Here is a 57,083-nt window from a genome sequence, read left to right on the forward strand (position 1 = left end):
GTTCTCTATTGGTTTGCGGCAACGGTCTATTCGACCATCTTTGCGTCCGTATCCCATGACCTCAAGTACAGTCGGGATAAGCAATTTTATTTTTTTGGATGGAACTCGCGCGGCCAAAAAGTATGCTATGTTTTTTATCGCCGGACGGAGCTTACGTGGAGCTTTGTGGGCCGCCTCCAACGCCGCACAGGGTAGTGGAGCGGGTGGTAGTTCTTTTAGTGCTGTCGCATATAGATTGCTGATAGTTATTTCTATAGGCGCGCGGTTTTTGGGTACAGGCTTGCCGTCCAAGATGTCCACCCGCGCGACGCAATCCACAAAACCGAAAGTGACCTTGCTCCGTTTTTTCACTGTGCCGTCTTTGTTGAGTTGCGAAATTACCGGGTGATTGTATACGGTGAAACTTCTCGCGTATGCAAGGCACGTTTCTAGCTCGTCGGCTACCCGACCGTTAAATTCTAGACCTATTACATCGGCTATTTTCCGAAAAGACGTGGTGATAATCCGGTCCTCTGGGAAATGTTGATCTCGGTAGATTTGTCCGGTTGCGGAGATAACATCGCGAATCATCCCACCGAGGCTGGCTGCCTGGAAAAGTTCTATGGGCACCAAAAAGACCCGATCATCACCTGGCCATCGCCAGGTTACCACATCTTGTGTCTCTCCAGTATGTATATTTGCTTCTTCTTGATATCCCTCTGGCGGAACCCGGAACATGTTCCTGTCCCGCGCTAAATCCCGTGAAACATACAATACCCTTCCCCCACAGTCCCACTCCCAACCCTTCTTCACTGCCCCCACTCCCACTGGCACTGGCACCGCCACTGCCCCAGTAACCCCCGGATCCAGGTTCCCCAGGTTCCCGCTGTCCGGTGTGACGCCCACGTGGACCAGGTGGTGTAGGCCGCCAACGGCCAGGAGGCCCAGGCCGCTGGCGGCGGCGATGAGCGGGAGAGCAGCGGGGGCGGCGAAGCTGCGTTGGTCTTTCATAAAGCGAACGAATGTTTGGAACAAGAGCACCACCTCCGAAAAAAAGCCCGGCCCGAAGGCCGGGGAAAGGAAGGTAGCATCATGGGGACCAGCCCCAAAAAAGAAAACCCGGCGTTGCGTTTACGCGAACGCCGGGTGTAGTCCTTCTTGCATCGCCGCCCGCCTGGCGAAGCTGGTCTTTGCGCCGCCTTTGCCGCGCCGCCGGACGCCTGCCAGGTCGACCGTGCTGAACATTTCAGCGATTTCTGGATCTACACCGTCACCATCATCGCTATCATCGCTATCGTCGCTATTACTGATGCCGAGCGGCACCGGCGGCTCCGGCCCGCGATAGGGTTCGGGCCAACCGCCCATAGGCGATAAATCCACTACCCCGGGCAGCGGCCATAACCCTGCTTCCTTCACTACGGCCATCTCCCGTTCAGCGCGGGCATCTGGGGTCTCCAGTATCTGGGCAGCCCACAGATCTGGGTCGGCCCACCCCGCCTGCTCCAGCGCGTCCCGCACCGCCAAGCGTAAGTCTTCCCGCGCCGCCGTTTCGGCGTCTACGTCCCCCTTCCGCTGTGCCCGTCGCAGCCTGCGGGCAGCGGAGAGGATTTCTCGTGCCGATATCCACGGGACGGTGAGTAGGCAGGCGGTTCGGCGCAGTATCGCCAACTCCAAGTTAGCCCGCCAGGCCGCTTCCCGGCTGGTCAGGTACGTGCCCGCCGTCCCGGGTGTGTAGTGTTGCACCGGGGATAGTGACACTACCTGGTCCGGGGCCAGGGCCATGGACCACCAGATGGCATCCGCTCCCCGTAGTTCTCGCACTTGCCTGGCAATTTCTTCCCGGATTTCCTGGTACCGGAGCAACCGCTGCAGCAGTACCCGCGCCGGTTGCCGCCGGAACCGCTCTTCCTGCTCCCGGCGCCTGGCTTCACGCTCCGCTTTTCGCCGCTCCCGCTCCTGCCGGGCTGCTTCTGCCGCCGCTTTCCGTGCGGCCAGGGAAGCCTGCACCTGGTTTACCAGATCCTCCCCGGCCAACCAGGGCTTCCGGGCCAGGTCGGCCAGGGCGCGGCGGGTGCGTTCCATGTCTTTTTTTACAGGATGTGTACCCACAATCATCCTCGCGATAGTGTATATGCTCGCCGTCGGGCGTACAGTCAGCACCATCGCTACCGCCATTGCAGCTTCCTGCCGTTCTGGACGGGTACCCTTACCCGGTCCGCGCTGACCCTGTCTCCGCAGCGGAGGCAAGCCGTAGCGCTTTCGCCACTTCCTTTCCGCGTCCGGTGTCCGGTTTTTTTTGTGGTCGCTGCAAATTTTTTCGGTGTCTGGACATACGTACTCCATGCGGTGTCACTCCTTTTTTGAGGGTACACCGCTCGCTCCAGACGTTTTGCGTGCGCTTTACCATTATTACCTCTCCTCTCCTGACCCCGTTATGTTTGTCTATAGTAGACCTACTGTTAATCTACCATATTCATATCCTAAATGCAAGCATTTTACCCCCCGAAAATCAAAATTTTAATTTTCTGAAATCTTGTAAAAAAAGAAAGAAAACAGGGAAAACTTACGTTGTGTAGAATATCTACATTAGCTCTACATGTGGAAACTTTCCAAAGCTGTTCAAGGGGAGACATGTGGAAGAATGGATACCTGGCTTTCCTGGGAACCCGAACTCACGCCTGCCGCTGCCGAAGAGGACGCTGCTAAGTTTTACCGCGCGATGTCAGATGTTATGCATGAAATTGTGTTGTGCCGTCTTGTTTTTATGGCCGACTTATCTTGTGAAGACTGCGAAAAACTTGCTGATAGAAAAACTTTTCTTCAACCATTTCTTACTAAATTAGGTGTTAAAACTGATGCCCGCGGTTTACTTGTTGATATTTTCAAGGACTTTTATCACTATGTGACTTCCGAACTGGATACTACTCCACCACTTTTCAGATACAGGAAACTACTTAAGTCATGGACTATGTTACTGCAAACACTCTTTCATGCGTTTTTCATATCACGCCACAATGCTGAACTTTTTTCGTACTGTTTAGACCTAAACATAAGCGTTTCTTCTAAATCAACGCTATCTGCTGCAGTTTCTCCGCGTTTCGTTGCAGCACTGAGAATGCTTAGTATCCGCGAAACCATAATCATTGACCTTAGAAAACAACTTGGATATGAACAATTAAACAATATTGACGAAAACGAAATCTTTTTCCGTCCCGAACATGGCCTTTCGACGCCTGACCTGGCATTTTTAAGTGGAGTATCGTACCAATACGTTTGGAAATTATACAAGGCCGGTAAGTTGCCAGGGACAAAATCGAAACTAGACGGAAACATTTACATTAAAAGCGAAACTGCTGTGGCTTTTGCTATTACCCGCCTGCTTGTTCCGAACTGGGTTAGAACTCTTGCTAAACGTGCGAAGATTGATTCTTTGTTGGTCTAAGTTAGGGTTTGACGGCGACTTCCTCCCTACCCTTAAAGGGATAGGGGAAGTCGCTTTGCCACGATTTCTAATTCGACTGCAAGTAACCTAGCGCAGGTTTGCTAGGTACTTTGTGACCGCCATCCTGATAAGTTCATTCATTGAAACCCTTTGCCTGCGTGCCTCTCCTTTGATGGCCTTAATCAGTCGGGGAGGCATCATTACTTTCACCGCCTTCTTTTTCTCTGCTACCAGCATCCGCATACTCAATCACTCTCCTTTCTCAGTATTCTTGTCCTGGGTCATCCTCTAAAAAACAAAACCCCCGCCAGCCGCCCCTTCGCGAGTACGGCCAGCGGGGTTTTCTACCGGCGGGGCTGTTCCAGGTCTGCTTCCATAAAAAATCGAACAGGCCAAAGCCCTGCCGTTCCTGGCCTGAACGCCTGCCTGTTCGGTCTGAATTTTGGTCTGAACAGTCCCGGAAACCCGCATGAAATAAGGGTTCCTTACGGAACCTTGCTTGGTCTTTTTCTTGTTTTTAAAAACCCCGGAAACCTTCCAATATACGCAATATTTCAGCGGTTGTATAAGTCTTTATTTGTTTTAATTCCACCAGGTCGTTGTCATTCGACCAGACCGGGCACTTCAACGCCAGCGCCAACGCTACAAGTTCTACGTCCTCCGGGTCTCTCTTTCCGATTAAGTCCGTAGCGACCGGGATCTGTCCAGAATACGTTTCTTTCTTTATAACCTCCAGCTCCAGCAGGGAAAAGGCCGCTTCCATGACCTCCCGGCTCAAACCCTTTTTCTGGGCCAAAACCGGAATGTACTCCCTGACCTCATTGACCACGCTGGCAGTTGTAACAAACTTTAAAGTTTTCGCTTCAACAAACACCTTACTCGCTTTCCCGCCGATCAGTGCCGAAAGCACGATGTTCGCGTCCACGGCGATCTTTCCGGAAAGTTGCAAAGTCCTCCAGCACCTCTTCCTCAGTTATCCCTTTTTCCTGTCTTTCTTTGGCGACTTTTGCCACCAGGGCCTTCAGGGCCGCCCGGCGCACCTCGTCATCAACGTTTATGTCCTCCCATGGAATAAACACGCCTGCGGGTTTGCCGTTCCGGAAAACCATCACCGCTTCTTTCCTGCGGATAAATTCGCTGGCGTGGGTTTTAAACTCCCTTACGCTTGCAAACTCCATTGTGGTCACCTCCGTGACTACATTATAACATATCAGCGGGAAAATGGAAAGGATTGTTTACCGAAACTCACTGACAAAACTGGCTAACTTCTGTTTCGTGCACTTCAATGCAGGCCTGGTTGGCCAGCCAGAGTAAAGTGGCCAGATCGTTGCAGATTATGTAGTTGATTACCCTTTCCGAATGGTGGACGGGAAAGGTTTCAATCCAATCGGGAGCGTAGTCAGGACATTCCTTCTGATAAAAAGCTTCCCCGCTGATGCCGTCGGGATAGCGTTTCATGACCAGGGGGCGGTTATGAATATACGGCAGCAAAAAGGGAGCTATATCGTTGTAGTATTTTATTAAATGAGCCTTGGTTAAACCTTCTTCGGGCCAGAACAGCTTGTCCAGGTTGGTGAAAGAAAGGTTTTGTCCAAAAACTTTGATCATCTCCCGATCCACGTTTTTTACCCCCCTCACCTTATTATGCTTTTTGAAAAATACTTTTAAAAGGCAGGGGTGGGAAATGAATGAAGCAGAATGCCCCAAACAGACATCAGGCTGCATCATTTGATGCAGCCCTTTGCCGGTTTTTACTTTGGATTAGGCCAGCAGAAGAAGCCATCCCCAAAGAACAGTAAAAGCAAAATCAGGAACAAAATAAAGGAAAAGTAACCGCCATAGGGATAGGAACCGCTCATCGCACCCCCTCCTTAACTTTTAAATTGCTCCTCAAATAGGCTTACCTGGGGTGACCGCCAAAAAAACCATCTCCGAAAAATAGTAAGATCAGAATTAGAAACAAGATGAAAGAGAAGTTTGCTGGATAAGCACCGCCTAAACCATAACCCATTTGGAGTCCTCCCTTCAGTATTTGGTACCATATTATGGAGAACTCCCGGCAGTGGTGACAGCCTAAAAAATTTTTTTACTTCAGCAGATAATGGCATTCCCGGGGTGATTTATCCGGTCGTAACCCCCGGTAGCTGCAATGCCGGAGCAGGCCACCGGCTGTTAAAGAGAGATACTCTACGGCGCAAACCAGTACTGGTTCCACCGCGATGGTGCGCCGGGCCTCTACCGGCGGCAGAGCCAGAACGGGCCGGGGGATGACGAGGCGGGATAACAGTTCCAACAGTTGTTCCTCCTCTTCCCGGCTAAACCCCGTGCCCACTTTGCCCTGGTAGACAAGTTCCCCACTCCGGTATCCGCTTAGTACCAGGGCACCGAGACGCCGCCGGCCCCACCCCTCCTGGTAACCGCAGATGACCAGATCGGCCTCTTTGGTATGGCGGAATTTACGCCAGTAGGGGGAGCGCTGGCCGGGGAGGTAGGGGCTGTCCAAGTGCTTGGCCATGGCTCCCTCCAACCCCCGGGCAACGCAGGCGGCAGTAAAGGCCCGGCCTTGATGCAAAACAAATTCGGACACCAGCACCTGGTCACCAGGCTTAATCATTTCCGCCAGGATTTCCTTGCGGCGGCGTAAAGGTTCGTTCAAAAGGGAGCGGCCACCGGCGTAAAGTACATCGAAAGCCATAAGAATAGCAGGATACCGTCGGACCATACTTTTAATCTTCAGAGGGTCTTCCAACCGTCCCCGGGCCTGCAGGGCGGCAAAAGATGGCCGGCCATCCTGAAAAATGACGATTTCACCGTCAACAATGGCCGGCTGGTTTTTTACACATTTATGCAGTTCCTTTAATTCCGGGAAGGTAGCCGTAATGTCCCGCAAGTTGCGGGAGCGCAACAGCGTGTCGCCGTCCAGGTAGGCCAGCACGCGATAGCCGTCCCATTTAACTTCGTAGAGAAAATCGGAGCTGTCAAAGGGCCGGGATGATGTGGCCAGCATGGGCTTCAGGAGAGGCAGGGATACTTGTTCTTCCACGGAAGCATACCTCCGAGTAAAGGTTTGTAAACATTTTGGTGAACCCGGTTGGATGCGGCCCAGCACTCACCAAAACATGACTAGCTCATGGTATACCATAGTTTAATTGTAAATGTTTAGTCAAACCGCTTAAGGCACAGCGTTGTCTCGCTCACTCATGTGCTCCGCGTAAGATGCGCACCACGGTTCGCTTCGGGCCGCCCAGCACTCACCGGTGAAGGATTGCTTTGCGGAAGACATATTGCACATGCTCGCTATCTGTACTTAAAGAAATCATTGATTCAGTGAGTGCTGGGTCTTCTGCGGATTGCCATCGATACTGTTTTTACGCTATTTCACTTATTCTACCCGATGTAGTTCTTCCACATTTCTTTCGCCTGGTTTCGTTGGCGTCCTCGAGAGCCGAGCCGCCCAGCACTCACTGAAAAAGCTATAATGGAATGATTTCAATTACTATCTTGTTACAGCAGGCTTAGAAGGGTGTCATTGCCAGTGAGTGATGGGTTTACCGGGTGCTGTTACCGGCGCTCCGCAAAATCGTTCGCTCTGGACAACGCCGTGTCCTTGTAGTTAACAGAATCCCTCATCCTCCGGGTCTGCTACCCTTCCCCTGCCGCCTTCTTGCGCCCCCGGCGACGGCTTTTTTGCGGCTCCATTTCTCCCTCTCCCAGAGCTTCCCCGGCTGCTTGCCGGCCCCGTTCCCTTTTAGCCTTTTCGATGCTGGCCTTCAAGGCCTCCATCAGGTCCACCACCCTGCCCGCTTCCGCCCGGGTGGGCTCGGCCACCTGCCGGCCGGCCACCCGGGCCTGGATTAACTCCATAAGTGCATGACGGTATTCATCGGTATATTTCTCCGGGTCAAAGGAAGCCGTAAGGCTGTTGACTAAATTTACCGCCATCTGTAGTTCCTTTTCCGGCACCTCCACCCGGTAGTGCATTTCTTCAATGGCCCCGGCATCCCGTACCTCATCGGGATAAAACATGGTGCTCATGGACAGCACACCCCTGGCCACCCGCAGCACGGCCAGGCTCACTTTGCTGCGGATGGTTACCCGGGCCACGGCCACCCTGCCGCTCTCTTCCATGGCTCGCTTTAACAGCTCGTAGACCTTTTCCCCGCCGCCGGCGGGGGCCAGGTAGTAGGCTTTGTCGTAATAGATGGGGTCTATTTCCCCCAGTTCCACGAAATCCATGATTTCAATGTTGTGCCCGTCCCCCCCGGGCAAAGCGTCAAAATCTTCGTCCCGTAAGATGACATAGCGCCCCTTTTCATACTCGTATCCCCGTACCAGTTCCTCCAGGGGAACTTCTTCATTGCAGTATGGACAATAGCGCCGGTACTGAATGGGGTTTTTGCACTTCTGGTGTAAATAGTTGAATTTTACATCTTTTTTTTCCGTAGCCGCGTACATTTTCACGGGCACGTAAACCAGGCCAAAACTAACCGCCCCTTTCCAGATCGGACGCAAACGCCGCCACCCCCAAACAAAAAATATTATTACCGGCCCGCTTTTAAGCTAGGATGGCCTTAATACTGACAAATTATGAAGTTACCCGGCGAGTCCAGCCGGGCATACAAACAACAACGCGGTATACCTGGGAATTTTTGAAAGCCGAAACGGTTATAATAGAAGTTACACATGTATATAGACAGGGGTGGTTTGACATGGATTTTTACCCTGATAGAGTAATATTTGAACAGGACGCCCTGGAATATCCTTTAGGTAAATCCCTCTGGGAATCATTTAAACGGGCTGATATTGAGGTGATTGTAACCCGTTCCCACAACAGGATAACTGGCATTCCCGGTAAGAATCCGCAGGAAGCCTACCGGGAAGCTAAGAGAACGCTGGTATTCGGCGTGAGGAGGACTCTTACCTTTCAAACCTGTAAACCGTCGGCCCATTACCAGCTGCCATTGACCACTTCCTGCCCCGGAAAATGTGAATACTGTTATTTGCTCGGCAGCCTCCCCAGTAAACCGTACATCAGGGCTTATGTGAATATTGAAGATATTCTGGAAAAAGCCCGGGATTATATAGTGAAAAGGCAGCCCGAGGTAACCATATTCGAGGGATCAGCCACTTCCGATCCGGTTCCGGTAGAGAAATACACCGGGGCGCTGGCCAAAACCATCCTCTTTTTTGCCATCCAGGATTTTGGCCGTTTTCGCTTTGCCACCAAATTCACTGAGATTGATTCACTTTTAATTTTAAAACATAACGGGAATACAACAGTTCGTTTTAGCGTAAATACTACCAGAATAATAAAATCCTTTGAACACGGGACGCCAAAGCTGGAACAGCGATTAAAGGCAGCCAGAAAAGTTATAGAGGCTGGTTATCCCACGGGGTTCATCATTGCTCCCATCATAGCCTACCCCGGCTGGGAAACGGACTACATAGATTTATTAAAAGCAATAAGGGAGTCCCTCCCCGAGTCTCAGGTGTTGTCTTTTGAATTTATCACCCACCGGTTTACCGTACGGGCAAAAAACAGAATAAAAACGCTGTTCCCCAATACCGTTTTACCCATGAATGAAGAAAACAGAAAGTTCAAGTTCGGCCAGTTCGGTTACGGGAAATATGTTTACGCCCCGCAGTTAATGCACCGTTTAAAGGAAGCCCTCGTTTCAAAAACAGAGGAACTGTTTCCCGGGGCAAAGATCGATTACTTCGTCTAACCCGAAACAAAAGGGCAGCAGGCCGTCCCGCCAAATACGGCCGGGAAAGGCCGCCGCCCGCTATATTTTTCTGGAAGTGCTAAATAAATTTTTTACTTACCTTTTCCCCATTGTAAGAGAAAAGCACCTTTTTATTATCAATGACCGTCTCCAGGTGCACCGGCCTCCCCCAGAGGCGGTATACGTAGGGCAGTGTTTTTTCCAGGTAGAACACATCCAGCTCCAGGCCCTCGTAACAGTGTTTCAAGTATAAATCGCCCCGTTTATTGAAATCCCCGTCTTCCACCACGATATAGGGGTAGCCGCCGTTGGTCAGGCTGGAAAGGATGCCGTCTTTGACCTTTTCCCAGTCTTTGTCCGATACCTTCCAATCGTGGCCCATCTTTTTGTAAAGATAAAGGTCCATTTCCTCTATTAGTTCTTTGGTCAGGTAGTTCCTCAGGAAGGAAATATCATTTTCCTGTTCCCGCACCTCGAAGATCTTCTGCCTTCCCTCACCGCCGGGGCGGTTGTATTTTTTCCTCTCTTCCCCGGTGGGCTCGTTCCAGCGCCTTTCAATGTCTTCAAAAATTTTCAACCCCAGGTGATAGGGATTCAGGCGCACCCGGGAAGGTTGAATTACCCCGGCATGCATTTTGGCGAACTCTACAGCTTCTGCCTCAGTAAGATCCATTTCCCGCATAATGCGCAGGTGCCAGTAGGTGGCCCAGCCTTCGTTCATAATTTTTGTTTCCAACTGGGGCCAGAAATAAAGCATTTCCTGACGGATTACGGATATAATGTCCCGCTGCCAGTCGTCCAGATCCCGGGCATGTTCCATAATAAACAGCAACAGGTCTTTTTCCGGCTCCGGGGGAAACTTCCTGGGTTTCTCACAGTGTCCGGCGCATTTGGGCTCATCAAGCTCCCACAGGTCATCATAGGGGGTTTCCTCCCGGTGTCGTTTTCCGCACTTCCTGCCCTGGCCGCAGGCACAGGACCCTTCTTCCTTTTCCTGCTTTTTCTTTTCCCGGCCGGCCTTTATGAAATGATAGGGGTCCACGTGTTCCTGGATGGAAATCACCGCATCTAGAAAGGCTTCTACCCTGTCCTTGCCGTATTTAAGCTCGTAACCGCGGAATCTCTCGGCCGCACTGGCCATGGATTCCACCATATTGCGGTTGGTATGCTTGAAATAGATGTTGTTTTTAAAAAAGTCGCAGTGGGCCAGAACGTGGGCTATCACCAGCTTGTTCTGGACCAGGGAATTGCCTTCTAGGAGAAAAGCATAGCAGGGGTTGGAGTTTATGACCATTTCGTAGATGCGGCTCAGGTTGTAATCATACTGGGTTTTCATTTTATGGTATGCTTTGCCGAAAGTCCAGTGAGAGAAACGGGTGGGCATACCGTAAGCCCCAAAGGCATAGATGATATCTGCCGGGCAGATTTCAAAATACATATCATAAAAATCCAGACCAAATTCCCGGGCCTTAGCGGTGATTATTTCCACGGCTTCCGAAAGCTTGCGCAGCTCTTCTCTGGTCATGTTAATCAACCTCCAGTTTTCCCTGGTGCCAAAGAAACGTTCTTGTTTATATAGATTTATGTGGGAAGCCGGGGCGAGTTGTCTTTAAACTTAAACAGTCCCGGGATCCTGAAAAATAGGTCCTGCCGGAGGCGGCTTTTTTACCCTTTGCACCGGGGTGGCGATGGCCATGTCGGCGGTTTTCCAACCACCGGTTATAAGCACAAATGGTCTACAGCTGACTGCCTCCATTAACAAGATATGGTATAATATTTAAAAATATTTAAAAGAGCCAATCCAGCCGTGTTGTTCCAGATGTACATATCTTAACTTGTCTGGAATGAGGAAAGCTGGAAAAAATGACCCCGAAAAACAAAATCCCCGACTTTAAAACAATAGAAGAAGCCGGGGAATTCTGGGAAATGGCTTCCGGAAGCCTGCGCATCTCTTCTATGGTCACGTTAATCACTCCTCCTGTTTTCCCGGACACTCAGATTCAACACAAGCCACCATGTTTTTCCCTTCCTTTTTTGCCTTATACATGGCCCTGTCAGCTTGAGCTATCAGGTCATTTACACTGGCAGTTCCCCTGCCGCTATATTCCGTAGCCCCAATACTGGCCGTGACAACCACGTCCATTTCTGGCAATAACCTCTGCCCTGCTATCTGGGATCTTATACGCTCCAGCGCAATTTGCGATCTATTCAGGCTGGTATCCGGCAGCATAATTATAAATTCCTCTCCACCGTACCGAACCACCTTATCTGCAGCCCGCAAAGCCTTCTTTATGATGCCGGCCGCAGCACATAAAACCCGGTCACCCGCATGGTGACCGAACCGGTCGTTTATCACTTTAAAATCATCAAGATCCAGCATGGCAACCACCAGCGGCTTTTCCTTCCTCTGAGCTTCTTTAATGAGCTGGTTCAATAACGGGTATAAAGCGAGCCTGTTATACAGTCCCGTAAGCGGGTCGTGTTCTATCCTGTCTTTAAGCTGCAGAAGAAAACTATCAATGACCACCAGTATTTGAGCCAGGAATTCCGTAGCGCGATCTATGTATATCCATTGGACAGGATCGCTATCCCGGCGGATGCCCATTACCTCCCGAAGTGCCCTGGTGTGGATATCCAGAATATTTGCCGCCTGAACATGTTTCTCATCCAGGCTGTGTGTGTAAGCGTCAAATCCTACCCACCTGGCACAATACCCAGGGTTTATAGGATAATCTTCCTATCTCAATATTTTTCATTGATACTTTAAAAAGCTTACTCAATCTGCCATTTTTAAAATTTATCTTGGGTGGTCTAACCCACCTGTTCGCCCCCTGCTTACCCTATCATGTCTCCCGGGGTCAATGCCCTTACATTCCTTCGTTCAGCATAATGGGGGCGGGTGGGGCACCGTTACTCAGAAGCAGGGTCATGCCCTAACGGAGGTTTTTTCGGTTTCCCCCACCCAAGATTTTTGCCTCATGATGATTCCTTTACGCCGTCGGGCTTGTGGATATGTGGGCAACGCTTTAGCGTTGTCCAAGCGAGTGTGGACCCTGTGGACAGGCGGAAGATAAACCATGCCTAAACCTCCAGGCTCCTCTTAAGTGGCAGGAGGCCTCCCGCAAGTCCATACGAGCGGCATATCCACAAGCCTTCTAGGCCGCCAGTTGCTGCCGGCGGTAGCTACCCAAAACCTTCTCCGGGTCGTACAGGCGTTTTTCTTTAGCTAAGGTGAACATTACCCGGAGGAGTTTGCAGGCGATCACTACCAGGGCCTGCTTGCTTTTCAGCGGGTTTTGCGGCCGGGTCACCAGGTAACGGTAGAGCGCTTTAAACTGAGGGTTTTTGGCCACCAGGACCAGGGCAGCCTGGTAGAGGATGCTCCGCAACCCCGCCCGGCCCCGCTTGGAGATCTTTGTAACCCCTTTTTTGGAATCCCCGGATTGGTTGATAGTCAGGTTGTAACCGGCCAGTTTGCGGATCTGGCGCCAGTCTTCGTACCGGGTGAAATCCCCCACTTCCCCTAAGAAGCTGGCGGCAGTGACGACTCCGATCCCGGGGATGCTCAAAAGGTACTCGGCTAAGCCGGTTTTGGCCAGGGCCTTTTCCATGGCCGCTTCGGTTTGGAGCAATTGCTTTTGCCAGAAGAAGATTTCTTCCAGGCACTGGGTCAGGCGCAGACGGGCAGCATCTAAACCTTCCGGCACGCCGATGGATTCATTGGCGGCAGCCAGTAAAAGAACGGCCCGTTTTTGACCCACTTTCCCGCCGCTGGCTGCCTTAAGTTCAGCGGTCAGCTCTTCTGTCGTGAGCTGTTTTAGGTCGGCCGGGAAGGGCCGGTGGGTCAGGATGTACAGGGAGGCTTTCCCTAGAAGGTTCTTAAAAACCTGCGGATATTCGGGAAAGCGCTCGTCCAGGATCGCCACCAGGTTGTTCTGGGCGGCGTTTAGTTTGGCCTTTTGCTGGTGGCGGTTTTGGGTGTACCCCCGGAGTTCCGCCCAGATCCCTTTGGGTAGATAGCAGTGGAAAAAGCGTCCTTCCCAGGTTAAAGTGGCGATGATCAGGGCGTCTTTCCGGTCGTTTTTGGTGGGCGAGTTATCGTCGAGTTCTTTTTGCTTTTTGACGTGGTAAGGATTGACGATAACTACTGGGATGCCGGCATTGACCAGGTAGCTGGCCAGGGGTTTCCAGTAATGGCCGGAAGGCTCCATGGCCACGACGATGTTTTGCGCGCCGATTTGTTCTTTGACCCGGTGCATTCTACCCAGTAGACGGGAAAAGCCGTTTATGCTATTCTGAAAAGAGAAGGCGCTGCCCACTTCGATGCCTGTTGACCCGTCCAGCGTGCGGGCCCAGTGGGTCCTTTTGGCGATGTCGACGCCCACGATGAGGGTGTGGACGCTACGAATTTCTTTTAGGTTTTTGTTTCGTTTCGTCATTAACCTCGACCTCCGGTACTTTTGGTGTTTGCTCTAACCTTGTTGTACCAGGAGGTCTTTTTGTTGATCAACCCCTTTGATAAGGATTACAGGAATGCTCAGAAAATGAAATGGGGAGGATTTTTTATGACCAAAGCTGAAAAGCAAAAACTATGGGAAACCCGGGTTGCCGAATATCGTGCCAGCGGCCAGAGTGCTAAAGCATGGTGCGCCGCCCATAACGTAACCCCCCGGCAGCTATGGTACTGGCTCCGGAAGTTTAAGGAATCTTCCCCCGCCGGGTCAACACGGTGGCTGCCGGTTGAATTAAGCAAGCAATCACCTTCGGACCAGGGTGACTCCCTGCTGCTCAAAATAGGTCAGGCCTGCATCGAGGTAAAACCCGGTTTTGATCCAGCCTTGCTTTCTCAAGTAGTCCGGGTTCTGGTATCGTTATGCTGAACGAATTGGGTATCGACCGGGTTTACCTCGCCTGCGGCGCCACCGATTTGCGCAAGTCCATCGACGGGCTGGCCGTGCTGGTCAAGGAAGGGTTTGAGCTGGATCCCCTTCTCTTCCTGCCTTTTCGTCTTCTGTAACCGGCAGCGGGACAAAATTAAAATTCTCCACTGGGACCACAATGGGTTTTGGCTCTATTACCGCCGGCTGGAGAAAGGTAAATTCCCCTGGCCGGAAAGAAGCACTTCTTCAACTATTGCCATTAGCCGCCGGGAACTGCGCTGGCTGCTCGACGGCCTATCGATAGAACAGCCTAAAGCTCATCCCGAGGTAAAAGCACGCACTGTAATATAAATAAAGCAGCAGAAAGAAATATTTTCACTTTGTGGTTGATTCTAGAGGGATTCGACGGGTTTCGTCGAATCTTTTATTCATGAACACTACTTCGCAATCTATCGCTGCCATGAATATAGAAGAGCTGCAAAGCCGCTGTCTACAGCTGGAAGAGCAGTGCAGATGGTTGGAACAACAGAATGCCGAGCTGACCGCTAAACTGAATTGGTTTATGGAGCAGCTTCGCTTGAGCAAACACCGGCAATTCGGTGTTTCCAGCGAACGGACCGCTTCTGGCTACCAGCAGCTTTCGCTTTTTAATGAGGCGGAAGTGGAAGCCCAGCCGGCTTCACCCGAACCGGCTGTCGAAACCATCACCTACCAGCGCCGCAAACAGCGTGGCCGCCGGGAGATGGTGCTCGATAACCTGCCGGTGGAAACGGTTGAGTACCGCCTGCCGGAAGAAGAGCGGGTCTGTTCGTGCTGCGGTGGTCCTTTACATGAAATGAGCACCGAAGTACGACAGGAACTGCAGATCATCCCGGCCCAGGTAAAAGTGGTCAAGCATGTGCGTTACGTTTATTCCTGCCGCCATTGCGAGCGCAACGAGCTAACCACCCCCATTGTTACCGCTCCCATGCCGGCTCCTGTATTTCCCGGAAGTATGGTTTCCCCCTCGCTTATGGCTTACATCATGAACCAGAAATACGGGGAAGGTCTGCCGCTGTACCGCCAGGAGCAGCAGTTTGCCCACCTGGGGGTGGAGCTGTCCCGGCAGACGCTTGCCAACTGGGTGCTGTACGGGGCGAACAACTGGTTGGCCCTGATCTACGATCGCCTGCATGAACACCTGCTTGAGCGGGATATCCTGCATGCCGATGAGACAACCCTGCAGGTCCTCCGCGAGCCGGGCCGGGCTGCTGAAACCCAATCGTACCTCTGGCTCTACCGCACCGGGCGGGACGGTCCTCCCATTATTCTCTACGACTACCAGACCACCCGGGCCAGCAAGCACCCCCGCCGGTTCCTGGCAGGTTTTAAAGGCTACTTGCACGTTGACGGTTACGCCGGCTACAACGAACTGCCGGATGTCACCCTGGTGGGCTGCTGGGCCCATGCCCGGCGCAAGTTTGATGAAGCGTTAAAGGCCCTGCCGGAAGATAAACGCAATAAAGCAGTGGCCGCCCAGGTGGGGCTGGAATTTTGTAACCAACTTTTTGCCATTGAGCGCGACTTGAAAGATGCAACGCCCCAGGAGCGTTATCAGGCCCGCCAGGTGCGCAGCCGCCCCGTGCTGGATGCTTTTCGGGCATGGCTTAAAACCCAGAAAACACAGGTACTGCCCAAAAGTTCCTTTGGTCAGGCAGTTAACTATTGCCTGAGCCAGTGGGATAAACTCATTGCCTTTTTGCAGGATGGACGCCTGGAACTGGATAACAACCGGAGTGAGCGGTCGATCAAACCCTTTGTCATTGGCCGCAAGAACTGGTTGTTTGCCAATACTCCGCGGGGTGCCCGGGCCAGCGCTATTACTTACAGCATCATAGAAACGGCAAAGGAGAATGGGTTGAATCCTTTCCAGTACCTCAGTTATCTTTTTGAAAAACTTCCCAACCTGGACCCTAAAGACAGTAACGCCCTGGATCAGTTGCTCCCCTGGTCCAATTCATTACCCCCTGTCTGCAGGGCTAATAAATAAGCCAGATTATGTCCCCACCTGATTGCAAGGTGGGGTTTATTTTACGCTTACTCTCATCCAGGCTGTGTGTCAGGTCCTGATAGGCTTCCACGAGTACTCCTTCGGTTCCACCCTCACATACATATCGTTCAAGGTAATTTTTATAAGTATTATAAAAGGCCTCTGAAGCCAACTCAGGTACGCCTCCTCCCCACCAGTACGCTGGCATCGTCTTCCGGAACACCATATTTCTCTATTATCGTAACCGCCAGGTATAGACCATCCTGTCGCCACAGGTGCCCGTCACCCCGGTCGGGCACAAAGCTACGCCTTATTCCATCAGAACATACTATTACAAGAGAATAATCATCAATCCTTACATTCCGGATAACCGGCACAAGCTTCCGCCCTCCCACCACCCCGGGCTGCCCCGGCAAAAACTCCAACCTTTTATCACCAATCACCCAGCCCCTTATGTTCCCCACCATGATATAACTTAGAGTCGCATTGTCCAGGGTGCCGAGGAAGAGGGTACATCCTCGGATTCTGGCAGCGACCCTTTCGATATCACCGTACACACCCGGCAGGTCTTCTTTACGTTCTTCCAGAACTCTGTGCAGCCCTTCCGCACAGCGATGAGCTTCTTCACCGTGCCCCAGCACATCCACTACCGAAATAAAAAGTTTATCATTTCCTTTATATGCATAACAAAGGTCCCCGCCCACCGGATAGCCTGTCCGCGGCCTCCAGCACGACCAGACCTCCCAGCCGTGGCCGGACGCCGTGGCCTGTTTAGAGAAAGTCAAAATGTACGCCTCCTCTTCTCCGTAATAACCACCGTCCCCTTACCCACTTCGGAGTGAATGGCGAAGGAATCCATCAGACGTTTTACTCCCGAAAGGCCTATACCGAGACTGCGCTCCCAGGTGGTATAGCCCCGCGTCAAGACCAGCTCGACATCAGGGATACCGGGGCCGCGGTCGGCAGCAATTACTTCAATGCCCGGACTGTCCCTGTCCTCCAGCCGCTTTCTTATCATTATCCTGCCCTGCCTGGCGTACCGGTAGATATTCCGGGCCAGCTCCGAAACCGCAGTGGCTATCCTGGTAACATCGGCCAGGGAAAAGCCGATCTCCTGGGCCAGTTGTTTGGCCATCTGCCGCGCTACGGCAATGTCTTCCTCTCGAGTAATGCGGACCACTATATCGAATTCCTGCGCCGGGTCCTCAATTATGGAGGTTATTTTTTCCTCATACACCTTTATCCCTCTCCTGGAAAGAGCCGGCCAGTACCAGGGCATGTTCCAGATTCCGCGCCACCGCGACCTCCTGCAGCGTGACACCCATCTGGGCCAGAGTCAAAGCTACAGGGGGTTGAATGCCGCACAATACAGTGCGGCACCCCATAAGGCGGGCCATAGCAGCCGTTTCAGAAAGGGTGTATGATATATAGCTATCAATCACTTCCACCATCCTTACATCCAGTATAATCGCCCTGGCCCTCGTCCGCTCGATTTCCTTCAAAAGCTGCTGCTGCAGCCGTCCTACCGTTCTGTCGTCCAGGTCGATCTGGATGGGCACCAGCAGGTAGCCATCCACCTGCATAATGGGCACAACCCTGTCCTCAAAGCTCATCATCTTCACCGCTTTCTTCCAGCCTGCCGCCCGCCAGGCTTAGGGCAAGCTGCCTGCGCCTCTTCCTTTCTTCCATGGTTATGGCTATCCCGCGGCGGAGAGCATCCTCCAGGTCTCTGGCGACTGTAACCATCTGGAAGTCTACTCCCAGTTTGACAAGGGTATGGGCAACCTCCGGCTTGATACCGGTAAGAATGACCTCGGCACCTAGAAATTTTATGGCGTTAAACATCTCCATAAGAAATCCCCCGACCACCGTATCGATCATGGGGACACCCGTAACATCCACCAGTACCACTTTCGCCCTGACGGAACTCACCCTGTTCAGCAATCTCTCCGCGATATTCTGGGCACGCTGGCCATCCAGGTTTCCAATCATGGCCACCAGTAAAATATCAGTCCATATACGAATTATTGGGGTGGCCAGCTCCGAAAGCATCTGGCGGAGCTGCATTAAAATATGCTCATTTTCGCGCCGTATCTCCCCGGAAACCTTCAATGCGGCCCGGAGTATATCAACAGCCGGGAAAGAAGCATGTTCTTCTGCAATATGCAGTATTTTCGCCCCTACTTCTTCTTCACCCAATTCTTCAATTAATGACCGCAGGGCTTCAAATAAGCCGTCTGCTGCTTTTTTGCTTAGCGCTTCCTCCATAACCCGGCACCACAGGTCTTTTTGCCTGCCGTCTGTCGTGAGGCCATTGACGATTTCCGTCACCTTAATAGCATCCATCAATACTTCCCTCCATAGCCTGTAGCCTGAAGACCATTTTTTGCTATTTCGACATAATTCCTTGTTTTCCTGCCGGAAGCACCCGCAGGAGCTGCCCTTTCAAAACGCCTTCATTAATGAGAAAAACTGCAGGGAAAACCCTGACTTCCCTGCAGCTACGTCTCTCTCTTGCAACCCGGCCTTCATGATTACTTCTAACTCAATTAAACCACTGTCTGAAGTTACCGTCAAGAATAACGCCGCCGTTCATTAACGCCTTCCTGTACCCCGCCCGGAGAAACACCACCGTCACCAACCTGATAACCGCCAGTTTAATCCTGCACCAGGACGACGGGATTGTTCCGGCAGACGGCAAGGCACGCCTCCACCACCTGCGGGTCGTAAAGGACGCCGCTGTTCCGGCTGATTTCTTCCAGGGCGGCCTCCATACCCAGGGCGGCCCGGTAGGGCCGGTGCGAAGCCATGGATTCCACCACGTCGGCAACACCCAGAATCCGGGCCTCGGGAATGATGGCCTCTCCCCGCAGCCCGTTCGGATAACCGCTCCCGTCCATTCTCTCGTGGTGCTGCAGCATTGCCTGCGATACCGGCCAGGGAAACTCTATCCCCTTAAGCACCTCGAACCCCAGCACCGGGTGTAACCTGATCAGCTGCAACTCCGGTTCCGTCAACCGGCGCGGTGCGGTGAGGATCTCTGCCGGAATGGCCATCTTGCCTATATCATGCAGCAACGCGGCGAGCCGGAGGCCCTCCACCCGGTCTTCCGCCCACCCCCATTTCCCGGGCGATGGCGCAGGCCAGCCGCGCCACCCGCATCTGGTGGCCGGCTGTGTACGGGTCCCGCAGTTCCAGCATCCTGCTGAGAGCCTCCACCGTACCGTACAGCATCTGCCGGAGCCGGACGACCGTTTCGTCCAGCTTTCTTTCTAGGCGCAGCCTCTTGATCCCAAGGGCAATGTCGCCTGCAATTTCGGCGAGAAAGGCCATTTCTTCGGGGTCAAAAGCGTCCGGCAGGTGGGAATAAACATTAAGGATTCCCACAACTTCGCCCTCGTGCACCAGGGGAACAGCCGCGCCTGACGCATAGCCACGGCGTACCGCTTCCTCGCGCCAGGGCGTATGCTGCGGGTCGCAACATATATCCCGTACCACTACGGGCTCGCCCGTTCTGATGGCTGCGCCGGTCGGTCCGGAATCCGTCTGGCTGTCGTCCCAGGTAACCTTTACTGAACGAAGGTAGCCGTTCTCAAAACCGCTGTGGGCAATGGGCGTCACGCCAAATGTCTCTTTCTCGGCAAGACCAATCCAGGCAAACCTGATAAATTCGAGCCCGGCGAGAAGCTCGCAAATGCGCTTAAACAGCTCGCTCTCCTCGCGAACCTCAAGAAGGAGATGATTTACTTCTCTGGTAATCAGAATATGGGCCTTAAGCCAGTTAGTATCCGGGGCTGTCCCGGAATTTTTCTCCTGACTCTGAGCTGGGACAACCCTTTCCTCGCTGTTCACTTCAACCTTCACTCCCATGGGTATGTCTAATACTCTCAACTGGATGAATGCACAGGCAACAGTGTATCAGCCTGGTTTCGATATGACACAGTTAAGTATAGATTACACGGAAATACCTCAAGCATCAGGGAAATTATACTGGGAAATTACCTGACGAATGAAAATCAGGGGGAAAAAGGTAGGAAACGCAGGTAGACGCGGGGGAGGATGTGCGCCATAACAATCCATATGAGGTATATTATGGTATAACCGGGTATCCTTACCCCCCCCCCAAAACACACACGTTCTAAAGCTAAGCTTCTTTTTCCTCTGCACCATGGAAATCATCCCCGTTCCTGTCTTTTTCTTTTGCGCAAATAATGATTACCTGCAGGAAACTAAAGACCCCTTATTTAATCCCCGGCCTTAACCGGGCCTGCTCTCCCGGAGGCAGTATTTTTACCCGAGCTTTATTCGACAAAAAAAATGCTCTTCCTTCACGATGCTCTACTTTCTCCCTCTTCTTTTCAATTCAGGTCTTGCCGGGGCCAGATTTTTTTGTTAAGATTGGGTTAAGGGAATATTGTATACAAGTATACAAAATGCGGGGGGAGCGGAAAATGATGCCCTACCTGGTGACCTGGCTCGAAGGGGAAGAGGTATGCTGGCGCTTCGCGGACGAAGATGAGCTGGCGGAGATCTGGGAAACGGAAAAGCATTTCATAGTTACCAAACTCAACCCGGCTGCATAAAAAGAAGAATGCAACCACCTGCCCGGCAGTGGCATGGTAACATTTACCTGAATACGGCTGAAATTATAAGGGGAGCGCACCTTGCGTTCCCCTTGCTTTTTTGTTATCCAGGCACGACAGCGAATAGTGCCGGGTTAACAGGAAGCGCATCCATCGTTTTCTTTTATTTTTAAGTAACCAATATAACCGTAAACCCGTAATATATAACCGCCGGAAAAAGAAACGCCGGACACGGTGAACCTGCTCCAGGATGAACCGGGCGTCGGGAAAGCGATCGTTTTGTCGCCCTAAAATTTCCATAAGGAGGGGAATGCTGAAGTGAAAGTCCTGCCGCTGTCCGAACTACCCATTGGCCAATGGGGACGGGTGGTGTCTTTAAAAGCACGGGGCATGACCAGATGCCGGTTGCTGGACCTGGGCCTGGTTCCTGACACGCCGGTCCAGGCGGTAAGGCGCAGCCCGCTGGGCGACCCGATCGCTTACCGCATCCGGGGAGCATTAATTGCCCTGCGCCGGGAAGAAGCCGGCCAGGTGCTGGTGACACCCTTATGATACTGCCGGCGCGCTGAAGGCAGCACTACTCACCTTTGCAAACTGCCCGGGCGGCGGCCTACTTTTCCCGCAGTTCCTGTGCTCCCGCCCTACCGCCGCCTCCCCCTGGCTTGTGCGAAGCCCTTGAAAAACCGCGGTACGCCATCCGCATCTTCTGCCACAGCACAAGTAGTGAGGTGTTTTTATGCCCCTTGCAACCGAACTGCGCGAAAGGTTTAACATACCCCCGGACCCCGACGCTGCCGTAATTGCCCTGGCTGGCAACCCCAATACCGGCAAAAGCACCATTTTTAACGCCCTGACCGGGTTGAAACAGCACACGGGCAACTGGCCGGGCAAGACGGTGCTCCAGGCCCAGGGCACATTTCATTCCGGCGGCAAAAGGTACATCCTGGTGGACCTGCCGGGAACCTATTCCCTGCTGGCAAACTCGGCCGAAGAAATGGTCGCCCGGAACTTTTTATGTTTTGCCCGGCCGGACGCCACGGTGGTGGTCACCGACGCCACCTGCCTGGAAAGAAATTTAAATCTGGTTTTACAGGTGATGGAAATTACCGGCAGGGTAATTGTTTGCGTTAACTTTATTGATGAGGCGCGCAGGAAAAACATTTTTATTGATGTCGATTGCCTGACCCGGGAACTGGGTGTACCCGTGGTAATCACGGCTGCCAGGAGCGGCCTGGGCCTTAAGGAATTAAAGGCCGGGATCGACGCCGTGGTGCGGGGACAAATAGTTCCCACCCCTCGCCGGATGGTTTATGATCCAGACATCGAAGATGCCGTAGCCCAGGTGGAACAGCAAATACCCGGGGAAATCAAGGAATTGATCAACGCCCGCTGGCTTGCGTTAAGAATAATAGATCACGACCGGAACACTTTCGATAATATAAGACAATACTTTGAGGTACCGGAATGGGGTGTTTTGCGTGAGCGGTATAAATACTGCCCCACCTGAAGCCGGACCCGGCGTGGTGAATGAAGCCCATCAGCTTGAGATACGGGACCGCATCGTTAAAACAATCTACCGGGAGGCGGAAGCCATCGCCGCCCGGGTGGTCAGGCAAACCGGTCCCCACAGGGATTGGGAACATAAAGTGGACGACATCCTCACTTCCCGCCTGCTGGGCTTCCCGATTATGTTCCTGCTCCTGGGGCTGGCTTTCTGGATAACCCTGGTGGGAGCCAATTACCCTTCTCAGTTACTGGCAAAGGCCTTGTTCTGGGGGGAGAAGCGGCTATTGGAAGTCTTTGTGTGGCTGGACGCTCCATCCTGGCTGCACGGGCTGGTGGTTACGGGCGTCTACCGCACCGCAGCCTGGGTGGTATCGGTGATGCTGCCTCCCATGGCCATCTTTTTCCCTATCTTCGCCCTGCTGGAAGAACTGGGCTACCTACCCCGGGTGGCTTTCAATATCGACCCTTTATTTAAGATGGCCGGCACCCAGGGTAAGCAAGTGCTAACCATGAGCATGGGATTCGGCTGCAATGCAGCCGGCGTAATGGCCTGCCGTATTATTGAATCTCCCCGGGAAAGATTGATCGCCATCCTGACCAATAACTTCGTCCCCTGCAACGGCCGTTTTCCCACCCTGATAGCCCTGGCCTCCATATTCGTTGGCCCGGCGGCAGCCCCGGGTTTCAACTCTCTGGCCGCTTCCTTTACCGTAGCAGGGCTTATTCTGGCGGGGATATTGATAACCCTGCTTACCTCGTGGCTCCTTTCAAGAACCATCCTTAAAGGGGTGCCTACCACCTTCACCCTGGAACTGCCGCCACTGCGCCCGCCCCAGGTGGGCCGGGTGCTGGTCCGCTCCGTACTGGACCGCACGATCTTCGTCCTGGCCCGGGCCGTAACTGTAGCCGCCCCGGCGGGAGCCCTGATATGGGTCCTGGCCAATATCTCCTTTGAAGGACAGAGCCTGCTTGCCCGGGGAGCGGGTTTGCTGGAACCCCTAGGGCGGGCCCTGGGTCTGGACGGCTTCATCCTGCTGGCCTTCATCCTGGGCCTGCCGGCCAATGAAATTGTCCTGCCCATTCTCCTTATGGGCTACTTATCCGCTGGAACTATGGTGGAAATAGACAGCTTAACCGTTCTGCAAAACATTCTGGTTCATGGGCACGGCTGGACGTGGCTGACCGCATTGTGCACCATGCTCTTTTCCCTGCTGCACTTTCCCTGCGGCACCACGCTGTTCACCATCCAGCGGGAAACAAAGAGCCTGAAATGGATGTTCTGGGCGGCCGCCATCCCCCTGGCCGTAGCCTGCCTGGTCTGCTTCGCGGTGGCGCAGGCGGTGCGGGCGCTGGGGCTGGTATAACTTCACAAACAGTGTTACGATGGGTCCAGGCAGAGGTGGTTTTTCCCTCGTTCCTTTGCCTGATAGCAGGCTTGATCCGCTCTTGCAAGCAGCGAGTCGGCAGAATCGTTTTTTTTTCGCCTGGGCCACACCCAGGCTTGCCGTAATCCGGCGGTGCGGGAAAGGGTAAGTCTCGATAGATTTACGTATTCTTTCTGCCACTTTCGCAGCATCTCCCCCTTTTGTCCCCGGGAGAATGATTATAAACTCTTCACCCCCGTAACGGCACGCAATATCCGTAGTCCTGATGGAGTTTTTTATTAACTCTGCCGTCTTCTGCAGCACCACATCGCCGGCCAGGTGCCCAAAAGTGTCGTTATAAGCCTTGAAGTCATCTATATCCAGGAAAATAACCGACAGGTGGTAACCATACCTCGCTGCCCTCTGGAGCTCGGCAGCCAGCACATCCCACAGAACGCGCCTGTTAAGGAAACCGGTCAGGTAGTCGGTTTCGGCTTCTCTTTCCAGGCGGCGTATGAGAGTCGCATTGGCCAGGGCTACCGCGGCGAAGTTTATATATATCTGCAGGTTTTTACTGCCGCTGTCACCCAGGGAAACAGGGGCCGCTATACCCAGCAACCCGACAATTCCCAGGGCGGTCCAGAGGGGATAAACCATGATTTCAGTTCCGGGAGCAACCTCTGTACCGGTAAAGCCCGGTAAAACCTTAAGCTCCTCAATACTCAAAGAAGACGGCTCAACTTTTGAAAAAATCCGCTCAATCAACGGGTGGACCAGGGGCCATTCCTTCCCGATCAACTGGCTGCCGTTAACGCCTTTGCCCTGGGCCACCCTGATTTTATCACCTTCCCTGAGGCCGACAAAGCACAAGTCGGCTTGATAAATTATGATCAACGAATTAGTTATAAGTTCCAGAACCCTGTCCAGCTCAACGATCGAGGTCATGAGGCGGCTGATCTCGTAGATGCTGTTCAACTCCAGTCTACGCAACCCTAACAGGTTCTTTTCTAAAATGGCGCTGAAAACCTCGTTGATCGTCCGGTAAACATTGTGTGCTTTCGTGATGAAAGCAATCTCTTCCTCGCGTTCCACCAGGGTCGTGTGTCTGGAAGGGGCAACCATGAGATAACCTATCCTCTGGGCATAGCTGCCCAGACGGTACGCGCAGAGCTTAAGTCCATAAGGACAGGTAATCGTGTCTTCCTCTTCTAACGAACCGCAGGCAAGCTTATAAAAATCGATGCACTTTTCGTTATGGAGCTCCCTCCCTTTATTCACCTCCTGGCATAATTCAGCCGGTAAACTGAACCGGGAAAAAGGGGCGCCGTTCGCGTCAAAGATGTAGATGTTCGCGTTCGTGGCCCTGGCCAGCGTATCTTGAAAATCCTGCCAGTACCTTACCGGGACGCTGAGTAAAAGGTTCGTGTGCACTAAGTAACACCTCATTTTAGCATGTCTGCTTTGGCCAACCTGCCGAGAACGTTTATCCCCTCTGGAGAGATCTCGTACTCCCTCAGGGAGTTGTCGTGGTTGCTTCCACGGGTTTTTAGGATTCCAAGAACTTTTCTGATGCTGGAATTATCCTCCACGTATCGCAGTATGATTATATTATCGGTGATCAGGGATAATTGCGCTCTGGATACCACCAGGGGCGAAAAGAGGTCTTCGTTGAGCACCGTAAAAATAGTGGTTACGTGCCGCCTCCTGAGTTGTTGTCCTATCGCCCAGAGATAATCCCTGTACTTTTGCATATCGGTAACGCTGCTTTCAAAAGAGGAGATGCTGTCGATGACAAACCTTTCCACCTTTTTTTCCCCAATCATGTCCAGTATCTCGAAAGCGTGTTTATCCACGTCCAGTTCTACGGGGGAAATAAACTTGATCTCCAGCTGGCCCTCTGCCAGATATTTATCTATCTCCCAGCCCAGATAGCGGGCAGTATTCTGAAGTTGGTCTACAGGCTCTTCAAAAGAAAGGAATACCCCCTTTTCGCCTTTCTCAGCCCCTTCCAGCAAGAACTTAAGGGCAAACATCGTCTTGCCCGTACCTGTGGCACCGGAAATGAGGGTGATAGTCCCTTCCAGCAACCCACCGTACAACATTTCGTCCAGTCCACAGATCCCGAATTCCTTTCGCCCCAGCTTGACATCGTACCGGAGTTCTTCACCCTCCGGTCTCATCCTTGGGTACACTTCTATCCCCACAGGACCAATTTGAAACAAATGTTCCCCATGCTGAAAACTGGTCCCCCTCATCTTCAGGACGCGCATGTACCTTTTTTGAAACCGCTTTTCCTCCTGCCCGTAAAGGTGAAAAATCCCATCGGCGATGGCAAACTCGCTCAGGCGCGTCAACTCCTGTTCTTCGTACTCGCCGACGAGAAACGCAGTGATCTCCCATATCGATAGAACGGCAGCCAGCTCAAAAACAAAGGCCCTGAAGGTTTTCTCGTCCGGGAAGAGGTCCCTTATAACCTTGACACTATCGATTACAACTATGTTTGGCAAATGTTCTTTGATCATTCGAGTCAGGTAATCCAGGCCCTCGCTCGCGCCCTGACTGCGCAGGACGGCCCCCAGATCCCCGTAAATAACCCTGTCTCCCAGCAGGTCATCCGAGAAGAACTCAAAACCTTGTAGATGCCTCACCATCTTCAGCTGTGATTCCGATATAGTGGTCAGGTACAGGCTCTTGAGGCCGTTCCTGGCATTGTTAAATATGATGTTCTGGACGAATATCGTCTTTCCACTGCCCGGAGAACCAGAAATGATGTTCAGTGAATAAGCGGGTATGCCGCCGCCGAGAATATAATCGAGATTTTTTATGCCCGTTATCAACCTCTCCATCTCTCATTCCCCCCTGGAAGCAGAAAGATCCCCGGCAAACTCCTCGTCCAGCTTCTTTCTAATCTCTTCCGCTCTTTCATGGCCGAGAAGCCTGGCCAGGATTTCCACATACCTGGTGATAAACTTCATAAACATGTCTTCGACCGGCAGGTCCGGGTTTTCCTCCAACCTGGCCGCCATCTTCGCGCACGATATCCCATTTTGATCGTACTGCAGGAGTTCTATCTCCTTGTATTCCAGCGAGACCTCCCACACGACCCTTTCCACCAGCAGATTCATGGAAAACGTACCAAGGTACTTGGACGACGCTGTCCACATTTCCCTCAGCAAAGTTTCATAGTGTCCGATCCGTTTTTCGATGATTTCGCTCACAACAGCCCCCTCCATTTCAGCTAAAAGCTACCGCTCCAGTATGAACATAAGGCCTGGTTTCCCGGTTAGTTATTTCGCAAGTGCTTCACACCTCCAGGAACATTGCCAGTGATCCGGTAGAGTTCAGGATTTATCCCCTCAGGCACAACCCGGCAGCAAAACACTTCCACCAGCTGCGGGTCGAATTGAGTACCAGCACAGCGGTAGAGCTCTTCTGTGGCCATTTTTATAGACATCCTGGGCCGGTAAACCCGATCCGAAGTCATGGCATCAAAACTATCAGCCACGGCCAGAATTCGCGCCCCCAGGGGAATGGCCTCACCCCCCAATCCTTCCGGATACCCGCAACCGTCATATCTTTCATGATGGTAAAGGACCATAAGGCTGATGGCTTTCATCCCCGGTATGGCCGAAATGATTTCATAACTATAAACAGGGTGCTTTTTTATTTCCTCCCACTCCGCGGCAGTCAGTTTACCCGGCTTATGCAGGATAGAACTGGATATGCCCAGCTTCCCTATGTCGTGGAGTAACCCGGCCAGGTATATACAATTCTGTTCCTTTTCAGGCATACCCAGTTTCTTCGCGAGCGCAGCGGCATAGGCCGCCACGCGCCAGGAATGATTGGAAGCTACCTTAAACCGGACCTCCTGTAATTTCATCAACGCCCGGGCAGCATGGATAAATGTGGATTTCATGGAAGCACCTCAGCGTAATTTATTCTAAAAATTTCTTTAGAAAATGAAAAGCCGCAGGGAGAAAAATTTTATGCTTCCCTGCGGCTTCCTTTCTCCCTTTGCAACCCAGCCGTCATGGTTCCCCGCGGGGAACTTTAGACCTGTGGCTTTGCGTCCCCGGCTTTCGCCGGGTTTGCCCTCCGGAAAGTTGCGAATTTTCAGGAGGTATTTCAATATTTTTTCAAGAGGTATTTCAACATTACCGTTAACTTTCCTTCTTGATTCTACATATAACTACAGCATCATCTGCCCTGCTTCCCAATTTCTCGGCCCGGGCGATGAAAATCAAGTTTCAGGCCAAACGAACCGGTATCCCCCGGGAACTCAGCACCTTAAATAAAGGGCGGCCGAAAATAAAAAGTTCAAACTCCTCCCGCAATCCCAATTCCTTTATGGCGAAAAAACGTATGGCCAGGTCTTTCCGGACAAGCTCATTCAGTCTGGCCAGGGTTTTCGATTTATCCGTTCCCCGGGAAAGGCTGGAGAGCAACTCTTCAACCTCCTGGTAGGGACATTCCTGCTCATGCATCTCAATCACCTTTGTAATCGGGTCCCGGGAATTGATAATATCGGCACGTACGATGGTGTTTTTGCCAACCAGGCCTTCCAGTGCCGAGGTATCCCAGCACTTCAACAGCCGGCATTCCAGCGGGCGGTGCTCGTAAATGGTGCACGATGAGCTTTTTTCATCAAAAAAGCAGCAGGACCATTCTTTCTCCTTCCCGCGCATCTTGACCAGTTCCCGTTCCACCGGCCTAACGGTGTCAAGGACAGGGTCATAGGCCGGTTCACCCTTCCTGATGGTTACCAGGTGCTGGTATCCCACATGCCCGGCCAGCAGTATGCCTTTGTCCTCGTGGTGGAGGACCGGCCCGCCCTTCAGGCAGCAGGTGCCGCACCGTATACAGCCATCCCTGTTAATGTTTTGCACCTTCTTTCTCGTCGAAGCGCACGATGTAGTCTTCTTCCAGGTATTCACCCAGCTGAACCTCGATGACTCCCCATCCCCATACCCCTCGGGTGGCGCCGGTGCCAATCCCGGGCCGTGCGGGCGATAATTACCTCCGCAGCCCTGGCAATGGTATTAGGCGCCGGGTATACCCGCAGAGAAAAATTGCTTCAAGCATTTATTGCCCCGTACATCTTCTGATAATACTCCCGGTAAGCACCGGACTTTATCCGCTCCCACCAGGAGCGGTTTTGTTTGTACCACTCTACTGTTGCCGCCAGCCCCTCCTCGAAGGTGTGCCGGGGCCGCCAGCCCAGCTCCCGGGTGATCTTCGAGGGGTCGATGGCATAGCGGCGGTCGTGGCCGGGCCGGTCTTTGACAAAACGAATAAGGCTTTCCGGCTTACCCAGAAGTTTCAAGATTACCCGCACCACTTCCAGGTTGGTGCGCTCCCCATGGCCGCCGATGTTGTAGATCTCCCCGGGCCTCCCCCGGAAGAGAACCAGCTCCAGCGCCCGGCAGTGGTCCTCCACGTGCAGCCAGTCCCGCACGTTCAAGCCGTCGCCGTACACGGGCAGGGGTTTATCCTCCAGGGCGCTGGTGATCATGAGGGGGATGAGCTTTTCCGGAAACTGGTAGGGACCGTAGTTATTGGAACAGCGGGTGATAACCACCGGCAGGCCGTGGGTGTGGTGATAGGCCAGGGCCAGAAGGTCGGCGGCGGCCTTGCTGGCAGAGTAGGGGCTGGAAGGCTTTAAAGGGCTCTCCTCCGTAAAGCGCCCCTTTGGCCCCAGGGAGCCGTAAACCTCGTCGGTGGAGACCTGGACGAAGATCACGGGCCTTTCAGACCCGGCAACCGCCCGCCCGCCAAACCTCTCCTTCCAGTATTCCGCGGCCGCGTCCAGAAGCACCTGGGTGCCCCGCACGTTGGTCTCGATGAAGGGCGAGGCGTCCATAATGCTGCGGTCCACGTGGGACTCGGCGGCAAAGTTGATCACCGCGTCCACGCCGCGGGAAAAAATCTCCCCCACCAGGCGGCGGTTACAGATGTCACCGTGGATGAACGCATGGCGGGGGTGGTCCGCAAGATCGGCCAGGTTTTCCAGGTTGCCCGCATAGGTGAGCTTATCCAGGTTGATGACCGTAACCCCGGGGCGGGCCTGCAGGATATAGCGGATGAAGTTGGAGCCGATGAATCCGGCTCCGCCGGTAACCAGCAGTTTCATTGATCACATTGCTCCTTTTAAGTTATTTTTTGTCTTTCCGACAGGTACCTTTCCAGGGCGTCTGCCCACGGCGGGAGCAGGTAGCCGGTGGTTTCCTTCAAGGGAAACGGGTCCAGCACCGAATAGAGCGGTCTTCTGGCCGGGCGGGGAAACTCCGCCGTGGAGCAGGGGGCCAGTTCCACCTCCAGGCCGGCCAGTTTGAATATTGCCGCCGCAAATTCGTACCAGGTGGTGCTGCCGCTGTTGGTGACGTGGTAGGTGCCGTACCGGCCGCTTTCCACCAGGTCGGCAATGGCCCGGGCCAGATCCACCGTGTAGGTGGGGCAGCCCCGCTGGTCGCTGACCACCCGGGCGGCGCCCCTTTCCCGGCCGATCCGGAGCATGGTCTCCACGAAGTTCCTGCCCCCGGGGCCAAAGAGCCAGCTGGTGCGCACGATGAAGCAGCGGCAGCCGGCCTCCGCCACCGCCCGCTCGCCCCAGAGCTTGCTTTTACCGTAGACGTTCAGGGGATTCGGGGGGTCATATACGCCGTAGGGTTCACCCTTTTGGCCGTCAAAAATGTAGTCGGTGCTCACATGCACCAGTACAGCATCCATTTCCCGGCAGGCCAGGGCCAGGTTCCGGGGTCCCAGGCCGTTGACCAGGAAGGCCCGCTCGCGGCTGGTTTCAGCACCATCCACGTCAGTAAAGGCGGCGCAGTTGACCACCACCCGGGGCCGCAGCCGCCACAGGGCGGACCGCACCGCTGCGAAGTCGGTGATGTCCAGTTCCCGGCGGGAAAAGAACAGCACTTCTTCCCCGCGCCGCCCGAACTCCGCGGTCACCGCCCGGCCCAGCATGCCGGCGGCGCCGGTGACCAGCACCCGCCTAACCATGCCGCACCTCCCAGGAATAGGGAATGGAGGGGTCGTTATAGGGCAGGCGGTATTCGTCGGGCTGTTCGTAGTTGTACAGCTCCGTGGGGAAGTTGACGATTAAGGCCGTCTGGTTGCCTTCGGCGGTAAAACCGTGATAAACCCCCGGTGGGATCTTCAAAAGGCAGGGGTTGAGGTAGCCCAGGTGGAACACATTGATCATCCCTTTTGTGGGGCTGCCCTCCCGCGGGTCGTAGAGCACCACTTTGGCCATACCCCCCACGCAGACAAAGTGGTCCCACTGGATTTTGTGGTAGTGCCAGGCCTTGATCACTCCCGGGTAGCAGGCAGTGATGTAGGCCTGCCCGAACCTGTCAAACTCCGGCCAGTCAGAGCGCAGCATCTCCATGAGAAAACCCCGCTCGTCGGGGATCAGGCGCAGCTTCTTTACCTGCACGCCGCCGATCAGCTCCATAAAAAAACCCCTCCTGCTCTCAAATTACCACTTCCGCGTCGTCGCCCACGAAAAGGCGCAGGGCCCGGCGGCGGCCGCCGGCCCGGACCACCCGGGTGTTGCTCCCGATAAGGCTGTCCTCGATGTGCTCCACGTCCACCAGGCGGCAGTTCTCCAGCACCACCGCATGTTCCAGGGAAACCCGTTCCAGGTGGCTGCCGCCGGCAATGGCGGTGTAGGGGCCTACAAAAGAGTCAATGATGCTAACTCCACTGCCGATGACCACCGGCCCCCGGACGACGCTATTCACCACCCGACTGCCCTCCCCTATTTCCACCCGGCCCACCACCTGGCTATTGCCATCCACCTCTCCCCGGACGTCCCGCCGGGCGAACTCGTCCAGCACCACCCGGTTGGCCTCCAGGATATCGTCCTTTTTGCCGGTGTCCAGCCACCAGCCCTCCAGGATGCGGGCTTCCACCGGACAGCCCATATGGATGAGCTCCTGGATGGCATCGGTGATCTCCAGCTCCCCCCGCCAGGAGGGTTTTATGCGCCCGATGGCTTCGTGAATGGCCGGCCGGAAGAGATACACGCCCACCAGGGCCAGATCGCTGGGCGGGTCCTTTGGCTTTTCAATTAACTGGACAACGTGGTTCCGGCCGTCCAGAACGGCCACGCCAAAGGCCCGGGGATCTTTTACCCTTTTGAGCAGGATGAGGGCGCCGGCTTCGCCGGCGGCAAAGTCCCGCACAAAGGACCCGACGCCGCCCTGGATGAGGTTATCCCCCAGAAACATCAAAAAGGGGGCATCCCCCAGGTATTCCCGGGCCGTCTTCACGGCGTGGGCCAGCCCGGCGGGAGTCTCCTGCAGTATGTAGGTGATCTTTATTCCCCAGCGGGAACCGTCCCCCACGGCGTCTTTCACGTTTTCGCCCGTTTCCGGTGAAATGATTACCCCCACATCATCTATCCCCGCCGCTGCGATTTGCTCCAGCACGTAAAAGATGATGGGCTTGTTGGCCACGGGGATCAGCTGCTTGGCCGTGGTATAGGTTAGGGGCCGCAGGCGCGTGCCCTTCCCGCCGGCCAGTACCAGAGCTTTCAAACTGCTCCTCCCCCTTTCAGAACACCGTAAACAAAGTTATCACCGGCATCCCGCAGGCGCGGGTGCCGCGCGTCCCGCAGCGGCAGCGCCCGGGTCACCCACTGGCCGGGCGATGCGCTGGCCAGATTGTTCCAGATGGTTTCCATATGGATGCAGTGGTTCGTTTTTCCTTCCATATATGAACAATTATAACATGGTAGCATGGGTGTTTTCTATGTTTTTCGACCTCGACGCCAGGCCAGCGCCACCGCCCTCTCCAGATCGCTGGGGAAATATCTGGCCAAATACAAGGAGAACACTCGGTCCACGAAACGGGCCGGCGACAGTTTGGTACCACGAGTCATAGCTGCCAGCTTTATCGTCAAACAGCTGTTTCATATGCAGCCCAGGTGCAGATATTGTCGGCTGACGGATTCTTCTACCAGGCCAGGGCGCATATAATGTAATACTAAACACTGGGAATGTACAAATCCGGCTTGTGGATCTATTCCACGGCAAAGGAGTGAGACTATGGACTTCCTGAAGAGGCTGGAAGAACACCGGTCCCTGGAAAAGGAACTGGCCTGGGAGGGTACATTCCAGGAGTATTTACAGATAGTTAAGGAACGTCCCTGGATATGCCAGCTTGCCCACGCCCGGATCTACAACATGATCAAGGACGCCGGGGTAGAAGAGATAGATGGTGTTAAGCGCTATAAATTTTTCTCCAGTGAACTCTTCGGCCTGGATAGAACCCTGGAAAAACTGGTGGAGGAATACTTCCATCCGGCTGCCCGGCGGCTGGACGTGCGCAAGCGCATCCTCCTGCTGATGGGACCGGTAAGCGGCGGCAAATCCACCCTGGTGGCCATGTTAAAAAGGGGCCTTGAGAAGTACAGCCGCACCGACCGGGGGGCTCTCTACGGCATCAAGGGCTGTCCCATGCATGAAGAACCCCTGCATTTAATCCCCAGGGAACTGAGGCCGGAATTTGAGAAGGAATACGGCGTCTACGTGGAGGGGGAGCTCTGCCCCTACTGCCGTATGATACTGGAAACAGAATACGACGGCAGGATTGAAAATGTACGGGTGGAAAGGATTTTCCTGTCTGAAGAAAACCGGGTGGGCATTGGCACCTTCACCCCTTCCGACCCCAAGTCCCAGGACATTGCCGATCTCACCGGCAGCGTGGACTTTTCCACTATTGCCGAGTACGGTTCGGAGTCGGACCCCCGGGCCTACCGGTTTGACGGTGAGCTGAACATTGCTAACCGGGGCATCATGGAGTTCCAGGAAATGCTAAAATGTGATGAAAAATTCCTGTGGAACCTCCTGAGCCTTTCCCAGGAAGGAAACTTCAAGGCCGGCCGTTTTGCCCTGATCTATGCCGACGAGATGATCGTAGCCCATACCAATGAAAACGAGTACAAGGCCTTTATCAGCAACAAGAAAAACGAAGCTCTGCATTCCCGCATCATTGTTATGAAGATTCCCTATAACCTGCGGGTAAGCGATGAAGTCAAAATTTACGAAAAGCTCATCCGCCAGAGCGACTTGAAAGATATTCATATTGCCCCCCACGCCCTGCGGGTGGCGGCTATCTTCTCCGTTCTCTCAAGGCTGAAGGAAAGCAAGAAACAGGGCATGGACATCGTGAAAAAGATGAAGCTCTACGACGGCGAGGATGTGGAAGGCTTCAAACAAAAGGACGTTACCGAACTGCAAAATGAAGCGCCGGAGGAGGGCATGAGCGGAGTGGACCCCCGCTATGTGATCAACCGTCTCTCCTCTGCCCTCATCCGCACCTCCACCAGGTGCATTAACGCCCTGGATGTGCTGCGGGCGCTGAAAGACGGGCTGGACCAGCACCCTTCCATCACCAGGGAAGAGAAGGAGCGGCTCTTAAACTTCATCTCGATAGCCCGCAAGGAGTACGACGAGATGGCCAAAAAGGAAGTGCAGAAGGCCTTTGTCTATTCCTACGAAGAGTCGGCCCGGATACTCTTCGACAACTACCTGGACAATGTGGAAGCCTATTGCAACGGGACCAAATTAAAAGATCCCATTACCGACGAAGAGCTGGATCCCGACGAAAAATTGATGCGCTCCATTGAGGAACAAATCGGCGTGTCCGAAAACGCGAAAAAGAGCTTCCGGGAGGAAATTCTCATCCGCCTGTCCAGCTACGCCCGCAAGGGTAAGAAGTTTGACTACACCTGCCACGAGAGGCTGCGGGAAGCGGTGGAGAAGAAACTGTTTGCCGATTTGAAGGACGTGGTCAAAATCACCACCTCCACCAAGACTCCCGATGCCGAGCAGCTCAAACGCATCAACGAGGTCAGCAACAAGCTCATTTCCGAATACGGGTACTGCGCCGTTTGTGCCAACGAACTGCTGAAATATGTTGGCAGCCTGTTGAACCGCTAGGGGTGAGGCTGATGTCCGGAAAATACATCATCTCCCGGGAAGACTGGTCGCTGCACCGCAAAGGGGAGATTGACCGGCAGCGTCATCAGGAGAAGGTCCGGGAGGCCATTAAGAAAAACCTGGCGGACGTAGTCAGTGAGGAAAGCATTATCATGTCCGATGGGAATAAAGTAATTAAAGTTCCCATCCGTTCAATAGAAGAATATCATTTCCGCTATGACCGGGGGAAAATGAAGCATGCCGGCCAGGGCGACGGCAAGAGCAAGGCAGGAGACGTACTGGGCAGCGATCCCCAGCAGGGGGGAGGAAAGGGCAAAGGTGGGGCTGGTGAGGAGCCGGGCGTGGATTATTATGAAGCCGACATCACCATTGATGAGCTGGCCGAACTGATCTTTGAGGACCTGGGCCTGCCCAACCTGGAACAAAAGAAAAAACCCGAACTGGCTTCCGAATCGGTGGAATTTAAAGACGTCCGCAAGATGGGCATTTCCAGCAATATCGACCGCAAACGGACCATCTACGAGGCCATTAAACGCAATGCCCTGCAGGGCAAAAAAGGGCTTTCCACCATCACCAGAGATGACCTGCGCTACAAAACCTGGGATGTCACCTTCAAGTACGAATCCAGCGCCGTGGTCCTGGCCATGATGGATACTTCGGGCAGTATGGGGCCCTTTGAGAAGTACATCGCCCGTAGTTTCTTTTTCTGGATGGTGCGGTTTTTGCGTACCAAATACCAGAATGTGCAAATTATTTTCCTGGCCCACCACGTGGAGGCCAGGGAAACCACCGAAGAGGAGTTTTTCACCAAGGGAGCCAGCGGCGGCACCCGCTGCTCATCGGTCTACAAGCTGGCTCTGGAGATCATTGAAAACCGTTTCCCGCCCCAGGACTACAACATTTATGCCTTTCACTTTTCCGACGGTGACAACCTGGCCTCGGACAACGAAAACTGTGTCAAGCTGGTCAATGAGCTCTTGAAGGTGTGCAACCTGGTGGGTTACGGAGAAATCGAAGGGCCATATTATTATACCAGCACCTTGCGTTCGGCTTATAAAAAAATAAACAATCCCAGATTCGTTTCCATTACCATTAAAGACAAAAAGGACGTCTACCCCGCCCTGAAAAAATTTTTCAGTGTGGCACCGGAGCAGGTGAGACATTAGGTGCCGGGAGCACGTTTCCCGGTTTTTTCTTTTTAACCCTCAATTTGATAACGCTTTAACTTCTTGTACAGGCCGGCCCGGGATATACCCAGCAATTGGGCCGCCTGCCGCTTGTTGCCTTTGGTGGCCGCCAGGGCCTCTAAAATGGCTTCCCTTTCCGCCTCTTGCACCAGCCTGGGCAGGCCGCTCTGGCCGGTCCGCTGCCCCCCGGCCAGGCCGGCCTTTTGCAGGTAGAGGGGCAGGTGTTTTTTCTGGATAATGGTACCGTCCAGCACGTTATAGGCCCGTTCCAAAACATTTTCCAGTTCCCGCACATTGCCCGGCCAGTGGTGGTTCATCAGTATTTCCATGACCTCCGCGGAAACCCCGGTTACCCGCAGGCCGAACTGGCGGTTGAAATGCTTAATGAAGTGCTCCACCAGGAGTTCCAGGTCATCCATGCGTTCCCGCAGAGGGGGAATATTTAAGGTGACCACATTGATGCGGTAATACAAATCTTCCCGGAAGCGGCCTTTGCCGATCAGTTCTTCCAGGTTCTGGTTGGTAGCCGCGATAACCCGGACATCGACGTGGCGGGGCCTGGTATCCCCCAACCGTTCAATTTCCTTTTCCTGCAAAACCCGCAGGAGTTTCGCCTGCATGGACAGGGGCATATCGCCGATTTCATCTAAAAAAATGGTTCCCCCGTGGGCCAGCTCGAACTTGCCCGGCTGCCCGCCTTTGCGGGCGCCGGTGAAGGCCCCCTCCACGTAGCCGAATAACTCCGATTCCAGAAGGTTTTCGGGCACCGCCGCGCAATTCACCTTGATAAATGGACCCTTGCTGCGCAGGCCTTCGGTATGCAGGGCATGGGCAAAAAGTTCCTTGCCGGTACCGCTCTCCCCCAGGATGAGGACGGTGGAACTGGTCATGGCCACCCGGCGGGCGGTTTCTTTGACGGCTTCAAATTGTTTGTTGCGGCCGATAATCTGGTCGAAGCTGAACTTGCTGCGGTGAACCCGCTCCAGCTCGCCTTTATAGTAATCCAGCTCGCTTTTGAGATGGCGGATCTTTTTGATCAGGGCGTATAACTCTTCCACATCCCGAAAGGCCACCACTCCCAGGGCCCCGACAATTTCCCCGTCCCGGATCAGGGGCACCCGGTTGGCAATAACTTCATGGCCGTTGAGGTTGGCCAAATATCCATATTCCGCTTCCCCCGTCTCCATGGCCCGGGGAAAGATGGGTTTGCTCTCCCCGTACACTTCATAAACGTTTTTGCCGATAATTTCTTCGGGGGTTTTGTTAAAGAAGCTGGCAAAATTATGGTTGGCCATGGTAATCACGTAATTCCGGTCTATAGCCACGATCCCGTCACTGGACAGATCCAGAATTTGTTCCAGTAAATTTTTCAGCTCCCGGATGCGGGCGTTATCGCTGGAAAGCTCGTCGATGATATTCTGGATTTCGTTGATATTTTGAAATTCCGAAATAGCACCCACTATCTCCCCGTTACGCCAGATGGGAGTGCGGTTGACCAGGTAAACCCCGTCTTTTAACTGCAGGCGGCGTCCCAGCTGCGGCCGCCCGTCCTGAAGCACATCCAGAAGCGGTGTTCCTGGAAAAAACTCGTTAATATGGCGGCCAATCAGTTCCTCCCTGGGCATTTCCAGGTAGCGGGCAAACTGCGGGCTGCAATAAATGATCTCCCCTGACTTGTCTACGGCAACGACATTGCTGGCCAGGGAATCTAAAATGTCACCCAGATCCGGTATTAATGTCTCCGCCAGACCAACCCTCTTGTTCAAAGCCCGTCCCACCTCACCGCCAGGCATTCTACTTATGTTTACACTTGATTACTTTTTTCTACACGTCTTCTTCAGAATCCTCTCCTTTTTAAAAATCAAAAAAAGTAAAGGCCGGCACCGCCGGCCAAAAAAAGGGCCCGGGGCCGCTTTTTCCTTCCCCGGGCCTTCGTTCAAATCAGACCTAGGAGCCTGTTGCAAAATGGTCTCTTTTTTCTGCTGAAAAGCCACTTGCAAAAATTTTGGATTACAATTAATGGTAATCTGTCATAGAAACAGGCTTAAAACATGCTTAAATCAGCTAATAACCATTTGTTTTACGTTTATTTTCCTTATTTTACCTGCATTTGGGTAAACTACCCACCTATCCACTTGCCAGGACTAGTGTGGTGCAATTTATTACCATACCGGTATGGGGAACCACAGAATTTTCTTTTTGGTTAAGCAGCTTCCAGTAACGTTTAAAGTTAACCACAGTGGCAATTAAAAGCGCCTGCAGGGTTACTTTGGCCAGACCAAGATAACGAGCTTTTCGCAGGCCATGCATCACCATTTCCGCCTGCTTTCTCTCGATTTTGCAGCGTTCGGGATATTTACCGGCAAACTCATCGGTTTTTTGAAAGGCCCGACCCTCCTGGAGGTAGCGTTCGTAGGCATTTACCGTGACTGTCCGTCTACCCTTTTTGTTTCTGGTACACTGGTTTAATAAAGGGCAGTTTTGGCACTGTTCCGGGGAAAAGAGAAATACTTTGAGCCGGCCCGTTTTTTTGTCATAGATTTTTTCAGGTGCGATTTGACCGGCTGGGCAGCGGCAGATCTGTCTGTCCAGGTCAATTTCAAAAGCCGATTTGGGGAAACAGCCATCTTTCCCGATTCCTTCGGGGACAGGGCTGATCACTTTAATCTGGCGGGTGGCCATTTCTTCCCTGACCCTGCCCGTGCCATAAGCAGTGTCAAAGATCGCTTCCTCTGGCCGGCGCTCTTCGGGCTGCTGGTCGACAAGCGCAAAAGTTGCCTCTGAATCGTGGGTGTTCCCGGGGGTTACGGTAACGGCGGTGATAAATTCACTTTCTTTATCCATGGCGGTATGGCTCTTGTAGCCGTCAAAGAGCCGGGAGTGAGACTTTCTTCCGTGGCGCATTTCGGGATCAGTGGTGGAAATGACCCGGTCCTTGGCCACCCCCCGTTTTATGGTTACCGAGCCGTCTTCCTTTTGTTCTATATCCTGGGTGGCTACCGTCAATAGGAGGTCTTTTAATTCCCTTTCTTTACAGGATAATTCCATCCCCTCCGTTGCGCTAATAATCGTTAAGGCATCCTGGTAAAGCTGGTTTAACAGCCTTTCCCGTTCGGCGGGGTCTTCCCAGTTGATTTTGGGTTTGCCCTTGCCCTGATAATTAAGATTCAGCCTCAATTCCGGGAAATCAGGGCGTTTTTTCAGGGCGCTCAAAAGTTTTCTTATGGCCAGCCGGATTAAAGTGTAGGTGTCCTGGACCGCTCCGGCACCCAGGACGTAGGTGGAGTCCATGATCTGTTGAACACATTTAGCGGGAAGCAACCCTTTGGCTTCCGCCGCCTTCAGGATTTCTTCAAAAGCGGCGCGTTCTTTCTTGTTCAACAATAACCTGGCCCGAAACCGGCACAGGTCGGTATGGTCAAATCCTGCTTCCCCCAGGGAAAGGTTCAGTGCTACTTTCCAGCGCAGGTCGTATAAAGCACGTTGTTCCGCTTCCCGGTCTGATACCCGGTCGTGAAACTGCAGCAGGAGCACCTTGACCAGGCGGCTGGGTGGGATGGACGGACGTCCGCAGGAGGCATAGCAGTCGGCAAATAGTTCGTCCCGGAAGATATCGTCAGCCTGAGAGAGGCCATAGTAAAAGCTGTCTTCGGGAACGAGGGGCTTTTGCTCCCAGGCCTGCAGGACGTCGATGTTCGTAAATTTCAATTGTTGTTTTTGGCGGCCCAGCATTTCAAATTACCACCCTCTATCTAATGATACCTTAGATATTCGACAAATTGCTGGTCAATTCCTTCTAAATGGAAAATCTTATGGTTTTTCCGTTAGATTTTTATGGGTGGTAAGGAGTTTTGCAACAGGCTCCTAGCAATCAACTTCCCCACGGTGTTGGACATCCGCCGGTACCCGGCTGTTCAACTGCCCAGGAAGAGTCCTTCCGGATCAATGACATTGCGCAGCAGGTACAGCTCATGATAGGTGGGCGGAGGAGTTTCACCCCGGCAGCGGCTGACATCCAGGTCGAAACCCACGTTATTTTTCACGTCTTCTACGGTAACGCCCGGATGAACGGTATCCAGGTACATCTCTCCCGTTTCCTCATCGAAACGGAAGACGGCCATGCTGGTGATTACCGCCACCGGCCCACCCCGGAACACCGAACCAAAAGCCTCCTGGCGCGTGACCCATTCACCACCGGGCCACTTCTTGACCCGCCAGCCCGGTGAGGTGACATAATCCACCTGTTCTTTAAAACGGCGCTTCTCCTGAACCATGATGAACACGGTGCGCCTGGCCAGGGAGTTGATATCCGGGTTACCGCCCGAACCGGTGAGGCGCACCGCAGGATTGTAATAGTCACCACCGATGGCGGTGGTGTTTACGTTGCCATACCTGTCAATTTCCGCCCCACCCAGAAAGGCCAGGTCCACAACCCCCCGCTGCAGCTGGCTGAAAACGTCCAGGAGGCCCGAGGATACCGAAGCCCTGTACTCACAGCGGGCATCCCCAACGGAAGAAGGCAGGTGTGCCGGCCGTCCGTCCATGGAGCCGGCCTCGTAAATGATCGAAGCCCGCGGCGCACTGGTTTTCTGAGCCAGGGTTACCGCCAGCATGGGCAGCCCGGTGCCGGCAAAGACGACCTCGCCGTCCTGGATTTCCCGGGCACCGGCTACGGCCAAAAGTTCTATCAGCTTGTATTCCCCGGGCTGAGCCGGACTGTGGTTATTACGCATATTCCCTACGCACCCCTCTTCACCCGCGTGCTGTACTTGTAGGAGGAGTTGGCCCGCAGCGTATCCAGACGCCGGAAGCCTATCTTGTACAGGTATTCATCAAAGCTGTTTACTTTGAGGATCCACTCTTCCGCCCACGCATCGAAGCCTTCCTGGGTCTTGGTCTTGCTGTAGAAATCGCGAATGAACTTCCCGTCCACCTCGTAATACCCGAAGCATCCGGTGGGATGGGCACCCCATGGTTGCTCAATGATGGCATCCACCAGGTAGTGCGGGATCAGGTTGGCCGTAGGTTCCTGGCGAATAACCTCTTCCGGCACGATTTCTTCGGCTACCACGATCACCTTGTCGGCGGCTTTGATGGCTTCCGCGTCGGAATAGCGCTGCCCGTATACCCGCACGGTGCCTTCCTCCCCCACCTGCTGTACGTGGGCAATACACACGTTAGGCCGTGCTGCGGGTACATGAATAATATCGCCCTGCTCACCAAAGAAAGGATCGGTTAAAAATTCAAACTTGCGCCTGGGAATGCGGGGGTTGGAGCCATCCCGCAGGCCATGTTTACCCAGGACGTCATACTCGGGATTGAGGATGTCCGTACCCAGGGAAGCCCGGGTCGGCAGGTAAGGAACGCCCATGGCCCCGGCAGCAAAACGCATGATCATGTGCACGTGACTGTAATCTTCCACAATCAGTTCCCCGGATTTCAGCTTGCGGGCGGCGTTGGCCCCGACCTTCCCGTACAACTCGTGGCCAATCCAGCAGGTTTCCAAAACCTTGACGCAACCCGCCCCGATCAGGATTTCCCCATGGGTACCCGAATTGACTTCGATCAGGTGCAGGTTTCTTTTGCGCTGGCGCACTATCTCATAGACAATGGCCATGGGTCGCCGCCAGATGGTAAAGCCGGAAAAGGTAATCATGTCACCGTCGTTAATCAGTTGTACCGCTTCTTTAATACTCATGCGTTTATTTTTTTTAGCCATGAAAAATCCCTCCTTAAATTTCTTTGGGCCGGCTTAAATTTGAAGATTCATAGAGATACAGCGGTGTTACAGATTTAGCCCCGCAACAGGTTTTTGGCAATGACCAGCCGCTGGATCTGGTTGGTGCCCTCATAGATCTGGGTGATCTTGGCATCGCGCATGTACCGCTCCACGGGGTACTCCTTGCAGTAGCCGTAACCGCCCAGGATCTGTACCGCATTGGTGGTGACAAACATGGCCGTATCCGTGGCATACATCTTGGCCATGGAGGCTTCCTTAGAGTGAGGCAGCCCTTTGTCTTTCAGCCGGGCGGCCCGGTAAACCAGCAGCCGGGCGGCATCGATCTGGGTGGCCATGTCGGCCAGCATGAACTGGATGGCCTGGAATTCCGCTATTGTACGGCCAAACTGCACCCGCTGCTTGGAATACTCCAGGGCCACGTCAAAGGCCGCCTGGGCAATGCCCAGACCCTGGGCGCCGATACCGATGCGGCCGCCGTCCAGAAGGGCCATGGCCACCTTGAAGCCTTCGCCTTCCTGGCCCAGCACGTTCTCCCGGGGCACCCTGGCATTGTCAAAGATCAGCTCCGTGGTCCGGGAACCGTTGAGACCCATCTTTTCCTCCACTTTGCCAATGGTAAAGCCCGGGGTATCCTTCTCGATTAAAAGACAGGTGATTCCCTTGTGCCCCTTGCCCGGGCTGGTGCGTACGAAGGTGACGTAGAGGTCCGCTTCCCCGCCGCTGGTGATGAAGATCTTGCTGCCGTTGACAATATAGTGGTCGCCTTCCAGCCGGGCGCTGGTGGACAGGTTGGAGGGGTCTGAACCGGCGTTGGATTCGGTAAGGGCAAAGGCGCCCAGCCACTCGCCGGTAGCCAGCCTGGTTAGATATTTTTTCTTTTGTTCTTCCGTGCCGTGATAGAGGAGGGAAAAGCACCCTAAAGAGGTGTGCACCGCCAGGATTACGCCGGTGGAGGCGCAGGCCCGGGAGATTTCTTCAATGGCCATGATATATGAGAGAAAGTCGCACCCGGCACCGCCGTATTCTTCGGGTATGGGTATGCCCATCAAGCCCAGCTCGGCCAGCTTCTTTATGTTCTCCCGGGGGAAGCGGTGCTCCCTGTCGATTTCTGCCGCCCGGGGGGCAAACTCGTTCTGGGCCAGTTTGCGCACGGTATCGCGGATCATCAGTTGTTCTTCGGTAAGGTCAAAGTCCAGGGTCATTTTAATTCAGCTCCTTGCTTTCTAGTCATCTACCCGCACCAGCAGGGCATCGCCCTGGGCGGCGCCGCTGCAGATGGCCGCAATGCCCAAACCGCCGCCCCGCCGGCGAAGTTCATAGATGAGCGTCATCAGGATGCGGGCGCCGCTGGCGCCAATGGGATGGCCGAAGGCCACCGCGCCACCGTTCACATTTATTTTGTCTTTCGGTAAATTGGCAATCTTTGCACTGACCAGGACCACCGCTGCAAAGGCTTCGTTCACTTCAAAAAGGTCAATGGCGTCCACCGGGAGTCCCTTTTTGGCCAGCAGTTTGTTGATGGACAAACCCGGTACGGTGGCAATGTATTTGGCATCCTGGGAAACCGAGGCATGCCCCAGTATGGTGGCCAGGGGTTTTATGCCCAGCTCGTGTGCTTTTTCCCGGGACATCAGCACCAGAGCCCCCGCCCCGTCGTTGACCCCCGGGGCATTGCCCGCCGTAACCGTGTTGTTGGGGTCGAAAACCGGCGGCAGGCGGCGCAGGGCCTCCAGGCTGGTGTCCCGCCGGGGCGCTTCGTCCGTGTCCACCACTTTCGGGTCGCCCTTTTTCTGGGGTACGGCCACGGGCACAATTTCTTCCTTCAGCCGCCCGCCGTCCATGGCCGCGATGGCCAGCCGGTGGCTGCGCAGGGCCCATTCGTCCTGTTCTTCCCGGGAGATGCCGTATTCTCTGGCCACTTCGCCGCCGTGGATGGCCATGTGCCGGTTGTAAAAGGCACACCACAGGCCGTCGTGGACCATCAGGTCGGCAAACCTGGTGTCACCCATGCGCAGGCCCCAGCGGGCGTGCACAAAGTAGGGCGCGTTGCTCATGCTTTCCATGCCGCCGGCAACAATGATGTCGGCGTCGCCGGCCCGGATGATCTGGTCGCCCAGGGTTACCGCCCGCAGGCCGGAGGCACAGACCTTGTTTATGGTTTCCGAGGGCACCTCCCAGGGCAACCCCGCCAGCCGGGTGGCCTGGCGGGAGGGAATCTGGCCGCAGCCGCCCTGCAGCACCTGCCCCATGATCACGTTTTCCACCTGGTCCCCGTTGATGCCCGCCCGCTGGATGGCTTCTTTAATCACCATACCCCCCAGCTGGACGGCAGTGAGGGGTGCCAGAACCCCGCCCAGCTTTCCAAAGGGCGTCCTGGCTGCGCTGACGATTACCGTTTCCCGCACTAAAAACTTCTCCTTTCCCCGCAGTAATTTTATAAACACCAACAACGCATTCAGCGCCACAAAAAGAGGATGAAAATGGCCGCCGTTTCGCACGAAACGAGGGACACTGAGTCAGCAGAGCAGCAGCGGAAGCGGGGGAGCGGGTGCAAGATTGCCTGCGAGGCTTACCGGAGCGGTGCTCGTAAACGGCAGGCAAGTACTTATTTTCAGAATAGAGCAAAAGGCATGCCAAAAGAATATAGCTGAATTATCGCTCAAGTAGAAAACTTTATTTTATTTGATTTTTCTATGGATTTTGACCAAGGGCTGCCGGGGCAAAGTGTATACATTGTAGACAGTTGTCGTTTGACATGCCACTTTTTTTGACTTTACATGGCGTCCCGCCAGAGCGGGCAGCGGACTTTGTTAACTTTTTGCTCATTAGAAATTGAATAGTCCCCGGTATAAACCGGGGACCATCTACCGTAATGGCCACATCCAAATATTTGCTCAAAACCGCCGGGTATACCCTGCCCTACAGGAGAGCGATGGCTTCAATTTCCACCAGCACATCCTTTGGCAAGCGCGATACGGCCACACATGAGCGAGCGGGCGCACTCCGGGCAAAAAATTCAGCGTACACTTCGTTTAGCCCGGGAAAGTCATTCACATCGGTGATAAACACGGTAGCCTTCACCACCCGCTCCAGGGAAGTGCCTGCCGCCGCCAGCACTTCTCTTAAGTTGTTCAACACCTGCCTGGTTTGAACTTTAATATCCCCCTCCACCACCTTACCTGTGACCGGATCGATGGGAATTTGGCCCGAGACGAATACAAATCCACCGGCTTTAATGGCCTGCGAATAAGGTCCTATGGCGGCCGGAGCCCTGTCGGTGCACACTACTTCCTTCTCCATTTTGAAAACCCTCCTGTATCCAGTGATACAGTATGTATTATTTGCCTTTTTGTCCTGAAACATCTGCCCGGCTCAATGTCGCTTGCTTCGTGCAAAACGGCTGCCATTTTCATCACCTGCTGGTGGCGCTGAAAGTGTCATGGTCTACTTCAAAAGGCGCTTGAGCATTATTTCAGCGGCTGCCCTTTCCAGACGGTCGTCCAGGGGAGCAAGTTCTGCGGGCAAACCCCGGCGCTTGAGCGCCAGGGAAATGAGGTAATCTACAAGCCGTGGGTTCTTGGGCAGAAGGGGACCGTGGAGGTAGGAGCAAAAGACGTTTTTGTAACGGGCTCCCTCGGTGCCGTCCTCCCCGTTATTGCCGTAACCCACCAGCACCCGGCCCAGCGGGGAAATCTGTCCCAGGAAGGTGCGTCCGGCGTGGTTTTCAAATCCGGTCACCCGCACCGGTTCCCCCTCTATCTCCAGCTCAACGGCCACGTTGCCGATCATTCTCTTCCGCCCGGCCTCCGTATAAAAGTCTAAAAGACCCAGGCCGGGAATCACTTGGCCTTCAAGGGTGCGGTAATACCTGCCCAGCAACTGGTAGCCGCCGCAGATGGCCAGCACCACCAGCCCATCCTCCACCGCCGCCTGCAAAAGTTCCCGGCGTTTTTCCAGATCCCTGGCCATGAGGTTTTGTTCCCGGTCGGAACCCCCACCCAGGAAAAGAAAATCCATCTCCTGGAAGTCAACCGGATCGCCGAGATTAATGCGGTATACCTCCACCTCCATACCCCGCCACTGGCAGCGGCGGACATAGGCCATCACATTACCCCGGTCCCCGTAGAGATTTAACAGGTCAGGATACAGATGGCAGACTTTCAACATGATTCTCCCTTTTTGCATAGCCGCTCAAAATCCTTTCCAGAGGCCACAGGGCCGTGTAGGTAGCCAAAAGATAGGCCGTTTTGCCGGAGCCACTTAAAACGTGCTCCACGGCCCGCGGCATTTCCTCCACCACAATCTTCTTCAGGGGCACCCCGGCATATTTCAGCCTGACGGCCATTTCCGCCCCCCTTTGCCCGGTGCAAACCAGGAAGTTTATGCGGAAGTGGTGTTCCTCCAGAACCTCAAAATCCACGTCCCACAACCAGGAGATGTCCCGGCCGTCGGCATCGTTATCATTAATGGCGATGAGTACATCCACTGGCCCGGGAAGGGAAAGCAGGGTGTTTAACCCCTCGTTAAACCCGGTGGGGTTTTTGACCAGGTTTAAGAGTACCGCCTTATCCCGGTAACGGAACCTTTCCATACGCCCGGTGGCCGGGGTGTAAGCGGCCAGGGCGCTAATTATGACTTCCGGTTCCACGTCCAGGAGCAGGCCGGCCGAAAAAGCCGCCAGGCCGTTGTAGAGGTTATACAGCCCGGGCACGGGAATAACCAGCTCACAGGAACCGGCGGGGGAACGCAGGCGGACACTTACCCTGTGACTGCCCGGGGAAACTTCCGTGCCCTCCACATCGGCGAAAGGCCGGGAAAAGCCGCAACCGGGACAACGGTAATTACCCAGCTGGCTGTAGTGATAGTAGACATAGACGAGCTCCCGCCCGCAATGAGGGCAAAAGCGCCCTTCCCGGGCGGCGGTGGAAAAGGAAGCCACCTGATGGTGTTCCCCCAGGCCATAATAAAACGCCTCTTTACCGGTGGAGGCAGCCAGAGGGGCTACCAGGGGATCATCGGCATTTAATACCAGCCTGGTCCCCGACAACTGAACCAGGGCCTCACGGATGAGGGATATGGTTTTGTCCAGTTCCCCGTAACGATCCAGCTGGTCCCGGAAAAAGTTGGTGATCACCACGATGTTTGGATATACCTGGCGGGTAACCCGGGGAAAGGAGGCTTCGTCCACCTCCAGGAGGGCGTAATCGCAGTCCACCCGCCCGGAGAGGGATGCGGCCTTTAAAAAAGCGGCGGTTACGCCGGTAATCAGGTTGGCCCCCTCGGCATTAACCACCACCCGGTAACCAGCCTCTCTAACAACCCGGGCAATCATGTTGTTGGTGGTGGTCTTGCCGTTGGTGCCGGTCACCATGATCACGCCCCGGCGGGCCTGCCGGGCCAGGCAGGGCAGGATGCCGGGGCAGATCCTCAAGGCTACCATACCGGGCAGGGAGGAGCCTTTACCCCGTCCCAGCAAGCGAACCAGCCACATGATTACTTTAGCAACCAGTATGGCAAGGATCAAACGCAAGCGAAAAGCCAAGTCTTTCCTGCACCCCTTGTTGATACTTTCGCATAACTACCCGGGGCGGCAGTCGTCCCTCGTCGCTCCGTGCTACGGGTCGGACGAAACATCGGCTTGCCTCGGAGCAAACCTGGCAGCGCTGCATATGCGCTAGAAGTCTTTTTCCTCACGGATAGTTATAGTATAAAGTAGCTTAATCATTCTATCGATAATGCTACCAGCGCGATTCGCGCTGCCGGTTCGCTAACCTCTGCCCAGCACTCACCGGATGCAACTTACTTGACAGGTAGTCAAAGATCAGCCCCGAGTTAACGGCCTATGAAGGTTATGGGCTCTTGTGAGTGCTGGGCGTGTTTCGTATCCGGCCCTCCAGCCCAGCACTCACAGGGCAAGCACTCCTTCGGAGTAACGTGATACACACATGTTCAACGGCTATTCTAAAAGAAAGAGGTTCTTCAGTGAGTGCTGGGTCGCTCCTTATGGGACGACCGCCGCCCGTTTCGCTTCTGGTTTTGCGACAGTACCTTGTTAGAGGAAATAATACGCCACGCCGTCCTTCTTCTCCACTTCCACCCGGCCTTCTTCCACCAGTACGTCCAGGTGGGCCTGTACTTCCGAAAGTCCTAAAAAGATGTTAAACCCCTTCAAATCAGGATAGGTGATCCGGGAAAGCTCAAAGGCGGTGCATGGCCCGTACTTGCGCAACAGGTCTACCAGGGCGTTGAAACGGGCCTGGTGGTGTTCCCGCACCATGGCCACCACTTGCCGGTAGTCGTCTATGACTTCCCCGTGCCCCGGCCACACCCGCTTTATGTCTATGGACGTCAGCCTGTCCAACCCCTGCAGGTAGTGGCGCAGGCTGGGTGCCCGGCGATTGGGGTGAACGGGATCGGGCTCCAGAAACGGGTTGGGGGTAATACGGGGCAGCAAAAAATCGCCGGAGATCAGGTTTTTCCCTGCCGGGTCGTAAAAACACAGGTGCCCGGTGGCATGGCCCGGAAAATGGAGCGCCTTCAAACTCCCGCCCTCAAAGGGTATTTCCGTGCCGTCAGTGGCGATTATGGCACCCCCGGGCGGCACAAAGGGCCGGGGGAGCTTATCCCCGTCCTTGAGAACTTCCGCTATGATCTCCGCCGGGGTACCGGCCTCCAGGACAAAGGGCATCCTCTCCCCGATAAAATCATTTTTACCGCTTAGTTTCTTTAAATCAAAGGGATGGATATATATCTTTGCCCCCGTCAGGGAGTTTATCCATTGGACCAGGCCGCTGTGATCGGAATGGAAATGGGTCAGCAAAATCCGTTCAATTTCGGCCAGGGGAACACCCAAACGGTTCAGTTCTTTCTGCAATACTTCCCTGGCCTCGCCGGTATCGGGCCCTGGATCCACCAGGGTATAGGGTCGTGAGGCGATGAGATAGGCATTGACCGGTCCCACCGCGTAAGGGGTGGGCACCACTATCCTGTGTAACGGTAACAACCAACAACTCCCCCTTTAGTAGAATGGCATCCGGCGTTGTCTGCCGCTTACTTTTATGCTCCGCACCGACACTAAGTTAGTTGCTGGTACTCTGAAGCGAAAATTAAAAAACCCTGTTCAGATCCAGCCGCAGGCCGGGAAGCACCGTGGAAACAAAAGGTTTTTCATCGTACCGGGCGTAGAGCTCCTTTTTTTCTCCATCCGGGATGAAGGTACACACCTCTATAGTTTGGGCCACCGGGTGCACATACCAGACTTCCCGCACCCCGTGGTTCCGGTAGAGCTCTTTTTTAACGGTTTGATCCATGGCCGCGGTGGAAGGGGATAGAACCTCAATCACCAGATCGGGCCCGCCTCTTATATTGGCCTCACCGATGATGTGCCGGCGCTCCTGGCTGATGAAAATGATATCCGGCTGAACCACATCTTCCTCCGTTAAGTAAACGTCAATGGGAGCATCTAAAATGACCCCCAATTTGTTTTCCTGAACATGCCAGCGCAAAATAAATTCCAGACTTCCGCATATCATCTGGTGGATCACGCTGGGCGCCGGTACCATATAAAGCCTCCCCCCAATTAGTTCATAACGCTTATCCACGGGTAACTGGAGGTATTCACGGTAAGTCATTTTTAATCCACCCAGGGACATCCCCTTCACCTCCGAAATCTCCGAAAAGAAAACATTTACAGTTTATTATACCACAGCTTAATCGCCTGGCCATAATAATAAAAGCACCTCTTCTCTAGAGGAGCTTAGGCCCGGTGTCCTGCCAAAATATCTTTCAGCAAGGCTGCCGCCTGTTCTACCGTATAGGGCACGGTTTTGAGCTGCAATTCGGGCAGGGAGCGAAAAATTTGCGCCACCAGGGGAAAGCGCAGGTTGGCCTGGCGGATTATATCCTCCCGGACCAGCAGTGACGGGTCACCCTGGGCCAGGGTGCGGCCGTTTTTCATGATCACCACCCGGTCGGCCCAACCGGCCGCCATATCCACGTCGTGGGTGGCCACCAGGATGGTGGCACCCCGGCGGTGCAGCCGGTCCAGAATATCCAGCAATGTATCCTTGCCCTGGGGGTCCAGGTAGGCCATGGGCTCGTCCAGGACGATAATTTCCGGCCCCATGGCCAGAACCCCGGCAATGGCCACCCGTTTTTTCTGCCCGTAGCTAAGGTGGTAAGGCGGTTTGTCCCGGTATGCCTCCATCTGCACTGCCGCCAGGGACTCCTGTACCCGCCGTTCGACCTCTGCGGCGGGCAGGCCCATATTCACCGGGCCGAAGGCCACGTCCTCCCCTACAGTGGAGGAAAAAACCTGGTCATCGGGATCCTGAAACACCAGGCCCACCCGGCTCTTAATCTCCCTGGCCGTGCGGGCGTTGACGTCCTGCCCCATAACCCGCACCTTTCCCCGCTGGGGCAGGTAAAGGCCGTTTAAATGCATCAGGAGGGTGGATTTACCGGCGCCGTTGGGCCCCAAAAGGGCCACCCGGCTCCCCCGGGGTATAGAAAGGGAAAGGCCCTGCAGGGCCCTGGTACCGTCCCGGTAGGTGTAGTGCAGATCCTCTACTTCAATGACAGCAGCCATAACCCTTATCACTCCTGGATTTTTTAGAATATGTTTACCCTAACTTGCAAACATTTGCAAACCGGGCAGGGTTTACCGCCTGGTCCGTCACCACCGCCCAGGAATTTTTCCCGCGTTTCCTGACGTGCCCTTTCACCTTTCCGACCTACCGCATTCAGTACGGGGGCGGAGGGACGGGTTAGAAATTCGCCGTCCCTCCGCCATCTTCCTGCCTGTCCGCTTTCATCCACTGTACAAGCCGCGCCTTTGGTATCCATCCTGATAAAACTGCCCAATCCAACACAAGGGATAATCCCCTGCCGCACATACTCATAGGCCGTGGACCGTTTCAGCCGCAGTATTCTGGCCACCTCCTCTACAGTGAGAAAGGCTGCCATAGTCTCAATTTCCCGTTCGGTGAGCAACGAAATCACCCCCATATAAAAAAACCGGGTCAAACCCGGTCTGAGCTTGTAAACTTCATTAACTTGTTATTGCAACCCGCATATTTTGACCTGGTTCGGGAATTCTGTAACCCTCGGCCAGAGCTGCGTAAATCCAGGATAGCTTGATTTCCTCCAGTTTTGCGGCCGCCTCTTCAGGCGTCCTTCCGTGTGCCTTGCAACCGGGGAGGTCGGGATGTTCGGCCACCCAGTCACCGTCCGGAAGGGGGGTGAAGGTTACCGGATACTTGACGTGCCGGTAGGAGTCACTTTTTCTGACCAGCTCTTCGTGGTTGTCCGGAATGTCCAGGAAACGGTCAAGCTCCCCCTCAAAGGCTTCCTTGTTGAATTTAAAAGATTTGTTAATGATAACTGTCAACTTCATCACCCCTAACTCGGCCTGGTCAGACCGATGTGCTCAAGCAGCTTTCTTATGTCCAAGACCTGGTATTGTTTGAGATTTTCACTCTCCATCAAAACAATAACGTAGGGGTAACCCGGGTAAGTGAATACCCTGTGGCTGCCGCCTCTTTTCCGCATGGTGCAACCAACGCTGATGAGCAGTCGAGCTGCTTCCTGGTATGTAATGTCAACCGGTACGGGCCGCGAGTAGATCTTTTTGATTAACTTCTCAAACTTGCCCACGACTTAAACCTTCTTTACTTGGTTATATTATATCACACGTTGCTTGAGGGTAAATATTTCGATAAAAATAAAATCACATATGATCCCGGGGGGGGCCATCCCGCCGGCAGTTTGCGACAAATATTGCTACTTTTTCGACGTACCCGCGCCCCCATGGCCCGGGGCACGGGCATACGATGGCCGATCCGCTCTCTCAAGCGGGGAGCTGCTTTGCGCTCACTATTGCGCATGGCCTCCGCCAGGGGCGCTGTTCCCCCTGTCGTCACTTCTTCCAGCACCTGCCCAACCGGGGCCTCGGCTCACCCCGCGGCAACTGGACCCTTTGAGCATGGCCGTCAGAATCTTGTTCATCCAGCCGGAGGCCACCGGCCCGTATACCAGGATTCCCGTTTTCCCGAGAAGGTAGCTCCCCCGTTCCCTCTAGGCCTTGTTGCTCCTAATTACAGGATATGGTATACTGGACAACGATGACCTGACCATTTTTTACCGGTTGTAAATCTGGAAAGCAACGGTGATCTATGTGGACATATCGCAAGGCACAATGTCACCCCCCGAAGGAACGCCTGCACTCTGTATAATCTATCCAGTTGTGATATGTGGCATTAGGCTTACCGATGCTCAGGCAGGCTCTGCAGGTTATTTTATCGTCCTTACCCCTGCCTTTTAGTTCCCGTCCTGTCCCTGCTGTCGCACGGAAAAAAGAACCCCCTTGCCTACCTCCCTTTTTTTGGGATTTGAGGCAGGGGTTTCCGTCCCTCCATCCCCGCGATAATTGCTAACGAGTTGCAAACCTGTTGCAAACCGTTTGCAAACAGATTGTCCAGAAACCCAGTAAAATCAAGGGTTCTATTTTGGACTGTTCTGGATTGCCAGTTTATGTCAAGCACACGAAAGCCTTGAAAATCAAGGGTCTTACAGGTCCGATGGTTCCTTTAATTAATTTCCTCTACTTCAATGACATCAGCCAAATCTGTCCCCCCAGTTCAAAAAGGCGCAACCCCACGGCCACGGACAGGATGAAAGCCCCCCAGGCCAGATCCCATCCTCCCGGAGGAGGAAGGGCCCTTTTGCGGTTCTCCCCGGAATATCCCCGGGCCAGCATAGCGTGGTATATACGCTCCCCCCGCTCCCAGGAGCGCACAAACAGGACGGCTACCGTCTGCCCCAGGGTGCGAAAGGTATGCAGGTGGAAAAGATGCCTGCCCGGCACAAACCCCCGGGCCGCGCGGGCCGTATTCATCCGCCGCAGCTCATCACCCACCACGTAGATATAGCGGATGGTAAACTCTATCAACTGGATAAACACAGCCGGTACTCGAAAGAAGGACAGCGCTTCCAGCACACGGCGCAGGCCGGTTGTGGCCATCAGGAAATTTACGGCCAAAACCGCAGCAAAAACCCGCAGGAAAAGCATAAGGGCGTGCTGCCACCCTTCCCGGGTAGCGGTTAAGGTTAGTATTCCCCACTCCCAGCGCCAGAAAGGCTCACCCGGGATGATGAAGGGGAACAGGAGAATCATTACGCCGGCAAAGGGTAGCAACCACAACAGGCGACTGACCAGTTGACGCAGGTGCAGACGGGCCGCTGCCGTAAGCACCAGCAGAAAGCCCACCGCCAGAACCAGACCTGTCCGGGAGGTAAGCATGGTCGACAGGGCAACAAAGCCTGCCACCGCCACCACCTTGACCCGGGGATCCAGCCTGTGCATAAACGACCCGGAGTGCCCGCCGGGTTGAAGAAAATGATCCATCACCTGTGACACGCCAACACTTCCCTTCCAGCCCTTATGCTATTTCCGTACCGGACGCAGAAACTCACAGAAAAAGACCATGTGGTAACACGCCTGTCTTTACGGGCAGGCTGTTGCCTCCATGGCCTTTCTTATCTTATGTGATTTTAAAAAAGTTCATGATTTGAAAACCATGGGATCTCCTTGACCCCGTTTAGCTAATTATACCGTCAACAACCCCTTCTGTTCAAGTATTTTTATTCCAGCCAGCGGCGGTGAAGGTAAGGTCCTGCGGGCGTCTAGGAATGCCCTTTCCCGGCATTTCCCTTTGGCCGGACAAAAACCCGGCTCAGAAGATACATGGCCGCAAATACCAGGAGTGTGCCCACCAGGCCGGCCAGGGAAGTGGCCAGGCCCTCGCTGGCAATGCCGGGAAAAACGTAGTCGGGCATTAGGGCGTGGATCAGTTCTTTCCCCTCGGCCAGGTGCAGGAATCCTTTGTCCTCGGCCACCCGCTCCAACCCGTCCGGGCTGGGAGAGGCAAAGGGAGAAAGAAAGGCGGCAATGGCCAGGGCAACCAGAAGACCCCAGATTAAATTCTTCCTGTTCATAACTGCTCACCTCCCGCATAACTCTTCTGCCCGGGCTGCTCCAGCCCCCACAACCGGGAAACAAAGGAAACCACCACCACGGTAATCAGACCCTCGCCGATACCGATCAGGGCGTGCCACCCCAGCATGGCCGGCAGGACCACTGCCAGGGGTACAGTACCGGAGAAGGCAATTTCCAGGCTGCATGCCAGTGCCGCAGCCATTACCGACAGCCAGGCCGCCAGGAAGGTAGCTGTAGTGCGGCCGGCATTACCCTTGAACAGGCCGCCCAGTAGCCGGTAAGTACCATAAGCCACCCACGGGGCGATTACCGCCATATTCAATACGTTCGCCCCCAGGGCGGTCAGGCCGCCGTCATAAAAGAAAAGCATTTGAATAACCAGTACCGTGGTCAAAATCAAGCCGGCACTCCAGGGGCCCAGCAGAACTGCCGCCAGGGCTCCTCCCAAAAGGTGGCCCGAGGTGCCGCCGGCCACCGGGAAATTAATCATCTGGGCGGCAAAGATAAAGGCCGCCATCACGCCCAGGGCCGGCACTTGCCGGTCCTCCAGCACTTTCCTGGTGTTCGAAACCGCCGCAGCCAAAGCACCGGCGCTAAGCGCACTGGCCCCCACCCAGATCTTGGGGTCCAAAAATCCGTCGGGAATATGCATTAGACCGCCTCCTCCTGTTTCGATAATTTCAACCTTTCGCAGCCTTATAATCACCAGGGGAACAAAAATGACCACGCTGGCCTTCCCCTGGAAGAGACCTCCGTGGTCACCATTGTACCGTAATGTCGTTGTCCTTTTGGGCTGGCTGTAACGGGCACCTCCTTGATGCCCATTTTTCAAAAAGCCGTTACTTTATGTAGTATTCTGCAGGCCGGGTTGAAATCCTGCCGGCCAATAAAAATTTTCCCCTCCATCTTCAAGCGGCGGCACTTCATCTGTCCATTCCAGAATCTTTTTTCCCGTTGGGGCCGGGTTCAGCGGCAAAAAACTTTGCCGGTAGAAAAACATGTTCCAACAAGATACAGAGCAACATGCCGGTTAAAAAACCGTTGCCCAGAAGGTACCGGGCCAGGGCCGGCATGCCGGCCAGCGCTTCGGGAGGCAACATCATGGCTCCCGTTCCAAAGAGCAAGGTGATGCCAATAATATAGAAATCGCGGTTATCCAATTGCAAACGGAGGTAATCCCGCAAACCAAACCCTATCATCCGGCAGAAAGAAACCAGCAAGACTGAATAACCCACGGGAATGGGAATGGAAGACAAAAAGGCTCCCACGGGGGGGATTAGACCCAAAATGGCCATAATGATGGCAAACAAAATAAAGGGCATCCGGGATGCCACCCGGGTCATGCCCACCAGGGCGGCCCCGGCCGAAAAGGGCACAAACCCCACGGTAGCCCCCATCCCGGCCATAATGTCGGCCACCCCGGTCAGGGCCACCCCCCGGTTATAGGCCTGCCGGGGCACCTTTTGCCCGATGGTTTTTTCCATGGCCAGGATGCTGGCCACCAGGTTGCTCAAAACCAGAAGGCCGGTCATGACCGAAGTGATTACAATGCCGGCATCAAAGGTAGGAGTACCCCAGGCAAAAAGCCGGGGTAGCTCAAAGACGCCGGAAACCGACCAGGGCACCCCGGGAGCCAGGCCCAGGGGGAAGGCTGCCAGCCAGCCCGCCCCGATACCGATGAGCACCGCCACGCTGCGGGTAAAGGGCCTCCCTTTCAGGCTGGCCCAAAGAACCACCGCCACCACCAGCACGGAAAGCAAGACCGCCCGGGGATTTGCCCCGCCCCCATCCATGCCCGCGCCCAGCATGCCCCGCACAAAGGTACCGCTGAGCTGCAGTCCCAGCAAAATCAGCACCGAACCGGTCACCGCCGGGGTGAACAAGCTCAATGCGCTGCCTACCAGGCGGCTGGAACCTACCAGCACCAGCACCACACCGGCCACCAGCACTCCCAATTCCAGGTCGCTGCGCAATACCGCCAGCGGCTTTTCGAGCCCCGGCGCCAGGGCGGCCAGGGTGATGAACACACCCCACCACATACCCGATGGTCCTTCCATAATCGGCAGCCGGTGGCCGAAGAGCACTTGCAAAAGGGAAGCCAGGCCGGAGAAAAACAGTGTACGCTGGGCCAGAGCCGCAATGCCCGGCTGGTCCAACCCCAGCGCCCGGCCTATCACCAGGGGCACTACCGCCATGTTGGCCAGGGTAAAGATCAACCACTGCAGGGCATATACCACGGCCCGTTTGGCCGGTGGATTTTCGTGCAGGTCGTATAACAGTTGTTGATCTGCATCTGCCGAGTTTGACATTGATTATCCGGGCGCCCCCAAAAAGACAGCTTTTTAAAATGATGCAAGCCGTCCTTATTTTACTTGCCGCCGCTTGACCAGCACGTAGCGGACAATCAGTCTGAACTTACGCCAGTTCCAGGCGGACCCGGCTGCCCGGGCCCCCGGGCCGGGCCGGTTCAACCACCAGGCGGCGGGGCAGGCGGCTTTTCAACTGGGGCAGGTGGCTGATCAATCCGATGGCCACCCGTTCCAGGGGCAGGCGCTCCAGGGTATCCATCACCGCCTCCAGGCACTGCTCGTCCAGCGAACCGAAGCCCTCATCCAGGAAAAAGAACTCCAGGGGAGCCCGGCCCCGCCGCTGAATCTGGTCCGACAGGGCCAGGGCCAGGGCCAGGGAAACCAGGAAGGTTTCCCCGCCTGAAAGGGTTGAAACAGGCCGTTTGAGGCCGCCGTTACCCTCGTCCCGGAGAATGAACCCTCCCTGCCCGTCCAGCTCCAGGGCGTAACGGTAGCCGGTGAGCCGGCCCAGCCGCTCCGTGGCCAGGGCAACCAGGTTCTCCAGCCGCCGGCGGGCCAGAAACTCCACCAGCGCCCTGCCCCGCAGCAATCCCTCCAGCTCCCGCAGGAGCTCGGAACGCCGGGCCAGCTGCCGCCGCTCCTCCTCCAGGACGGCCCACCGCTGCTGGTTTTCCTTTAGCCTTTGCAGCAGCACCCCCGCCGCCCCCTCCTGCTGCTGGGCCAGACCCAGGGCTTCTTCCGCGGCCTGTAACTCTTCCTGGAGCCGCAGCCAGTCTCCCTCGTCCAGGCGCATGCCTTTCAGGCGGGCCTCCACTTCCTGCAACGCTTTCAGCAGCACCTGTTCCTCCTGGCGGTGTTTCTTCACCTGATTGGTTAATTCCTCCCGCTCCTGCGGGTCCAGCAGGGCGTCTTTAGCCTCGGCGGGACCGGCGAAATGGTTCTCCCGGGCCGACCGCTCCAGACGCCGGCACAGGTCCTCCAGCCGCTCCTGCAGGGCGGCACAGGTCTGTTCTTCGCCCTTCAGTTCCAGCCGGACCCGCTGGAAGGCCTCAGCCGCCTTCTGGCTTTCTTCCTCCGCCCGGGCCACCGCCCCCTGCAGCAAGGACAGCTCTTCCTGCACCTGCTCCAGGGCCTCCTGCACCCGCAAACCGCCGGTAAGCTGGTGCAACTCCGCCTGGAGCCGCCGGATCTGTTCTGCCCTGCCCGCCAGGGTGGCTTTCAGGGCACCCTTTCGAACCACCAGGTCCCGCAGGTCATCTTTGAGCTGCTGAAGCCGCCCGGCCAGATCTTTCAACTCCGCCTCCAGCCCTGCTATCTCGTCCTGGCAGCGCCGGTGCTTTTGCTGCTTTTCCCTTAAAGCATCCCAGTACCCCGGGACCTGGTCCGGGTCC

57 protein-coding genes, 2 pseudogenes and 1 riboswitch (2 of these 60 only partly in view) are annotated in these 57,083 nt (G+C 54.5%); of the genes and pseudogenes, 12 read left to right on the top strand and 47 right to left on the bottom strand.

Annotated elements, in window-relative coordinates; genetic code table 11:
* On the bottom strand, positions 1 to 1,014 hold the 5' portion of the coding sequence (locus tag G7K71_RS02975) for a hypothetical protein (protein WP_166343378.1). It extends 135 nt beyond the left edge of the window; the window shows 1,014 of its 1,149 coding nt (coding positions 1-1,014); the start codon lies at positions 1,012 to 1,014; the stop codon falls past the left edge of the window.
* 96 nt (positions 1,015 to 1,110) lie between these two features.
* Positions 1,111 to 2,154, bottom strand: a complete 1,044-nt coding sequence (locus G7K71_RS02980) for a hypothetical protein (protein ID WP_166343380.1) — start codon at positions 2,152 to 2,154, stop codon at positions 1,111 to 1,113.
* Between the two features lie 466 nt (positions 2,155 to 2,620).
* Between G7K71_RS02980 and G7K71_RS02985 the strand changes: the two genes are divergently transcribed.
* Positions 2,621 to 3,421: a hypothetical protein gene (locus G7K71_RS02985; RefSeq protein ID WP_166343382.1), complete on the top strand. Its 801-nt coding sequence runs from the start codon at positions 2,621 to 2,623 to the stop codon at positions 3,419 to 3,421.
* An 87-nt stretch (positions 3,422 to 3,508) separates the two neighbouring features.
* Here G7K71_RS02985 and G7K71_RS02990 read toward each other — a convergent pair whose 3' ends face one another.
* The 6 genes and pseudogenes from G7K71_RS02990 to G7K71_RS03015 form a co-directional block, all read right to left on the bottom strand.
* Positions 3,509 to 3,664 carry a ribbon-helix-helix protein, CopG family gene (locus G7K71_RS02990; RefSeq protein ID WP_166343384.1) on the bottom strand — a complete coding sequence of 52 codons (156 nt, stop codon included), beginning with the start codon at positions 3,662 to 3,664 and terminating at the stop codon, positions 3,509 to 3,511.
* A 274-nt stretch (positions 3,665 to 3,938) separates the two neighbouring features.
* Positions 3,939 to 4,370, bottom strand: a complete 432-nt coding sequence (locus G7K71_RS02995) for a PIN domain-containing protein (RefSeq protein ID WP_166343386.1) — start codon at positions 4,368 to 4,370, stop codon at positions 3,939 to 3,941.
* The gene (locus G7K71_RS03000) at positions 4,297 to 4,599 is read right to left on the bottom strand and encodes a hypothetical protein (protein WP_166343388.1); all 303 of its coding nucleotides are present in this window, start codon (positions 4,597 to 4,599) and stop codon (positions 4,297 to 4,299) included. Before G7K71_RS03000 ends, G7K71_RS02995 begins: the two co-directional genes overlap by 74 nt.
* Positions 4,600 to 4,696: 97 nt before the next feature.
* A pseudogene (locus G7K71_RS03005) lies at positions 4,697 to 5,029 on the bottom strand (DNA polymerase domain-containing protein); the annotation flags it as partial.
* 478 nt (positions 5,030 to 5,507) lie between these two features.
* On the bottom strand, positions 5,508 to 6,464 hold the full coding sequence (gene ligD / locus G7K71_RS03010) for a non-homologous end-joining DNA ligase (protein WP_313884875.1): 957 nt from the start codon (positions 6,462 to 6,464) through the stop codon (positions 5,508 to 5,510).
* A 599-nt stretch (positions 6,465 to 7,063) separates the two neighbouring features.
* Complete coding sequence (locus tag G7K71_RS03015) at positions 7,064 to 7,933, bottom strand: Ku protein (protein WP_166343390.1); 870 nt, start codon at positions 7,931 to 7,933, stop codon at positions 7,064 to 7,066.
* A 197-nt stretch (positions 7,934 to 8,130) separates the two neighbouring features.
* Here G7K71_RS03015 and splB point away from each other — a divergent pair, with 197 nt between their 5' ends.
* Entirely contained in the window at positions 8,131 to 9,147 is a 1,017-nt protein-coding gene (splB, locus tag G7K71_RS03020; RefSeq protein ID WP_166343392.1) for a spore photoproduct lyase, read from the top strand.
* Positions 9,148 to 9,226: 79 nt separating this feature from the next.
* Here the strand turns inward: splB and G7K71_RS03025 are convergent, their stop codons facing one another.
* The 3 genes from G7K71_RS03025 to G7K71_RS03035 form a co-directional block, all read right to left on the bottom strand.
* Positions 9,227 to 10,672 carry a SpoVR family protein gene (locus G7K71_RS03025; protein ID WP_166343394.1) on the bottom strand — a complete coding sequence of 482 codons (1,446 nt, stop codon included), beginning with the start codon at positions 10,670 to 10,672 and terminating at the stop codon, positions 9,227 to 9,229.
* Between the two features lie 444 nt (positions 10,673 to 11,116).
* The gene (locus tag G7K71_RS03030) at positions 11,117 to 11,752 is read right to left on the bottom strand and encodes a GGDEF domain-containing protein (RefSeq protein WP_166343396.1); all 636 of its coding nucleotides are present in this window, start codon (positions 11,750 to 11,752) and stop codon (positions 11,117 to 11,119) included.
* Between the two features lie 550 nt (positions 11,753 to 12,302).
* Entirely contained in the window at positions 12,303 to 13,586 is a 1,284-nt protein-coding gene (locus G7K71_RS03035) for an IS110 family transposase (RefSeq protein ID WP_166343398.1), read from the bottom strand.
* A gap of 126 nt (positions 13,587 to 13,712) precedes the next feature.
* Between G7K71_RS03035 and tnpA the strand changes: the two genes are divergently transcribed.
* The 4 genes from tnpA to tnpC all read left to right on the top strand — a co-directional run bounded on the left by tnpA (position 13,713) and on the right by tnpC (position 16,056).
* Positions 13,713 to 14,027, top strand: a complete 315-nt coding sequence (tnpA, locus tag G7K71_RS03040) for an IS66 family insertion sequence element accessory protein TnpA (protein ID WP_166343400.1) — start codon at positions 13,713 to 13,715, stop codon at positions 14,025 to 14,027.
* A complete protein-coding gene (tnpB, locus tag G7K71_RS03045) occupies positions 14,021 to 14,164 on the top strand; it encodes an IS66 family insertion sequence element accessory protein TnpB (protein WP_166343402.1) in 144 nt (47 codons plus the stop codon). The genes tnpA and tnpB (G7K71_RS03045) overlap by 7 nt, the downstream gene beginning before the upstream one ends.
* Positions 14,121 to 14,378 (top strand): IS66 family insertion sequence element accessory protein TnpB, encoded by a 258-nt coding sequence (gene tnpB / locus G7K71_RS20170; RefSeq protein WP_166343405.1) that lies wholly within the window; start codon positions 14,121 to 14,123, stop codon positions 14,376 to 14,378. The genes tnpB (G7K71_RS03045) and tnpB (G7K71_RS20170) overlap by 44 nt, the downstream gene beginning before the upstream one ends.
* A 109-nt stretch (positions 14,379 to 14,487) precedes the next feature.
* Positions 14,488 to 16,056, top strand: a complete 1,569-nt coding sequence (tnpC, locus tag G7K71_RS03055) for an IS66 family transposase (RefSeq protein WP_166345031.1) — start codon at positions 14,488 to 14,490, stop codon at positions 16,054 to 16,056.
* A 173-nt stretch (positions 16,057 to 16,229) separates the two neighbouring features.
* Here tnpC and G7K71_RS03060 read toward each other — a convergent pair whose 3' ends face one another.
* The 6 genes from G7K71_RS03060 to G7K71_RS03085 all read right to left on the bottom strand — a co-directional run bounded on the left by G7K71_RS03060 (position 16,230) and on the right by G7K71_RS03085 (position 19,908).
* Positions 16,230 to 16,841 (bottom strand): hypothetical protein, encoded by a 612-nt coding sequence (locus G7K71_RS03060; RefSeq protein ID WP_166343408.1) that lies wholly within the window; start codon positions 16,839 to 16,841, stop codon positions 16,230 to 16,232.
* The gene (locus tag G7K71_RS03065; RefSeq protein WP_313884876.1) at positions 16,838 to 17,293 is read right to left on the bottom strand and encodes an anti-sigma regulatory factor; all 456 of its coding nucleotides are present in this window, start codon (positions 17,291 to 17,293) and stop codon (positions 16,838 to 16,840) included. Before G7K71_RS03065 ends, G7K71_RS03060 begins: the two co-directional genes overlap by 4 nt.
* Complete coding sequence (locus G7K71_RS03070; protein WP_243174544.1) at positions 17,286 to 17,672, bottom strand: STAS domain-containing protein; 387 nt, start codon at positions 17,670 to 17,672, stop codon at positions 17,286 to 17,288. The genes G7K71_RS03065 and G7K71_RS03070 overlap by 8 nt, the downstream gene beginning before the upstream one ends.
* A complete protein-coding gene (locus tag G7K71_RS03075) occupies positions 17,659 to 18,402 on the bottom strand; it encodes an STAS domain-containing protein (RefSeq protein ID WP_073165860.1) in 744 nt (247 codons plus the stop codon). The genes G7K71_RS03070 and G7K71_RS03075 overlap by 14 nt, the downstream gene beginning before the upstream one ends.
* 311 nt (positions 18,403 to 18,713) lie before the next feature.
* Positions 18,714 to 19,157, bottom strand: coding sequence for an HD-GYP domain-containing protein (locus tag G7K71_RS03080; RefSeq protein WP_166343415.1), 444 nt, complete (start codon positions 19,155 to 19,157; stop codon positions 18,714 to 18,716).
* On the bottom strand, positions 19,123 to 19,908 hold the full coding sequence (locus G7K71_RS03085; protein ID WP_166343417.1) for a GAF domain-containing protein: 786 nt from the start codon (positions 19,906 to 19,908) through the stop codon (positions 19,123 to 19,125). Before G7K71_RS03085 ends, G7K71_RS03080 begins: the two co-directional genes overlap by 35 nt.
* A 599-nt stretch (positions 19,909 to 20,507) precedes the next feature.
* On the opposite strand from G7K71_RS03085, the gene G7K71_RS19745 reads away from it, so the two are divergent.
* The 4 genes from G7K71_RS19745 to G7K71_RS03100 all read left to right on the top strand — a co-directional run bounded on the left by G7K71_RS19745 (position 20,508) and on the right by G7K71_RS03100 (position 23,509).
* Entirely contained in the window at positions 20,508 to 20,639 is a 132-nt protein-coding gene (locus G7K71_RS19745) for a hypothetical protein (protein ID WP_279286271.1), read from the top strand.
* A gap of 318 nt (positions 20,640 to 20,957) precedes the next feature.
* Positions 20,958 to 21,191: a FeoA family protein gene (locus G7K71_RS03090; RefSeq protein WP_166343419.1), complete on the top strand. Its 234-nt coding sequence runs from the start codon at positions 20,958 to 20,960 to the stop codon at positions 21,189 to 21,191.
* A gap of 184 nt (positions 21,192 to 21,375) precedes the next feature.
* Positions 21,376 to 22,146 carry a FeoB small GTPase domain-containing protein gene (locus G7K71_RS03095; RefSeq protein WP_166343421.1) on the top strand — a complete coding sequence of 257 codons (771 nt, stop codon included), beginning with the start codon at positions 21,376 to 21,378 and terminating at the stop codon, positions 22,144 to 22,146.
* Positions 22,118 to 23,509, top strand: coding sequence for a ferrous iron transporter B (locus G7K71_RS03100; RefSeq protein WP_166343423.1), 1,392 nt, complete (start codon positions 22,118 to 22,120; stop codon positions 23,507 to 23,509). Before G7K71_RS03095 ends, G7K71_RS03100 begins: the two co-directional genes overlap by 29 nt.
* Before the next feature lie 171 nt (positions 23,510 to 23,680).
* On the opposite strand, the pseudogene G7K71_RS03105 reads toward G7K71_RS03100, so the two are convergent.
* The 10 genes and pseudogenes from G7K71_RS03105 to G7K71_RS03150 form a co-directional block, all read right to left on the bottom strand.
* Positions 23,681 to 24,955, bottom strand: a pseudogene (locus G7K71_RS03105) (diguanylate cyclase); the annotation flags it as partial.
* Entirely contained in the window at positions 24,952 to 26,355 is a 1,404-nt protein-coding gene (locus tag G7K71_RS03110) for an ATPase domain-containing protein (protein WP_166343425.1), read from the bottom strand. The gene G7K71_RS03110 and the pseudogene G7K71_RS03105, both read right to left, overlap by 4 nt.
* 3 nt (positions 26,356 to 26,358) lie before the next feature.
* Positions 26,359 to 26,727, bottom strand: coding sequence for a hypothetical protein (locus G7K71_RS03115; RefSeq protein WP_166343427.1), 369 nt, complete (start codon positions 26,725 to 26,727; stop codon positions 26,359 to 26,361).
* A 65-nt stretch (positions 26,728 to 26,792) separates the two neighbouring features.
* Positions 26,793 to 27,425 (bottom strand): HD-GYP domain-containing protein, encoded by a 633-nt coding sequence (locus G7K71_RS03120; protein ID WP_166343429.1) that lies wholly within the window; start codon positions 27,423 to 27,425, stop codon positions 26,793 to 26,795.
* 96 nt (positions 27,426 to 27,521) lie between these two features.
* Positions 27,522 to 27,612: riboswitch (cyclic di-GMP riboswitch) on the bottom strand.
* Positions 27,613 to 27,756: 144 nt separating this feature from the next.
* Positions 27,757 to 28,395, bottom strand: a complete 639-nt coding sequence (locus tag G7K71_RS03125) for a YkgJ family cysteine cluster protein (RefSeq protein WP_166343431.1) — start codon at positions 28,393 to 28,395, stop codon at positions 27,757 to 27,759.
* 188 nt (positions 28,396 to 28,583) lie between these two features.
* A complete protein-coding gene (gene rfbB, locus G7K71_RS03130) occupies positions 28,584 to 29,639 on the bottom strand; it encodes a dTDP-glucose 4,6-dehydratase (RefSeq protein ID WP_166343433.1) in 1,056 nt (351 codons plus the stop codon).
* A gap of 17 nt (positions 29,640 to 29,656) precedes the next feature.
* Positions 29,657 to 30,514 carry a dTDP-4-dehydrorhamnose reductase gene (rfbD, locus tag G7K71_RS03135; RefSeq protein WP_166343435.1) on the bottom strand — a complete coding sequence of 286 codons (858 nt, stop codon included), beginning with the start codon at positions 30,512 to 30,514 and terminating at the stop codon, positions 29,657 to 29,659.
* Positions 30,507 to 30,968 carry a dTDP-4-dehydrorhamnose 3,5-epimerase family protein gene (locus G7K71_RS03140; protein ID WP_166343437.1) on the bottom strand — a complete coding sequence of 154 codons (462 nt, stop codon included), beginning with the start codon at positions 30,966 to 30,968 and terminating at the stop codon, positions 30,507 to 30,509. The genes rfbD and G7K71_RS03140 overlap by 8 nt, the downstream gene beginning before the upstream one ends.
* Positions 30,969 to 30,987: 19 nt before the next feature.
* On the bottom strand, positions 30,988 to 32,055 hold the full coding sequence (locus G7K71_RS03145; protein ID WP_166343439.1) for a glucose-1-phosphate thymidylyltransferase: 1,068 nt from the start codon (positions 32,053 to 32,055) through the stop codon (positions 30,988 to 30,990).
* The gene (locus G7K71_RS03150; protein WP_166343441.1) at positions 32,052 to 32,231 is read right to left on the bottom strand and encodes a hypothetical protein; all 180 of its coding nucleotides are present in this window, start codon (positions 32,229 to 32,231) and stop codon (positions 32,052 to 32,054) included. Before G7K71_RS03150 ends, G7K71_RS03145 begins: the two co-directional genes overlap by 4 nt.
* A 334-nt stretch (positions 32,232 to 32,565) precedes the next feature.
* On the opposite strand from G7K71_RS03150, the gene G7K71_RS03155 reads away from it, so the two are divergent.
* Both G7K71_RS03155 and yhbH read left to right on the top strand, forming a co-directional pair.
* On the top strand, positions 32,566 to 34,461 hold the full coding sequence (locus G7K71_RS03155) for a PrkA family serine protein kinase (RefSeq protein WP_013821838.1): 1,896 nt from the start codon (positions 32,566 to 32,568) through the stop codon (positions 34,459 to 34,461).
* 11 nt (positions 34,462 to 34,472) lie between these two features.
* On the top strand, positions 34,473 to 35,627 hold the full coding sequence (gene yhbH / locus G7K71_RS03160; protein WP_166343443.1) for a sporulation protein YhbH: 1,155 nt from the start codon (positions 34,473 to 34,475) through the stop codon (positions 35,625 to 35,627).
* A 32-nt stretch (positions 35,628 to 35,659) separates the two neighbouring features.
* Here yhbH and G7K71_RS03165 read toward each other — a convergent pair whose 3' ends face one another.
* The 20 genes from G7K71_RS03165 to G7K71_RS19750 all read right to left on the bottom strand — a co-directional run.
* Positions 35,660 to 37,414, bottom strand: coding sequence for a sigma-54-dependent Fis family transcriptional regulator (locus tag G7K71_RS03165; protein WP_166343445.1), 1,755 nt, complete (start codon positions 37,412 to 37,414; stop codon positions 35,660 to 35,662).
* 361 nt (positions 37,415 to 37,775) lie between these two features.
* Positions 37,776 to 39,380, bottom strand: a complete 1,605-nt coding sequence (locus G7K71_RS03170) for an IS1182 family transposase (RefSeq protein ID WP_166343448.1) — start codon at positions 39,378 to 39,380, stop codon at positions 37,776 to 37,778.
* Between the two features lie 182 nt (positions 39,381 to 39,562).
* Positions 39,563 to 40,381 carry a CoA-transferase subunit beta gene (locus tag G7K71_RS03175; protein WP_166343450.1) on the bottom strand — a complete coding sequence of 273 codons (819 nt, stop codon included), beginning with the start codon at positions 40,379 to 40,381 and terminating at the stop codon, positions 39,563 to 39,565.
* A gap of 5 nt (positions 40,382 to 40,386) precedes the next feature.
* Positions 40,387 to 41,367: a CoA transferase subunit A gene (locus tag G7K71_RS03180; protein ID WP_166343452.1), complete on the bottom strand. Its 981-nt coding sequence runs from the start codon at positions 41,365 to 41,367 to the stop codon at positions 40,387 to 40,389.
* Between the two features lie 74 nt (positions 41,368 to 41,441).
* Positions 41,442 to 42,590 (bottom strand): acyl-CoA dehydrogenase, encoded by a 1,149-nt coding sequence (locus tag G7K71_RS03185; protein WP_279286272.1) that lies wholly within the window; start codon positions 42,588 to 42,590, stop codon positions 41,442 to 41,444.
* A 21-nt stretch (positions 42,591 to 42,611) separates the two neighbouring features.
* Positions 42,612 to 43,793, bottom strand: a complete 1,182-nt coding sequence (locus G7K71_RS03190) for an acetyl-CoA C-acetyltransferase (RefSeq protein WP_166343454.1) — start codon at positions 43,791 to 43,793, stop codon at positions 42,612 to 42,614.
* A gap of 514 nt (positions 43,794 to 44,307) precedes the next feature.
* Positions 44,308 to 44,688, bottom strand: coding sequence for a RidA family protein (locus tag G7K71_RS03195; protein WP_166343456.1), 381 nt, complete (start codon positions 44,686 to 44,688; stop codon positions 44,308 to 44,310).
* Positions 44,689 to 44,832: 144 nt separating this feature from the next.
* Complete coding sequence (locus tag G7K71_RS03200; RefSeq protein ID WP_166343458.1) at positions 44,833 to 45,555, bottom strand: type 1 glutamine amidotransferase; 723 nt, start codon at positions 45,553 to 45,555, stop codon at positions 44,833 to 44,835.
* Complete coding sequence (locus tag G7K71_RS03205; RefSeq protein WP_243174547.1) at positions 45,527 to 46,930, bottom strand: MurT ligase domain-containing protein; 1,404 nt, start codon at positions 46,928 to 46,930, stop codon at positions 45,527 to 45,529. Before G7K71_RS03205 ends, G7K71_RS03200 begins: the two co-directional genes overlap by 29 nt.
* A 510-nt stretch (positions 46,931 to 47,440) precedes the next feature.
* Positions 47,441 to 48,391 carry an MBL fold metallo-hydrolase gene (locus G7K71_RS03210; RefSeq protein ID WP_166343460.1) on the bottom strand — a complete coding sequence of 317 codons (951 nt, stop codon included), beginning with the start codon at positions 48,389 to 48,391 and terminating at the stop codon, positions 47,441 to 47,443.
* 103 nt (positions 48,392 to 48,494) lie between these two features.
* Positions 48,495 to 49,019, bottom strand: a complete 525-nt coding sequence (locus G7K71_RS03215) for a Uma2 family endonuclease (protein ID WP_243174548.1) — start codon at positions 49,017 to 49,019, stop codon at positions 48,495 to 48,497.
* A gap of 125 nt (positions 49,020 to 49,144) precedes the next feature.
* A complete protein-coding gene (locus G7K71_RS03220; RefSeq protein ID WP_166343464.1) occupies positions 49,145 to 49,975 on the bottom strand; it encodes an ATP-binding cassette domain-containing protein in 831 nt (276 codons plus the stop codon).
* A gap of 23 nt (positions 49,976 to 49,998) precedes the next feature.
* Entirely contained in the window at positions 49,999 to 50,379 is a 381-nt protein-coding gene (locus G7K71_RS03225) for a helix-turn-helix domain-containing protein (RefSeq protein ID WP_207712610.1), read from the bottom strand.
* 58 nt (positions 50,380 to 50,437) lie between these two features.
* The gene (locus G7K71_RS03230) at positions 50,438 to 50,776 is read right to left on the bottom strand and encodes a type II toxin-antitoxin system HicB family antitoxin (RefSeq protein ID WP_166343466.1); all 339 of its coding nucleotides are present in this window, start codon (positions 50,774 to 50,776) and stop codon (positions 50,438 to 50,440) included.
* An 11-nt stretch (positions 50,777 to 50,787) separates the two neighbouring features.
* Entirely contained in the window at positions 50,788 to 51,042 is a 255-nt protein-coding gene (locus G7K71_RS19215; protein ID WP_072869253.1) for a type II toxin-antitoxin system HicA family toxin, read from the bottom strand.
* 946 nt (positions 51,043 to 51,988) lie between these two features.
* On the bottom strand, positions 51,989 to 52,804 hold the full coding sequence (gene cbiQ, locus G7K71_RS03240; protein ID WP_166343468.1) for a cobalt ECF transporter T component CbiQ: 816 nt from the start codon (positions 52,802 to 52,804) through the stop codon (positions 51,989 to 51,991).
* A 266-nt stretch (positions 52,805 to 53,070) separates the two neighbouring features.
* Positions 53,071 to 53,382, bottom strand: coding sequence for a PDGLE domain-containing protein (locus tag G7K71_RS03245; protein WP_013821816.1), 312 nt, complete (start codon positions 53,380 to 53,382; stop codon positions 53,071 to 53,073).
* Complete coding sequence (locus G7K71_RS03250) at positions 53,379 to 54,035, bottom strand: energy-coupling factor ABC transporter permease (protein WP_166345043.1); 657 nt, start codon at positions 54,033 to 54,035, stop codon at positions 53,379 to 53,381. Before G7K71_RS03250 ends, G7K71_RS03245 begins: the two co-directional genes overlap by 4 nt.
* Positions 54,036 to 54,306: 271 nt before the next feature.
* Complete coding sequence (locus G7K71_RS03255; protein WP_166343470.1) at positions 54,307 to 55,692, bottom strand: uracil-xanthine permease family protein; 1,386 nt, start codon at positions 55,690 to 55,692, stop codon at positions 54,307 to 54,309.
* Positions 55,693 to 55,798: 106 nt separating this feature from the next.
* A protein-coding gene (locus G7K71_RS19750; protein ID WP_166343472.1) for an SbcC/MukB-like Walker B domain-containing protein crosses the window boundary here: on the bottom strand, positions 55,799 to 57,083 show its 3' portion. The gene runs 2,336 nt beyond the window's last position; only the last 1,285 of its 3,621 coding nucleotides appear in the window; the start codon falls outside the window, past its right edge — the gene reads right to left on this strand; it ends in the stop codon at positions 55,799 to 55,801.

It is taken from the genome of Desulfofundulus sp. TPOSR (assembly GCF_011393055.1).
In the GTDB taxonomy this organism is placed as follows: Bacteria; Bacillota; Desulfotomaculia; order Desulfotomaculales; family Desulfovirgulaceae; genus Desulfofundulus; species Desulfofundulus kuznetsovii.

What these genes read in the sequence shown, in the direction of transcription:
- G7K71_RS02980 (WP_166343380.1), bottom strand. Translation starts at nt 2,154, where the DNA reads ATGGCGGTAGCGATGGTGCTGACTGTACGCCCGACGGCGAGCATATAC.
- G7K71_RS02985 (WP_166343382.1), top strand. Translation starts at nt 2,621, where the DNA reads ATGGATACCTGGCTTTCCTGGGAACCCGAACTCACGCCTGCCGCTGCC.
- G7K71_RS02990 (WP_166343384.1), bottom strand. Translation starts at nt 3,664, where the DNA reads ATGCGGATGCTGGTAGCAGAGAAAAAGAAGGCGGTGAAAGTAATGATG.
- G7K71_RS03000 (WP_166343388.1), bottom strand. Translation starts at nt 4,599, where the DNA reads ATGGAGTTTGCAAGCGTAAGGGAGTTTAAAACCCACGCCAGCGAATTT.
- splB (WP_166343392.1), top strand. Translation starts at nt 8,131, where the DNA reads ATGGATTTTTACCCTGATAGAGTAATATTTGAACAGGACGCCCTGGAA.
- G7K71_RS03025 (WP_166343394.1), bottom strand. Translation starts at nt 10,672, where the DNA reads ATGACCAGAGAAGAGCTGCGCAAGCTTTCGGAAGCCGTGGAAATAATC.
- G7K71_RS03030 (WP_166343396.1), bottom strand. Translation starts at nt 11,752, where the DNA reads ATGGGCATCCGCCGGGATAGCGATCCTGTCCAATGGATATACATAGAT.
- G7K71_RS03035 (WP_166343398.1), bottom strand. Translation starts at nt 13,586, where the DNA reads ATGACGAAACGAAACAAAAACCTAAAAGAAATTCGTAGCGTCCACACC.
- tnpA (WP_166343400.1), top strand. Translation starts at nt 13,713, where the DNA reads ATGACCAAAGCTGAAAAGCAAAAACTATGGGAAACCCGGGTTGCCGAA.
- tnpB (WP_166343402.1), top strand. Translation starts at nt 14,021, where the DNA reads ATGCTGAACGAATTGGGTATCGACCGGGTTTACCTCGCCTGCGGCGCC.
- tnpC (WP_166345031.1), top strand. Translation starts at nt 14,488, where the DNA reads ATGAATATAGAAGAGCTGCAAAGCCGCTGTCTACAGCTGGAAGAGCAG.
- G7K71_RS03070 (WP_243174544.1), bottom strand. Translation starts at nt 17,672, where the DNA reads ATGATGAGCTTTGAGGACAGGGTTGTGCCCATTATGCAGGTGGATGGC.
- G7K71_RS03075 (WP_073165860.1), bottom strand. Translation starts at nt 18,402, where the DNA reads ATGGATGCTATTAAGGTGACGGAAATCGTCAATGGCCTCACGACAGAC.
- G7K71_RS19745 (WP_279286271.1), top strand. Translation starts at nt 20,508, where the DNA reads ATGATGCCCTACCTGGTGACCTGGCTCGAAGGGGAAGAGGTATGCTGG.
- G7K71_RS03095 (WP_166343421.1), top strand. Translation starts at nt 21,376, where the DNA reads ATGCCCCTTGCAACCGAACTGCGCGAAAGGTTTAACATACCCCCGGAC.
- G7K71_RS03110 (WP_166343425.1), bottom strand. Translation starts at nt 26,355, where the DNA reads ATGGAGAGGTTGATAACGGGCATAAAAAATCTCGATTATATTCTCGGC.
- G7K71_RS03120 (WP_166343429.1), bottom strand. Translation starts at nt 27,425, where the DNA reads ATGAAATCCACATTTATCCATGCTGCCCGGGCGTTGATGAAATTACAG.
- rfbB (WP_166343433.1), bottom strand. Translation starts at nt 29,639, where the DNA reads ATGAAACTGCTGGTTACCGGCGGAGCCGGATTCATCGGCTCCAACTTC.
- rfbD (WP_166343435.1), bottom strand. Translation starts at nt 30,514, where the DNA reads ATGGTTAGGCGGGTGCTGGTCACCGGCGCCGCCGGCATGCTGGGCCGG.
- G7K71_RS03140 (WP_166343437.1), bottom strand. Translation starts at nt 30,968, where the DNA reads ATGGAGCTGATCGGCGGCGTGCAGGTAAAGAAGCTGCGCCTGATCCCC.
- G7K71_RS03150 (WP_166343441.1), bottom strand. Translation starts at nt 32,231, where the DNA reads ATGGAAGGAAAAACGAACCACTGCATCCATATGGAAACCATCTGGAAC.
- G7K71_RS03155 (WP_013821838.1), top strand. Translation starts at nt 32,566, where the DNA reads ATGGACTTCCTGAAGAGGCTGGAAGAACACCGGTCCCTGGAAAAGGAA.
- yhbH (WP_166343443.1), top strand. Translation starts at nt 34,473, where the DNA reads ATGTCCGGAAAATACATCATCTCCCGGGAAGACTGGTCGCTGCACCGC.
- G7K71_RS03170 (WP_166343448.1), bottom strand. Translation starts at nt 39,380, where the DNA reads ATGCTGGGCCGCCAAAAACAACAATTGAAATTTACGAACATCGACGTC.
- G7K71_RS03175 (WP_166343450.1), bottom strand. Translation starts at nt 40,381, where the DNA reads ATGCGTAATAACCACAGTCCGGCTCAGCCCGGGGAATACAAGCTGATA.
- G7K71_RS03180 (WP_166343452.1), bottom strand. Translation starts at nt 41,367, where the DNA reads ATGGCTAAAAAAAATAAACGCATGAGTATTAAAGAAGCGGTACAACTG.
- G7K71_RS03185 (WP_279286272.1), bottom strand. Translation starts at nt 42,590, where the DNA reads ATGACCCTGGACTTTGACCTTACCGAAGAACAACTGATGATCCGCGAT.
- G7K71_RS03195 (WP_166343456.1), bottom strand. Translation starts at nt 44,688, where the DNA reads ATGGAGAAGGAAGTAGTGTGCACCGACAGGGCTCCGGCCGCCATAGGA.
- G7K71_RS03200 (WP_166343458.1), bottom strand. Translation starts at nt 45,555, where the DNA reads ATGTTGAAAGTCTGCCATCTGTATCCTGACCTGTTAAATCTCTACGGG.
- G7K71_RS03215 (WP_243174548.1), bottom strand. Translation starts at nt 49,019, where the DNA reads ATGACTTACCGTGAATACCTCCAGTTACCCGTGGATAAGCGTTATGAA.
- G7K71_RS03220 (WP_166343464.1), bottom strand. Translation starts at nt 49,975, where the DNA reads ATGGCTGCTGTCATTGAAGTAGAGGATCTGCACTACACCTACCGGGAC.
- G7K71_RS03245 (WP_013821816.1), bottom strand. Translation starts at nt 53,382, where the DNA reads ATGAACAGGAAGAATTTAATCTGGGGTCTTCTGGTTGCCCTGGCCATT.
- G7K71_RS03250 (WP_166345043.1), bottom strand. Translation starts at nt 54,035, where the DNA reads ATGCATATTCCCGACGGATTTTTGGACCCCAAGATCTGGGTGGGGGCC.
- G7K71_RS03255 (WP_166343470.1), bottom strand. Translation starts at nt 55,692, where the DNA reads ATGTCAAACTCGGCAGATGCAGATCAACAACTGTTATACGACCTGCAC.